This is a genomic window from Megasphaera coli (assembly GCF_900095855.1).
Classification (GTDB): Bacteria; Bacillota; Negativicutes; order Veillonellales; family Megasphaeraceae; genus Megasphaera; species Megasphaera massiliensis_A.
Genome location: NZ_FMIY01000002.1, coordinates 288,358 through 346,028 on the forward strand (window position 1 = coordinate 288,358; position 57,671 = coordinate 346,028).

Annotated in this window: 54 protein-coding genes, 1 pseudogene and 1 other annotated feature (1 of these 56 running past the window's edge); of the genes and pseudogenes, 48 read left to right on the top strand and 7 right to left on the bottom strand. The window is 51.9% G+C overall.

What is annotated here, in order from left to right; genetic code table 11:
* The 8 genes from BQ2674_RS01790 to BQ2674_RS01825 all read left to right on the top strand — a co-directional run.
* Positions 1-722 carry the 3' portion of an NAD-dependent epimerase/dehydratase family protein gene (locus BQ2674_RS01790; protein WP_075572159.1) on the top strand. The gene continues 211 nt to the left of window position 1, outside the view, so 722 of the gene's 933 nt are visible here — the last part of the coding sequence; the start codon falls outside the window, past its left edge; its stop codon occupies positions 720-722.
* Entirely contained in the window at positions 715-1,167 is a 453-nt protein-coding gene (locus BQ2674_RS01795) for an ACT domain-containing protein (RefSeq protein WP_187364797.1), read from the top strand. Before BQ2674_RS01790 ends, BQ2674_RS01795 begins: the two co-directional genes overlap by 8 nt.
* 13 nt (positions 1,168-1,180) lie before the next feature.
* On the top strand, positions 1,181-2,467 hold the full coding sequence (locus BQ2674_RS01800; RefSeq protein ID WP_075572161.1) for a homoserine dehydrogenase: 1,287 nt from the start codon (positions 1,181-1,183) through the stop codon (positions 2,465-2,467).
* Position 2,468: 1 nt separating this feature from the next.
* A complete protein-coding gene (thrB, locus tag BQ2674_RS01805; RefSeq protein ID WP_075572162.1) occupies positions 2,469-3,380 on the top strand; it encodes a homoserine kinase in 912 nt (303 codons plus the stop codon).
* 81 nt (positions 3,381-3,461) lie between these two features.
* Positions 3,462-3,676: a binding site (T-box leader), on the top strand.
* A gap of 48 nt (positions 3,677-3,724) precedes the next feature.
* Positions 3,725-6,388 carry a valine--tRNA ligase gene (locus tag BQ2674_RS01810; protein ID WP_075572163.1) on the top strand — a complete coding sequence of 888 codons (2,664 nt, stop codon included), beginning with the start codon at positions 3,725-3,727 and terminating at the stop codon, positions 6,386-6,388.
* Positions 6,389-6,400: 12 nt separating this feature from the next.
* Positions 6,401-7,711 (top strand): bifunctional folylpolyglutamate synthase/dihydrofolate synthase, encoded by a 1,311-nt coding sequence (locus BQ2674_RS01815; RefSeq protein ID WP_075572164.1) that lies wholly within the window; start codon positions 6,401-6,403, stop codon positions 7,709-7,711.
* 156 nt (positions 7,712-7,867) lie between these two features.
* Positions 7,868-9,034, top strand: a complete 1,167-nt coding sequence (locus tag BQ2674_RS01820) for an O-antigen ligase family protein (protein ID WP_235828848.1) — start codon at positions 7,868-7,870, stop codon at positions 9,032-9,034.
* Between the two features lie 89 nt (positions 9,035-9,123).
* Positions 9,124-9,777, top strand: a complete 654-nt coding sequence (locus BQ2674_RS01825) for a redox-sensing transcriptional repressor Rex (RefSeq protein WP_075572166.1) — start codon at positions 9,124-9,126, stop codon at positions 9,775-9,777.
* Between the two features lie 63 nt (positions 9,778-9,840).
* Here BQ2674_RS01825 and BQ2674_RS01830 read toward each other — a convergent pair whose 3' ends face one another.
* The 4 genes from BQ2674_RS01830 to BQ2674_RS01845 form a co-directional block, all read right to left on the bottom strand.
* Entirely contained in the window at positions 9,841-11,499 is a 1,659-nt protein-coding gene (locus BQ2674_RS01830; protein ID WP_075572167.1) for an acetolactate synthase large subunit, read from the bottom strand.
* Between the two features lie 73 nt (positions 11,500-11,572).
* On the bottom strand, positions 11,573-11,947 hold the full coding sequence (locus tag BQ2674_RS01835; RefSeq protein ID WP_075572168.1) for a hypothetical protein: 375 nt from the start codon (positions 11,945-11,947) through the stop codon (positions 11,573-11,575).
* A gap of 64 nt (positions 11,948-12,011) precedes the next feature.
* The gene (gene lepB, locus BQ2674_RS01840) at positions 12,012-12,578 is read right to left on the bottom strand and encodes a signal peptidase I (RefSeq protein WP_187364823.1); all 567 of its coding nucleotides are present in this window, start codon (positions 12,576-12,578) and stop codon (positions 12,012-12,014) included.
* A 65-nt stretch (positions 12,579-12,643) separates the two neighbouring features.
* Entirely contained in the window at positions 12,644-13,093 is a 450-nt protein-coding gene (locus BQ2674_RS01845; protein ID WP_075572170.1) for a DUF523 domain-containing protein, read from the bottom strand.
* A 131-nt stretch (positions 13,094-13,224) separates the two neighbouring features.
* On the opposite strand from BQ2674_RS01845, the gene BQ2674_RS01850 reads away from it, so the two are divergent.
* The 40 genes and pseudogenes from BQ2674_RS01850 (at position 13,225) to tnpA (ending at position 55,558) form a co-directional block, all read left to right on the top strand.
* Entirely contained in the window at positions 13,225-13,884 is a 660-nt protein-coding gene (locus BQ2674_RS01850) for an HAD hydrolase-like protein (RefSeq protein WP_075572171.1), read from the top strand.
* A complete protein-coding gene (locus BQ2674_RS01855; protein ID WP_075572172.1) occupies positions 13,884-16,817 on the top strand; it encodes an insulinase family protein in 2,934 nt (977 codons plus the stop codon). Before BQ2674_RS01850 ends, BQ2674_RS01855 begins: the two co-directional genes overlap by 1 nt.
* Before the next feature lie 8 nt (positions 16,818-16,825).
* The gene (gene gluQRS, locus BQ2674_RS01860) at positions 16,826-17,782 is read left to right on the top strand and encodes a tRNA glutamyl-Q(34) synthetase GluQRS (RefSeq protein WP_075572173.1); all 957 of its coding nucleotides are present in this window, start codon (positions 16,826-16,828) and stop codon (positions 17,780-17,782) included.
* Positions 17,783-18,067: 285 nt separating this feature from the next.
* The gene (gene mraZ / locus BQ2674_RS01865) at positions 18,068-18,508 is read left to right on the top strand and encodes a division/cell wall cluster transcriptional repressor MraZ (RefSeq protein WP_075572174.1); all 441 of its coding nucleotides are present in this window, start codon (positions 18,068-18,070) and stop codon (positions 18,506-18,508) included.
* An 8-nt stretch (positions 18,509-18,516) separates the two neighbouring features.
* Positions 18,517-19,449, top strand: coding sequence for a 16S rRNA (cytosine(1402)-N(4))-methyltransferase RsmH (gene rsmH, locus BQ2674_RS01870; protein ID WP_075572175.1), 933 nt, complete (start codon positions 18,517-18,519; stop codon positions 19,447-19,449).
* 48 nt (positions 19,450-19,497) lie between these two features.
* Positions 19,498-19,860, top strand: coding sequence for an FtsB/FtsL family cell division protein (locus tag BQ2674_RS01875; RefSeq protein WP_075572176.1), 363 nt, complete (start codon positions 19,498-19,500; stop codon positions 19,858-19,860).
* A gap of 77 nt (positions 19,861-19,937) precedes the next feature.
* Complete coding sequence (locus BQ2674_RS01880; protein ID WP_075572177.1) at positions 19,938-21,440, top strand: UDP-N-acetylmuramoyl-L-alanyl-D-glutamate--2,6-diaminopimelate ligase; 1,503 nt, start codon at positions 19,938-19,940, stop codon at positions 21,438-21,440.
* A 2-nt stretch (positions 21,441-21,442) separates the two neighbouring features.
* Complete coding sequence (locus tag BQ2674_RS01885) at positions 21,443-22,819, top strand: UDP-N-acetylmuramoyl-tripeptide--D-alanyl-D-alanine ligase (protein ID WP_075572178.1); 1,377 nt, start codon at positions 21,443-21,445, stop codon at positions 22,817-22,819.
* Between the two features lie 2 nt (positions 22,820-22,821).
* The gene (gene mraY, locus BQ2674_RS01890) at positions 22,822-23,787 is read left to right on the top strand and encodes a phospho-N-acetylmuramoyl-pentapeptide-transferase (RefSeq protein ID WP_075572179.1); all 966 of its coding nucleotides are present in this window, start codon (positions 22,822-22,824) and stop codon (positions 23,785-23,787) included.
* Between the two features lie 20 nt (positions 23,788-23,807).
* Positions 23,808-25,175 (top strand): UDP-N-acetylmuramoyl-L-alanine--D-glutamate ligase, encoded by a 1,368-nt coding sequence (murD, locus tag BQ2674_RS01895; RefSeq protein ID WP_075572180.1) that lies wholly within the window; start codon positions 23,808-23,810, stop codon positions 25,173-25,175.
* Positions 25,176-25,213: 38 nt separating this feature from the next.
* On the top strand, positions 25,214-26,344 hold the full coding sequence (gene murG / locus BQ2674_RS01900; protein WP_075572181.1) for an undecaprenyldiphospho-muramoylpentapeptide beta-N-acetylglucosaminyltransferase: 1,131 nt from the start codon (positions 25,214-25,216) through the stop codon (positions 26,342-26,344).
* 14 nt (positions 26,345-26,358) lie between these two features.
* The gene (murC, locus tag BQ2674_RS01905; RefSeq protein WP_075572182.1) at positions 26,359-27,762 is read left to right on the top strand and encodes a UDP-N-acetylmuramate--L-alanine ligase; all 1,404 of its coding nucleotides are present in this window, start codon (positions 26,359-26,361) and stop codon (positions 27,760-27,762) included.
* Positions 27,743-28,681, top strand: a complete 939-nt coding sequence (locus tag BQ2674_RS01910) for a D-alanine--D-alanine ligase (RefSeq protein ID WP_075572183.1) — start codon at positions 27,743-27,745, stop codon at positions 28,679-28,681. Before murC ends, BQ2674_RS01910 begins: the two co-directional genes overlap by 20 nt.
* A gap of 26 nt (positions 28,682-28,707) precedes the next feature.
* Positions 28,708-29,613 (top strand): cell division protein FtsQ/DivIB, encoded by a 906-nt coding sequence (locus tag BQ2674_RS01915; protein WP_075572184.1) that lies wholly within the window; start codon positions 28,708-28,710, stop codon positions 29,611-29,613.
* A 103-nt stretch (positions 29,614-29,716) separates the two neighbouring features.
* Positions 29,717-30,739, top strand: a complete 1,023-nt coding sequence (gene ftsZ / locus BQ2674_RS01920; RefSeq protein ID WP_075572185.1) for a cell division protein FtsZ — start codon at positions 29,717-29,719, stop codon at positions 30,737-30,739.
* Between the two features lie 73 nt (positions 30,740-30,812).
* On the top strand, positions 30,813-31,277 hold the full coding sequence (nrdR, locus tag BQ2674_RS01925; protein ID WP_075572186.1) for a transcriptional regulator NrdR: 465 nt from the start codon (positions 30,813-30,815) through the stop codon (positions 31,275-31,277).
* A 19-nt stretch (positions 31,278-31,296) separates the two neighbouring features.
* Positions 31,297-32,784 carry a D-glycero-beta-D-manno-heptose-7-phosphate kinase gene (rfaE1, locus tag BQ2674_RS01930; RefSeq protein WP_075572187.1) on the top strand — a complete coding sequence of 496 codons (1,488 nt, stop codon included), beginning with the start codon at positions 31,297-31,299 and terminating at the stop codon, positions 32,782-32,784.
* Entirely contained in the window at positions 32,781-33,746 is a 966-nt protein-coding gene (rfaD, locus tag BQ2674_RS01935) for an ADP-glyceromanno-heptose 6-epimerase (protein ID WP_075572188.1), read from the top strand. The genes rfaE1 and rfaD overlap by 4 nt, the downstream gene beginning before the upstream one ends.
* Positions 33,743-34,264, top strand: coding sequence for a D-glycero-alpha-D-manno-heptose-1,7-bisphosphate 7-phosphatase (locus tag BQ2674_RS01940; RefSeq protein WP_075572189.1), 522 nt, complete (start codon positions 33,743-33,745; stop codon positions 34,262-34,264). The genes rfaD and BQ2674_RS01940 overlap by 4 nt, the downstream gene beginning before the upstream one ends.
* Positions 34,251-35,285, top strand: a complete 1,035-nt coding sequence (locus BQ2674_RS01945; protein ID WP_075572190.1) for a glycosyltransferase family 9 protein — start codon at positions 34,251-34,253, stop codon at positions 35,283-35,285. The genes BQ2674_RS01940 and BQ2674_RS01945 overlap by 14 nt, the downstream gene beginning before the upstream one ends.
* Positions 35,281-36,318, top strand: a complete 1,038-nt coding sequence (locus tag BQ2674_RS01950) for a glycosyltransferase family 9 protein (protein WP_187364825.1) — start codon at positions 35,281-35,283, stop codon at positions 36,316-36,318. The genes BQ2674_RS01945 and BQ2674_RS01950 overlap by 5 nt, the downstream gene beginning before the upstream one ends.
* An 85-nt stretch (positions 36,319-36,403) precedes the next feature.
* The gene (locus BQ2674_RS01955) at positions 36,404-36,994 is read left to right on the top strand and encodes an outer membrane beta-barrel protein (RefSeq protein WP_075572192.1); all 591 of its coding nucleotides are present in this window, start codon (positions 36,404-36,406) and stop codon (positions 36,992-36,994) included.
* Positions 36,995-37,481: 487 nt separating this feature from the next.
* Positions 37,482-37,904 (top strand): PaaI family thioesterase, encoded by a 423-nt coding sequence (locus BQ2674_RS01960; RefSeq protein ID WP_075572193.1) that lies wholly within the window; start codon positions 37,482-37,484, stop codon positions 37,902-37,904.
* A complete protein-coding gene (locus BQ2674_RS01965; RefSeq protein WP_083222286.1) occupies positions 37,904-38,344 on the top strand; it encodes a PaaI family thioesterase in 441 nt (146 codons plus the stop codon). The genes BQ2674_RS01960 and BQ2674_RS01965 overlap by 1 nt, the downstream gene beginning before the upstream one ends.
* A gap of 32 nt (positions 38,345-38,376) precedes the next feature.
* A complete protein-coding gene (locus BQ2674_RS01970; RefSeq protein ID WP_075572195.1) occupies positions 38,377-39,516 on the top strand; it encodes an acyl-CoA dehydrogenase family protein in 1,140 nt (379 codons plus the stop codon).
* Between the two features lie 251 nt (positions 39,517-39,767).
* On the top strand, positions 39,768-40,793 hold the full coding sequence (pheS, locus tag BQ2674_RS01975; RefSeq protein WP_075572196.1) for a phenylalanine--tRNA ligase subunit alpha: 1,026 nt from the start codon (positions 39,768-39,770) through the stop codon (positions 40,791-40,793).
* Between the two features lie 12 nt (positions 40,794-40,805).
* Positions 40,806-43,232 (top strand): phenylalanine--tRNA ligase subunit beta, encoded by a 2,427-nt coding sequence (pheT, locus tag BQ2674_RS01980; RefSeq protein ID WP_075572197.1) that lies wholly within the window; start codon positions 40,806-40,808, stop codon positions 43,230-43,232.
* Positions 43,233-43,401: 169 nt separating this feature from the next.
* Positions 43,402-43,671, top strand: coding sequence for a hypothetical protein (locus BQ2674_RS01985; protein WP_075572198.1), 270 nt, complete (start codon positions 43,402-43,404; stop codon positions 43,669-43,671).
* A 297-nt stretch (positions 43,672-43,968) separates the two neighbouring features.
* Positions 43,969-44,337 (top strand): cupin domain-containing protein, encoded by a 369-nt coding sequence (locus BQ2674_RS01990; protein WP_075572199.1) that lies wholly within the window; start codon positions 43,969-43,971, stop codon positions 44,335-44,337.
* 313 nt (positions 44,338-44,650) lie between these two features.
* Positions 44,651-44,917: a 30S ribosomal protein S15 gene (gene rpsO, locus BQ2674_RS01995; protein WP_075572200.1), complete on the top strand. Its 267-nt coding sequence runs from the start codon at positions 44,651-44,653 to the stop codon at positions 44,915-44,917.
* 72 nt (positions 44,918-44,989) lie between these two features.
* Positions 44,990-47,125 carry a polyribonucleotide nucleotidyltransferase gene (locus BQ2674_RS02000; RefSeq protein ID WP_075572201.1) on the top strand — a complete coding sequence of 712 codons (2,136 nt, stop codon included), beginning with the start codon at positions 44,990-44,992 and terminating at the stop codon, positions 47,123-47,125.
* A gap of 3 nt (positions 47,126-47,128) precedes the next feature.
* On the top strand, positions 47,129-47,575 hold the full coding sequence (dut, locus tag BQ2674_RS02005) for a dUTP diphosphatase (protein ID WP_075572202.1): 447 nt from the start codon (positions 47,129-47,131) through the stop codon (positions 47,573-47,575).
* Between the two features lie 71 nt (positions 47,576-47,646).
* Positions 47,647-48,192, top strand: a complete 546-nt coding sequence (locus tag BQ2674_RS02010) for an NUDIX hydrolase (RefSeq protein ID WP_075572203.1) — start codon at positions 47,647-47,649, stop codon at positions 48,190-48,192.
* 20 nt (positions 48,193-48,212) lie between these two features.
* Positions 48,213-49,391, top strand: a complete 1,179-nt coding sequence (locus BQ2674_RS02015) for a phosphopentomutase (protein ID WP_075572204.1) — start codon at positions 48,213-48,215, stop codon at positions 49,389-49,391.
* Between the two features lie 4 nt (positions 49,392-49,395).
* Positions 49,396-50,703 carry a thymidine phosphorylase gene (locus tag BQ2674_RS02020; RefSeq protein WP_075572205.1) on the top strand — a complete coding sequence of 436 codons (1,308 nt, stop codon included), beginning with the start codon at positions 49,396-49,398 and terminating at the stop codon, positions 50,701-50,703.
* Between the two features lie 13 nt (positions 50,704-50,716).
* Complete coding sequence (gene rlmD / locus BQ2674_RS02025) at positions 50,717-52,126, top strand: 23S rRNA (uracil(1939)-C(5))-methyltransferase RlmD (protein WP_075572206.1); 1,410 nt, start codon at positions 50,717-50,719, stop codon at positions 52,124-52,126.
* Positions 52,127-52,532: 406 nt separating this feature from the next.
* Entirely contained in the window at positions 52,533-52,955 is a 423-nt protein-coding gene (locus BQ2674_RS08565; RefSeq protein WP_235828786.1) for a DUF4357 domain-containing protein, read from the top strand.
* Positions 52,922-53,158, top strand: coding sequence for a hypothetical protein (locus tag BQ2674_RS02035; protein ID WP_205407606.1), 237 nt, complete (start codon positions 52,922-52,924; stop codon positions 53,156-53,158). The genes BQ2674_RS08565 and BQ2674_RS02035 overlap by 34 nt, the downstream gene beginning before the upstream one ends.
* Before the next feature lie 22 nt (positions 53,159-53,180).
* Positions 53,181-54,623 carry an RNA-binding domain-containing protein gene (locus BQ2674_RS02040; protein WP_075572207.1) on the top strand — a complete coding sequence of 481 codons (1,443 nt, stop codon included), beginning with the start codon at positions 53,181-53,183 and terminating at the stop codon, positions 54,621-54,623.
* Positions 54,624-55,086: 463 nt separating this feature from the next.
* Positions 55,087-55,558, top strand: a pseudogene (tnpA, locus tag BQ2674_RS02045) (IS200/IS605 family transposase).
* Between the two features lie 127 nt (positions 55,559-55,685).
* Here tnpA and BQ2674_RS02050 read toward each other — a convergent pair.
* The 3 genes from BQ2674_RS02050 to BQ2674_RS02060 form a co-directional block, all read right to left on the bottom strand.
* On the bottom strand, positions 55,686-55,961 hold the full coding sequence (locus tag BQ2674_RS02050; RefSeq protein WP_075572208.1) for a helix-turn-helix domain-containing protein: 276 nt from the start codon (positions 55,959-55,961) through the stop codon (positions 55,686-55,688).
* A complete protein-coding gene (locus tag BQ2674_RS02055; protein WP_075572209.1) occupies positions 55,948-56,313 on the bottom strand; it encodes a type II toxin-antitoxin system RelE/ParE family toxin in 366 nt (121 codons plus the stop codon). Before BQ2674_RS02055 ends, BQ2674_RS02050 begins: the two co-directional genes overlap by 14 nt.
* Positions 56,314-56,551: 238 nt before the next feature.
* Complete coding sequence (locus BQ2674_RS02060) at positions 56,552-57,601, bottom strand: Fic family protein (RefSeq protein WP_075572210.1); 1,050 nt, start codon at positions 57,599-57,601, stop codon at positions 56,552-56,554.
* Positions 57,602-57,671: the final 70 nt, after the last annotated feature.

The following is a 57,671-nucleotide window of genomic DNA, read 5'->3' on the forward strand; positions in this document are numbered from 1 at the left end:
TCCATGAGGCCGCTCAGACGCAGGTTCCCTATTCACAGACGTATCCGCAAATCGATGCGGATGAAAATATAATGGGCCTTCTGTCCGTTTTGGAGAGCGCCCGCAAGACGGGCGTAAAGCGCGTCGTCTTTTCTTCGTCCGCCGCAGTCTACGGCGACAATCCGAACGTTCCTTTGCGGGAAGATGCGCCCGTTGCGCCTACTTCTTTTTACGGTTTGTCCAAGGTCGTGTCGGAGCAGTATTTACAAATGTACCATAAGGTCTTCGGTCTCGAATACATCATTCTGCGTTACGCCAATGTCTACGGCGAACGGCAGGGGATTCACGGCGAAGGCGGCGTAGTTTATGTGTTTTCCACGGCTCTCGCCGCAGGAAAAAAGCTTACCGTCTTCGGCGACGGCGAACAGTCGCGCGATTTCGTCTATGTAAAGGATGTGGCACAGGCAAATTTGGCGGCTCTTCAGGGAGATGTACGGCCGGGAATTTACAATATCGGCACGACCGTTGAGACGACGGTCAACGCATTGAAGGAAATCCTCTTTTATCTGTCCGGCGTAACGACGGCCGTTTACTATGATGACGTGCGGAACGGCGATATTATCCGTTCCGCTCTGGATAACTGCAAGGCGAAGGCGCAGCTGCACTGGCGGCCGCATACGAAACTCATACCGGGACTTACGTCGACATATGCTTATTTTGCAGAGGAGGCTTCTCGTGAGTAAAGACAAAAAGGATTTCAAATTTTATTTGGTTCGCGAAGATATTTTACCGGAAGCTATTAAAAAGACCATTAAAGTAAAGGAGATCCTGAAGCACGGCGAGGCGCGGACGATTAACGACGCCGTCTGCATGATGAATCTCAGTCGCAGCGCCTATTACAAGTATAAAGACTATGTCCTGCCTTTTTACGACGTCATGCAGGGCAAACTGGTGACGCTGTCCGTGACGCTCTCCGATCGGCCCGGCAAGCTGTCGCAGGTACTTAATACGGTTGCCGACAGCAACGGCAGCATTTTGACGATCAATCAGGGCATACCGCTCCAGGGGACGGCGAACGTGAGCATATCCGTTGAAACGAAGGAAATGGATATCTCCGTAGAAGATTTGGTCAGGCGGTTGAAAACCTTGTCCGGCGTACAGCATGTGCACATTATCGGACAAGTATAGGAGGGAAGAGTATATGAAAAACGTATCAATCGCGCTTCTCGGCTGCGGCACTGTCGGTAAAGGAGTCGTCGAACTGCTCAAGATGAACGGTGCCCTCATTGAAGAACAATTGGATACGCATTTGGCAATTAAATATATTCTCGTGCGGAATGTCGACAAATATAAGGATGCCCGTCTTCCGGAAACAATTCACGTGACCGACGACTTTGCCGACATCATCAATGACGATGATGTGGAAATCGTCATTGAAGTCATGGGCAGCGCCGACTTTGCCAAGATTTACATTGAAGAATGCTTCCGAAAGGGAAAGAGCGTTGTCAGTGCCAACAAGGACGTCATTGCCGATTACGGCATTCCGCTGCTTAAATTGGCTCACGAGCACGGCGCCGATTTTCAGTTTGAAGCGAGCGTTGCCGGCGGCATCCCCGTCGTACGGCCCATGTATTCGTCTTTGAACAGCAATAAAATCGAAGAGATTATCGGCATTATGAACGGCACGACGAATTTTATCCTCACGGGCATGACCGACCGGGAGTTGTCCTATGAAGAAGCGCTGGCGGAAGCACAGGCCAAAGGCTACGCCGAAGCGGACCCGACAAATGACATCAGCGGCTATGATGCGGCACGTAAAATCGCAATTTTGGCAACCCTCGGGTTTCATTCGTACGTCACTTTTACGGATGTTTCCGTCGAAGGGATTGAACGGATTACGAAAGACGACATTATGCATGCCAAAGCCATGGGTTACCGTATAAAACTCCTTGCCGTCGCCCGTCAGGAAGATGACGGTATTTCCTTGGCGGTCCACCCCGCTTTTATTCGCAAGGACCATCCCTTGGCCAATGTGGGCGATGCATATAATGCCGTGTACGTGCGCGGCAATTGTGTCGGCGACGTTATGTTCTACGGCCAGGGGGCGGGCGCCCTGCCGACGGCGAGTGCCGTCGTAAGCGACGTAATGAATGTCATTCAGCACGTGAACAACGACATGACCGGAAAGAGACCCTATTTGTGGCGTAATGCGGAAATTAAAGATGCCGGCGAGATTAAGACTCCTTACTATATACGCATGATCGCGGCCAACGCGCCCGGCGTACTCTCAAGCATTTCCGGCATTTTTGCCCGCCATGCCATCAGTATTCGCTCGCTTATCCAAAAAGACGAAACGAAGGAATTGGCGGAAATCGTTATTCTTGTCGACAGCTCGGCCAACGGTGTCGTGAAGACGGCCTTGGAAGAAATTAAGGAGCTTCCCTGCATTGATTGCCTCTGCGGTGTCGTCCGCCTGATTGAGGTATAAGATGGGAAAGGTAATTCGTGTGCGCGTTCCCGCCACCTCGGCCAACCTCGGTTCCGGTTTTGATGCCTTGGGGGTAGCCCTTACTTTATATAATGAGCTTTGTTTTTATGAAGACGACGGCGACGGGATTCGCGTGGAAGTGGAAGGACTCGGCAGAGGAGAAATACCGACTGCGCTTTCCGAAAATATGGCAAGCATTGCCATGGCGGAGGCGGCGGCCTTAAACGGGACGGCCTTGCCGAAAAGCGGTGTCCTGCGCCTCATCAACCGGATCCCGCCGGCCCGCGGCCTCGGCAGCAGTTCGGCAGCCCTTGCGGGAGGCATATTCCTCGGCAACGTTCTCACCGGCGGCGGGCTGGACAGACAGGCCATGCTCAATGCGGTGACAAAACTGGAAGGTCATCCCGATAATGTGGCGCCGGCCCTCTGCGGCGGTCTGTGTATATCCGTCATGGACGGCGGCCGCACGATTACGCAGGTCGTTTCCCTTGATGAAGAGCTGTCTTTTATTGCGGTCAGCCCGTCTGTTGAAGTGCCGACCGAGCGGGCCCGCGCCGTTTTGCCGCAGACGCTGGCCTATAAAGACGGTGTCTTTAATGTCGGCCGTGTCGCCCTTCTTGTGACGGCCTTTATAACCAAGCACTATGAGCACCTGCCTTACGGCCTGGAAGACAAGCTCCACATGCCTTACCGACTGCCTCTCATACCGGGCGGCGCAAAGGTATTGCAGGCTGCCGTCGATGCGGGCGCACTGGGGGTGACCGTGAGCGGCTCGGGCTCGACGATTATCGCTTTTGCGACAAAAAACGAGGCAGCCGTTCAAGCGGCGATGGAAGATGCCTTTATGCAAGCGGGACTTACAGCAAGCGGGCATATTCTCAAAGCTTGTAACGAAGGGGCGAAACTTATATAAAAGATGAAGCTCCCGCCTCAGTTTATGCCGGTTTTACCGTATCTTGACAATAGGCATTAAAGTTGTTACCATATAACTCAATAAAAAGCGATGAGCGGAAGAAGTCTTCCTATTCATGACAGAGAGGCGCTGTCAGGTGGAAAAGCGCTGATGGAGAAAGAGACAAGTCACCCGTGAGCCGACAGGAAGAAAGGCCTGTCCGGAAGGCAGCCGTTATTTGCAGACGAGAGGTTGCGCAAAGGGCGTAATAAATTAGGTGGTACCGCGGAAGGAATTGACGTTCTTTCGTCCTAAGTTCTTAGGATGAAAGGGCGTTTTTTTTTATATGAAGGAGGCGTTTATATATGCAGTGGAATAAGGAAAAACTGGAAAAATATAATCCCGGAGAAATTGAAGCGAAGTGGTATGAATTTTGGGAGAAGCAGGGCTATTTTCATGAAGAGCCCGACACGTCCCGCGAGCCTTACAGTATTGTCATGCCGCCTCCTAACGTAACGGGGCAGCTTCATATGGGGCATGCACTGGATAATACGCTGCAAGATATTCTCGTTCGCTTTAAGCGAATGGAAGGATATAACGTAGTCTGGATTCCCGGCACGGATCACGCAGGCATTGCCACACAGGTCAAGGTAGAGGAACAGTTGGCCGCGGAAGAAGGAAAAACGCGGTATGATATAGGCCGCGAAGAATTTCTCAAACACGTGTGGGCGTGGAAAGAAAAATACGGTAGCCGCATCGAGCAGCAGGTTCGCCGTCTCGGCTCATCCTGTGACTGGACGCGCAAGCGCTTCACCATGGATGACATCTGTGCTCGGGCCGTACGGGAAGTATTCGTCGCTCTGTACGAAAAAGGACTTATTTATCGGGGAAACCGCATTACAAACTGGTGCCCTCACTGTCATACGGCTTTGAGCGATATTGAAGTGGATCACGCCGATGAAGCAGGACACTTGTGGTATGTAAAATACCCCGTCGTCGGCGAGGACGATTACATCATGATTGCCACAACCCGGCCGGAAACGATTATGGGTGATACGGCCGTTGCCGTAAACCCCAATGACGAACGGTTGAAGAAATATATCGGCAAGAAGGTGCACGTGCCCTTGGTCGATAGAGAAGCGGCTGTTATCGGCGACGATTACGTGGACATGGAATTCGGTACGGGTGCCGTAAAGATCACGCCCGCTCACGACCCCAACGACTTTGAAATGGGAGAACGGCACAACTTGGAATCCGTCATGATCATGAACCTGGACGGCACCATGAATGCGGCGGCCGGCGCAAAATACGACGGCATGACCTTGAAGGAATGCCGCAGGGCCGTTGTACAAGACCTTAAGGAACTGAACCTTCTCGATCACATTGAAGATCTCAGCCATGCCGTCGGCCACTGTTCGCGCTGCAGGACAACGGTCGAACCGCTTTCGACAAAGCAGTGGTTCGTCAAGATGAAGCCGTTGACCGCAGATGCCCTCAAGGCCGTTGCCGACGGCAAAACGAAGTTTATTCCCGAACGGTTTGAAAAGATATATAATCATTGGCTCGAAAACATTCACGACTGGTGCATTTCCCGTCAGCTCTGGTGGGGTCATCAAATTCCCGCCTGGTACTGTGACGACTGCGGCGAAATCAGCGTCAGCCGCACGGATTTGACGGCATGCTCCCACTGCGGCGGCACACACATTCACCAGGATCCGGATGTCCTCGACACGTGGTTCAGTTCGGCCCTGTGGCCCTTTTCGACCATGGGCTGGCCCGATGAAACGCCGGATCTCAAGCGGTTCTTCCCGACGAGCGTTCTCGTTACGGGTTACGACATCATCTTTTTTTGGGTGGCGCGTATGATGTTTGCCACCTGCGAGTTCATGAAGGAGGTGCCCTTCCGGGACGTCTTCATTCACGGACTCGTCCGCGACAGCCGGGGCCGCAAAATGAGCAAATCCCTGGGCAACGGCATCGATCCGTTGGTCGTAAGCGATGAATACGGTGCCGACGCTCTGCGCTTTACCCTCGTAACGGGCAATACGCCGGGCAACGATATGCGCTTTTACATGGAGCGGGTTGAAGCGAACCGCAACTATGCCAACAAGATTTGGAACGCGTCGAAGTTCGTCATTATGAACCTGGGAGGCTATGACCCGGGCTTTACGCCGACGGCGGCAGACCTTACGCTGGCAGACAAGTGGATTCTCGCTTCGTACAATTACGTAGTTCGCGCCGTGACGAAGCACCTTAACTCGTATGAGCTGGGCGATGCGGCCGCAGCGGTCTACGATTTCAGCTGGAACTCTTTCTGCGACTGGTATATTGAATTGGCGAAACAGCGCCTCTACAATTCGGACGATGCGCGGAACAGGCAGACCGTACAGTACGTTCTCGTCTATGTCCTTACGCGGACACTTGCCCTGCTCCATCCCTTCATGCCCTTTGTGACGGAGCACTTGTGGCAGCATCTGCCTCATGAAGGTGAAAGCCTTATTGTCGCTCCCTGGCCTGAGGCTAAAGAGGAATGGGACTTTACGGAAGCGGCCGACACGATGAATATCATGATGGAAGCGGTCAAGGCCATTCGCAACATGCGTGCCGAAGCGAACGTGCCCATGGGCAGGAAGGCACCTGTTACACTTATTCCGGCAGACGATGACATGGCGAATACGCTGCATGACTATGAAAGCTATTTCCGCACACTCGCCTTTGTCGATGCCGTCCGCTTTCTCCCGCCGACGGACAAAAAGCCGGAAAACGCCGTCGTAGCCGTTGTACCGCGTATGGAGGTGTACCTGCTCTTAAAAGATCTGATTGACGTGGAAAAGGAAACGGAGCGGATTGCAAAAGAACGGGAAAAGGCGCAGGGTGAAATTGAACGGCTGGAAAAAAAATTGGCCAATGCGGGTTTTACGGACAAAGCGCCGACGGCCGTCGTCGAAAAGGAACGGGAAAAACTCTTCTCTTACAAAGAGAAACTGACGGCATTGACAAAACGCATGGAAGAATTGAAAAACTTATAAAGGAACGGTTTAATGACATACGCAGAAGCAATTCAGTATTTGGAAAGCGCCTGCCCGTTCGGAATCAAGCCGGGGCTCATGAGAATTCATGAGCTCTTGGAACGTACAGGCAATCCGCAGAAACAATATAAAACGGTCCATGTGACGGGGACGAACGGCAAGGGTTCCGTTACGGCTATGATTGCCGCCGGAATCACCGCGGCGGGGAAGAAGACGGGCCGCTACACGTCGCCTCATTTGGAGGCCTATACGGAGCGGATGGCCATTGACGGTGAAAATATAAGCGAAGCCGAATTCGCCGCCGTAACGGAGACGATTAAAGAAGCCGCCGAGGCCATGAAAGAGGACGGCTTCGAATCGCCGACAGAATTTGAACTGCTTACGGCTATGGCATTTCTCTATTTTGCGGAAAAACAGGTCGAGTACGCCGTCATTGAAGTCGGCCTCGGCGGCCTCCTTGACTCGACGAACGTCATTATTCCCGTCGTTTCCGTCATTACTAATGTCGCCATGGATCACATGGCCTATTGCGGCAATACGATCGAAGAAATTGCCCGCCACAAGGCCGGCATCATTAAAGCGGGCGTTCCCGTCGTGACGGCGGCGACCGGCACGGCCCTGGCAGAAATAAAGAAAGTGAGTGCCGAAAAACACGCGCCCCTTCATGTCTTCGGTGTGGACATAAACTGCCCGGAACGAAAAAATGTCGTGCGTGACGGCATGCGGCTGCAGTACGTGCGCGTCCGTACAGGTGAAAAGGCGAGTGACGTGTATTTCCCTCTTCTCGGTGAACATCAGGCGAAAAACTGCTGTCTTGCCGCGGCGGCCTTGCAATATATAAGCCGTTTTGATACGGCCGTTACGGCTGAGGTTGTCCGAAAGGGCATCGCTTCCGTGCGTTGGCCCGGCAGGTTTCAAGTTCTCACGACGGACGGCAAGACCGTTGTCATTGACGGTGCTCACAATGCGGCCGGGGCAGCCGCCTTTGCCGAGACGTATGATGAAGTGTTCGGAAACCGCAGGCGCATTTTCGTCTTTGCCGTCTTGGCTGACAAGGAATACGGGAACATGATCAATCTCCTCTTCCGAGACGGTGATAGTATCATTTGCGCACCTGCGCCGAGTCCGCGTACGGCCGACCCGAAAGAGATAGCCGCCCTTATCGGTACGCGTGCGGAAACGGCCCCGTCGCCCGAAGCGGCGCTGGAAAAGGCGCTGGACATGATGGCGCCGGACGACGTGTGCTGCGTTGTCGGCTCTCTTTATATGCAGGAGCCGGTGCGGCGCTTTTTACGGGAACGCGGCGGCTGCACGGGAATATAGACAAGAGCGGAAGAAGTCCGTATAATCTAAGTCGGAAGGAGATTTATGATGAACCTCTCGGCTTTATACGGCGGCAGTCCTCAAGAAAAAGCAAGAATACGTATCGTATATGCTCTCTTGGGGACCGCTTTTTTTATACCCCTACACCTTTATGTGATGGAAGTTTTTTTTGCCGCAGCATGCATTCTGGCCGTTCTCTATTGTCTTCGCTACGGTGTGCCGCAGCACAGGGACATGCCTCTTATGGTGCCGGCGGCGCTCTTTGCCGCTGCGGCTCTTGTTTCCCTGGCCGGTTCGCCGCGGGCACTCTTCGGCGCGGCTTTTTATATGTTTACGGTGTATCAATATATTCTCCTATATATAGGCATCATTCTCTTCGTACGCGGTGAAAGGGAACGCCGTCTTTTTGTGTGCGTTATCATGGCGGGTGCCGCCGTCGTTGCCTTCTACGGCCTGTATCAGTATGTACACATGCTGACTCTGCAGGAATCGGAATGGGTTGATTCGTCTGCCTTTCCCTTATTGCAGCGGCGCATGTATTCCACCTTGTACAATCCCAATCTTTTATCGGCTTACTTGCTGACAGTCATGGGCGTGACCGCCTCCGTTTCGTTGTGGGTGCGTAAAAAAGTGTACAAAGCGGCAGGCCTCGGTTTCTTTTGTCTCCTCGCCTTATGCCTTTTGCTTACATATTCCCGCGGCGCCTGGATCAGTGCGGCCGTCATGGCCTTCATCCTGGGACTTATTTGGGACCGGCGCATATGGGTTGTCTTTTTGGCAATTCCTGCAGTTCTTCTCTTCTATCATGGCGGTATTGCGGATCGGTTCATCTCCATTTTCGGCCACCGCGAGGCGGATACGTCCGTCGCCATGCGGCTCGATATGTGGAGCGATACCGTCGAAATGTGGCTGGATCACCCTTTTTTCGGCATCGGCTGGGGTGCCTTCAAGTTTGCTTACCCCGCTTATAATGAATTGATTCAAAAAGCGGGTATTACTATTTTTCATTGCCATAATTTATTTTTAAACATACTCACCGAGACGGGGTTAGCCGGATTTATTACGTTTTTCACCTTCTTTTTCGGACACTTTCATTACGGCCGGTTACAACTCCTGAAGGCTTGCAAGGAATCTTTTTCTTACATGCTCGCGGCGGCCGTCATATGTGTTGTCGCCGCTATTTCCGTGAGCGGACTCAGTGATGATGATTTATTCAGTACCCAAGTGTCTATGATTTTTTGGCTCATAAGTGCGCTCTTTTGTAACGATTATGCCGAAAATGCGCAGGGAAGGGAAAATGGTTTGCGAAATTATTCACATTAATATATAATAATCCTAGATTATTGCATAGGTCCCTTTAAGGACTTGGATTTATTATATAGGCGCGTCGTCCGTCCGGGAGGAAATTGGAAATGAGACAGAGAAAAGTAATATCCGATGCGGTCATTGAACGTTTGCCGCTGTATTATAGAGATCTCTTACTGTTGCAGGACGCAGGTATTGACATCATTTCTTCCGAAAAACTGGGAGAACGGCTGGGTATTACGCCGGAACAGATTCGCAAGGATTTGACCTGCTTCGGCGCATTCGGCAAAAAAGGTGTAGGCTATTACGTCAATGAACTGAGTCAGCAAATCGTTGAAATCATCGGTCTGCAGCAACACTGGAAGGTCGGGATTGCCGGCATCGGCCACTTAGGCTGGGCCCTCGCCAATTATAAGACTTTCGGCCGGCTCGGCTTCCGCACGACGGGACTTTTCGACGTAGATCACCGCATTATCGGTCAAAGCGTCGGCGGTATCATCGTTACGCCCATATCGGAAATGGAAGAAACCATTCGGCAGACGGAGATTCAAATCGGCATCATTACGACTCCCGCTTCCGTAGCGCAACAGGTTGCCGATCAGATGGTGGCCGGCGGCGTACGCGGCATCTTGTCCTTTGCGCCCATTCGTCTTAACCTGCCGTCGCATATATTCGTATTTCGCGAAGATCTGTCTATCGGTTTGAGTCGTATTTCTTACTACTTGACGAATAAGTCGGAAACGGCAGCCGTAACGGAATAATATTTCATCCTGTAAAAAAGAGACGCTCCCTTGCTTCTGCAAGAGAGCGTTTTTGCCGTACATTTATAGGGCTTCACTCAGCTCATTCAAGTGATGGTAAAGCTTCATGTTTTCACTGTAGTCGACGGGGCAGTCGATAACAACCGGTTTTTCCTGTTTAAATGCTTTTTCCAGCGTAGGCGAAAGGTCTTCGGCCTTTGTGATGCGATAGCCGACAGCGCCCATACTTTCTGCAAGTTTGACGAAGTCCGGGTTTGTAAAGTCCACATAAGCCGGATGGCCGTACTGCATTTGTTGTTTCCACTTAATGAGGCCGTAGCTTCGGTCGTTGAAGATGAGCGTAACGAATCGGGAGCCCAAGCGGTGGGCCGTTTCGAATTCCTGGCAGTTCATCATAAAGCCCGCATCGCCCGTAATGGCGAGAACCTTGCAGTCCGGGTGCACGAGATTGGCCGCAATGGCGCCGGGAACGGAAAGGCCCATCGTGGCAAAGCCGTTGGAAATAATACACGTATTGGGCTTATAGCAGTTATAGTGGCGCGCCGTCCAGACCTTGTTTGCGCCTACGTCCGTAATGACAATATCATCTTCACCCATGACTTCCCGCGCGTCGATAAGGACTTTCTGCGGTTTCATGGGGAAGGCCGTGTCGTTACGGTACTGTTCGTGTTCGGCTACCATTTTATTGCGAATATCGAGGGCGGAGGTCGGTTCCAAGAGGCGTGCGGCCTTATTCATGATGCGGTCGAGAGAGTCCGTAATGTCACCGACCACCTCGATTTCAGGTTGATAGGTCTTGTTGATGTCTGCCGGCATCGTGTCGATATGGATGATGTCGGCATTGCCGTGGTGCCAGTTATTGGGCGCATATTCAATAATATCATAGCCCACACAGATGACGAGACTGGCTTCTTCCAATACCTTTGTCTGGTAATCGTCCATGGGAATGCCCACGGTCCAGAGAGAATAGGGATTGTTAAAGGGAATGGCGCCCTTTGCCATCATCGTGTTGATGACGGGGAGTTTTAATTTTTCCGCAAAGGCTGTCAACTTTTCTGCGGACTTGCTGCGAATGACGCCGTTTCCGGCAAGAATAACCGGATTACGGGCATATGAAATAAGTTCGGCAGCCGCATCGACGGCAGGTTCCAAGGCTTTTTCCGGCTTAATGCACTTGTGCCGCAAGGGCCGATCTTTGTCACCTACAGGCATAAGGCCGATATTGACGGGCAGATCGATAAAAGTAGCGCCCGGCTTTTCCCGTTCGGCATATTTAAAGGCAAGTCGCGTAATTTCGGCAATCGTATCGGGACGAACGACCGTGTAAGCGCGGCGCGTAATGGGTTCGAACATGGCGCGCAGATCCAAGTATTGGTGTGCCGTAATATGCATCTTATCCGTGCTGACCTGGCCCGTAATGGCAACGAGAGGCGCCCCGTCGCTGTCCGCATCGGCGACGCCCGTAATCAGGTTGGTCGCACCCGGGCCGAGGGTTGCCATGCAGACGCCGGCCTGTCCCGTCAGCCTGCCGTAAATATCGGCCATAAAGGCGGCACCCTGTTCATGGCGCACGGTAATGAATTTAATTTTTGAGTGTTCCAGTGCATTCATGACGGCCAAATTTTCTTCGCCGGGAATGCCGAATATATAATGAACGCCTTCTTCTTCCAAACATTCAACCAATAAATCCGCCGTATTGCGCTGCTCTTTTCTCTCCGTCATTACAAAAACTCCTTTATGATGGTGTAACAATGTGAAAAAAGCCGACCTCTGAAGGCGGCCTTTTGTAACTGTATCAGTGCCGTACTCGTTGGAGTACGAGCTCAGCCATATGAGCCCGGCCCTTTATGACATCGTTGCCGTTGGCAATGGACTGGGGGTAGAAGTTCTGTTTGAATTTTTTCTTGCCTACTTTGGAGACCAGTTCTTTCAGCTGAATCGTCTGGTCGTCCACATTGTATACGTATGTGCACTGATCCGTCGATTCGCCGAAGGTTTCCGTCGTTTCGAAGGTGAGAACGGTCATGCCGTTTTCCGTGGTCACTTTTGCGGAACTCATGTTAATGGCAATATTTTGATTATACTGCCAAATGTTGTCCTTTGCAGCGCAGACGGAGACGGCCATAGCCAATGCCAAGCCTAAGGAAAGAAGAATTTTTTTTGTTTTCACGTGAGAACACCGCCTTCATTTTATATAGTATATGGATTAGTATAGCACGAACGGGGAAACGGGGCTACCAAATAACCTTGCCGAGGACGTGGTCAAGCGGGACGGGGCCGATAAAACGGCTGTCCGTGCTGTGGTTGCGATTATCACCCATACAGAAGACATAGCCTTCGGGCACGATGACCTCGCCTTGGCGGCTGTAATCCATTTCGCCCTTATTGATGTACGGTTCGTCAAGGGCTTCGCCGTTGCGCCAAACCTTGCCGTCATGAAAGGCCAGCCTGTCGCCGCTCTTGCCGATGACTCGCTTAACCCAGACATTTTTCGTCTGCAGCTTCGAATCGAAAAAGGCCAGGTAGTTGTGCAGCGGTTCGACGGCGTCATCCAGCCAGGTGCGGTCGTAGAGGACGCGGCTGTCGATGATGACGATATCGCCGTAGTTCGGCTCATTGCGGAAGATGTGGTCCCATTTTTCAACGACCAGGTACTCGCCGTTGTGCAGTGTCGGTACCATCGATTCGCCGGACACGCGCGTCGGCTGCAGAAAGAAAATATGGATGACCATAGCAATGGCCAGGGCGATGACAATAGAGTAAAGCCATTCGTAGATTTCCCGTATAATTGCGTTCAAAATATTACCTCCTTGCGTACGTTCCCATTGTATCAAAGGCCCTTTCCAATGTAAATACGGTGTCTTGATTATGTAGGCAAGGAGGCGAGAAAGTCTTTTATGTCCGATTCGCCCAGAACCGTAAGGCCCGCGCTTTGCAGCATTTCGGCAGTTACGCCGCGTCCTTTGACGAGGGTGCGCGTAAAAGTACCGTCGTAAATCTCTTTCATGCCGCAGGACGGCGATTTTTCTTTTAAAACAGCGCAGGCGCAGTTATAGGCCAGCGCAAGGCGCAGGGCTTCGGCGGCACCGCGACGGTACGCGGCCGTCACATCCATGCCGTCCCCGGTCACGACCTTGTCGTCCCGTCGCTCCGCCGGCGGGCGAGGCGTACAGAGGCCGCCGGCTTCTTCGGGACAGACGGGGATAAGGCGGATGTCCGACCTTTTTTGCAGAGCCGTAACGGCAGTATAGGTTTTCGATCTGCCGTCATAGCGACAGGCTTTGCCGAGGAGGCAGGCGCTGATCAGGATATTCATAAATGCGGCTCCTTCAAGAGTTTAAAAATAAACCCGTTCCGTTTTATCAAAAATTTGCGGGCTCCGACGTTGTATGCCCGTCGCCATAATGATATCATACTAGAGTATGGACGGGTTAGGGGGAAGTATATATGTTTAAACATATCCTGTTTGATTTGGACGGGACGCTGACGGAGTCACACGAAGGGATTGTAAAATCCATTGCCTACGCTTTGAAAAAGGAAGGCGAATCGACGGACGGGCGCCTGAACAAGGAAATCGTCATCGGGCCGCCGCTCATGGTCACCTTTACGAAAACCTACGGCTTTCCCGAGAAAAAAGCGCGCCGATTATATGACTATTTTCAGGAGCGGTACGGTACAATCGGTCTTTTTGAAAATAAACCGTATCCGGGTATCGGGGAACTCCTGCAATTCTTGCGGCAACGGGGCAGAAATTTATATATCGCCACGTCGAAGCCGCAGGTTCACGCCCTTTCTATTTGCGACAGATTCGGCTTTTTGCCGTATTTAACGGAAATATGCGGTGCCGAAACGGGCGGTTCCGAAGACAAGGCCCGCATTATCGGGAATGTTCTCAATAAAATCGGTGATTATAAAAAGGCTGAAGTCGTCATGACGGGCGACAGGAAGTTTGATGTCCTGGGGGCGCGCAAAAACGGCATTGCCGTCATTAACGTCGGCTTCGGTTACGGCAGTGAAGCGGAGCGCCGTGAGTACGTGCCCGATTATTACGCGCCCACAGTGGACGCATTGCAGCATATATTGCTGGGAGAAAAGGAGGAAAATTAATGACATATAAAGAAGGTTGGCAGGCGGGAACAGTGCATCACGGATTCCGTATACATTCCGTCGAGTTTATTGATGAAGTACAAAGCACGGCTTACGAAATGACGCACGAAAAGTCCGGTGCCGGCGTGTTTTATTTGGCAAATGACGACAATAACAAGGTTTTTTCCGTATCTTTTCGTACAACTCCGACGGACAACACGGGTGTGCCCCATATTTGTGAGCACTCCGTCTTATGCGGCTCGCGGAAATTTCCGCTGAAAGAACCCTTTGTGGAACTCGTAAAAGGATCACTTAATACGTTTCTTAACGCCATGACTTTTCCCGATAAGACCATGTATCCCGTTGCCAGCTGCAACGCCGTCGACTTCAGGAATCTCATGGATGTGTATTTGGATGCCGTTTTTTTTCCTAATTTCCTCAAAGATCCGCAAATACTGCAGCAGGAAGGCTGGCATTATGAGCTGGACTCTCCCGACGGCCCCCTTACGTACAGCGGTGTCGTCTACAACGAAATGAAAGGCGTCTTCTCGTCGCCCGACTCACAATTGGACAGACATGTCATGCGGCATCTCTTCCCGGATACGACGTACGGCGTCGAATCGGGCGGCTATCCCGACGACATTCCCAAGCTTACGCAGAAAGATTTCGTGGCCTTTCATAAGCGCTTTTACCATCCGTCGAACAGCTATATTTTCCTCTACGGCGATCTTGATATAGATGACACGCTCGCCTTTATGGACCGCGAATACTTGGGCACCTTTACGGCCATTGACGCACAGACGGCCGTCCCGCGTCAGGCTTATCCGGGCCGTACGGTCAGGACCTACCCGTACGGCGTGGCATCGGGCGAAAAGACGGCCCGAAAGACGATGCATTCCTTGACTTACGTCATGGATGATGCCTTGGATCCCGTGCTGGGTCTTGCCGTCAAGGTTTTGACGTACGTCTTTCTTCAGTCCTCTGCGGCACCGCTTAAAAAAGCTTTTATCGATGCCGGCTTGGGCAAGGAAATTTCCGGCGATTTTCAGGACGGTATTTTGCAGCCTCTGTGGGGTATCAGCGTAGGCGGTTCGGAACCGGAGGCACAGAAAAAAATTCTGCCGCTCGTACAGGAGTTTTTTGGCCGCGTCGTAAAGGAGGGCATCGACAAAACACTTCTTACGGGCGCTCTCAACCGCTTGGAATTTCTCCTTCGCGAAGCGGACTTTGCCGGCCGCCCGAAGGGGCTTATTTACGGTATTCGCTGTATGGATACATGGCTCTACGGCAGACGGCCGGCTGAAGCGCTTCGCTACGAGGATGCGCTCAAAACTCTTCGTGCCGGCATCGGAACGAATTATTATGAAACAGTTATTGAAAAATATATTCTCAACAATCCCTATTACGCTCTCATCTCCCTCGTGCCCGAGCCGGGCTTGACGGAAAAGCGCGAAGAAGATTTGGCGAAAAGCCTTGCCGCCTATAAGGAAACGTTGTCGCCCGAACAGTGCAGGCATATTATGGAAGCTGCGGCGGCCCTGAAAAAAAGACAGGAAACGCCCGACTCGGAAGAAGCATTGGCGACGATTCCCTCCTTGTCGCGCGACGACTTGGAAAAAGCGGTACAAGACGCCGTTGCCGTCGTTCATACGGGCGGTGACGTCCCCTTGTGTCATGTTGAAGCGGCGACGAACGGTATCATCTATGTGAACGCCTACTTCGACCTGCGCGGTTTTACGCAGGAAGAGCTTCCCTACGTGTACCTTTTGAGCGACGTTCTCGGCGACTTGGATACACAAAGCCGCACTTACGGCGAATTGGCAACTCTTGCGGACCTTCATACGGGCGGTATCTCCTACACCGTCGGCTCACAGGCCCTCATGAACGATCCGGCGGAGTATATACCGTACTTCCGCATCAGGGCGAAGGCTCTTACGCGTAATACACATAAGCTCATCGCCTTGCTGCAGGAGATTACGGGCCGGACGGTTTTCACCGGCGGTTCCCGCCTGGCCGAGCTCATAGAAGAAGATAAAACCGGCTGGGATGCCGATGCCTTTCGCAACGGACAGACACTCGTTACGAAGCGTCTTCTCTCGTATGTATCGCAAGGAGCGGCTTTTGCCGATGCAGGTGAGCTGTCGTATTATCGTTTTATTGCGGAACTCGCTGCCGTTATCCGCGAAACTTCGGTCCAAGCGGGCGATAAGCTGGCGAAGGTTATGAAAAAACTCTTCGTCCGCGCCCGCATGACTGTCGCCGTAACGGGCGGCGATGCGGAACAAGAAGCTCTCGCAGCGGCTTTGCCGCAGTGGCTCGAAGCCATGCCCGTCGGCGAAGCGGGCGGCGAGAACGTTCACTTTGAACTTACGCGTAAGAATGAGGGCATCATGACGAGCGGCAAGGTGCAGTACGTCGCCAAGGGCGGCAACTTCCGCAAACACGGCTACGACTATACGGGTTCCATGGCCGTATTGACGACGATTCTGCAATACGAGTACTTGTGGATTAAGGTGCGCGTTCAAGGCGGCGCATACGGCGCTCATACGCGTTTTTCCCACACGGGGGATATGGTCTTCTGCTCCTACCGCGATCCGAATTTGGCCGATACGATACGCATATACGACGATTTGCCGGAATACCTGGAAAATTTCAACGTTTCCGACAGGGAAATGACGAAGTACATTATCGGCACGCTAAGCCGGATTGATATCCCCTTTACGCCGCAGTCGCGCACGGCGACGGCCATGGCCAATTACTTCGGTAAAAGCACGACGGCGGACAAACAGAAGCGGCGCGATCAGCTGCTGGCGACGACGGCTGCGGATATTCGCGCCTTGGCACCTCTCGTGAAAGCCGTTATGGATGACAATAACCTTTGCGTTATGGGCAGCGAAACGAAGATAAAAGAAGCGGCCGGACTTTTTTCGGCAGTCGTTTCCCTGCCTGATTAGAGGGCATTATGCGTTGTCGTTTTGCGCCGAGTCCTACGGGATACATGCATTTGGGCAATGTCTGGACGGCCCTTCTCTGTTGGCTGCAGGCGAGGCGGGGCGGCGGTACGCTGGTTCTGCGTATTGAAGATATTGATGAGGGGCGGTCGAAAAAAGAATATACGCGTGCCATCATGGAAGATCTGACGTTTCTCGGCCTCGACCGGGATGAAGGACCCGATGCGGGCGGGCCGTACGGGCCGTATCGGCAGCAGGAACGGTATAATCTGTATGAGGCGGCCATTGAACGGTTAAAGCGGCTGAATCTCGTCTATCCCTGTTATTGCAGCCGTGCCAGAATTATGGCCGTCAGCGGCGCGCCTCATGAAGGAGAGCTGAGTGTATACGACGGCCGTTGTTACGGCCTGACCGAGACGGAGCGGCGGCGACAGCGAAAAAAGCCTTCTCTCAGGCTGCATGTGCCGGAGCGAAGCATCTCCTTTACGGACGGTTTATACGGTCTCCGGGAAGAGTACTTGCCCACGAAGTGCGGTGACTTTGTCATTCGCCGCGCCGACGGCATGTATGCCTATCAGCTGGCCGTCACCGTCGATGACGGCGCCATGGGAATTACTCATGTCCTGCGCGGCAGAGATCTCCTCGGTTCAACGGGACGGCAGATTCTTTTGTCGTCTTATCTCGGTTATCAAACGCCGGAATACACGCATGTACCTCTTCTCGTCGACTGTGCGGGGCACCGTCTCTCCAAGCGTCAACACGGTATTACGGTGCGTGAACTGCGGGCCGAAGGTATTACGGGGCGACAAATTCTTTCGTATCTTGCCTATAAGGGCGGCCTCGTTCATGAGGCATGCCTCTATGATCCGGACCGGTTGGTGCAACAGTTTGATATCCGCAATATCGGTGTGAAAGATATTGTCATAGACGCCGACCCCATAGAGGCCATTAAATATTTCGGACACTGAAAAAAAGAAGTATGGCAGAAAAAGCCATGCTTCTTTTTTTGTGTTTTCACAGGTAAAAAGAAAAAATTTTTCTTCCTGAATGAAAACCATATATAGTATGTAAAATTAAAAAACAGAAAAAAATATACTATATTTGTAAAAATAAATACGGAAGAGCTACCATGAATCGCATGGTTATCGGAAAAATCGGGAAAATTTTTTCTATTTTTGTTGTCATAAAGTGTTTGATTGTGGTAGAATGTGGTGAAAAGTGAAACTAAAATGTGAAAGGAGGCCGAGAGTCCGATGTTTATGGGAGAATACGCGCACACAGTCGACGCGAAAGGCCGGGTCATTATGCCGGCAAAATTTCGGGAAGAATTGGGCGCAACCTTTGTCGTTACACGCGGACTCGAAGGCTGCCTTTCCGTTTATACACAAGAAGCGTGGGCACAATTTGCGGAAAGCGTGAAAAAATTGCAGGCTTCCAAAGAAAATGTGCGCGCTTTTAAACGGTTTCTCTTCGGCAGCGCTGCCGAACTGGAATTTGATAAGCAGGGACGCATTCTGATTCCTGCGACACTGCGTGATTATGGAAAACTCATAAAAGATGTTGTCGTTCTCGGCACGGGAGACAAAATAGAAATTTGGAGTAAAGAAGCCTATGAAGTCTATGCCGCTAAAACGGTACCCGCTATGGAAGCGATAGCTGAAAGTCTGGACAGTATCGGCGATCTGGATTTTTAGGAGGGACCATGGCATTTCATCATCTTTCCGTACTCCGCAATGAAACTGTCCGTGCTCTCGTCGGTGATGTGGCCGGCATCTATGTGGACTGTACCTTAGGCGGCGGCGGCCACAGCTTTGCCTTGGCGGAGCTTCTTGCACCGGAAGCAATCATTATCGGCCTCGATCAGGACGGCGATGCCGTTGCGGCGGCAAGCGAGCGCATGAAAAATGTACCTTGTAGGTTTATTCCCGTGCGGCGCAATTTCCGTTACTTGGGAGAAACCTTGGATGAGCTGGGAATAGACCGTGCAGACGGCATCATGTTTGATTTGGGAGTATCCAGCTATCAGCTTGACACGCCGGAGCGGGGGTTTTCTTATCAGCACGACGGGCCCCTCGACATGAGGATGGACACAAACGGGCGCAAGAACGCCTGCGATGTGGTCAACACGTATAGTGAGGCCGACTTATACCGTATTATTAAGGACTACGGTGAAGAACGGTGGGCCGGGCGAATTGCGAATTTCATCGTGACGGCGCGGCAAGAGGCTCCTATTTCCCGGACGGAAGAACTGGTACGGATTATAAAAAAAGCCGTGCCTGCAGGGGCCAGGAAAGACGGCCCTCATCCGGCAAAGCGGACCTTTCAGGCCATTCGCATCGAAGTGAATGAAGAACTGGCCATTTTGAAAGAAGCCATTGGAACTGCGGCGGAGCGATTGAAGCCGGGCGGCCGCATAGCCGTCATTACCTTCCATTCCTTGGAAGACCGCATTGCCAAGCAGACCTTAAAGCGCTTGGCGGCGAATTGTATTTGTCCGCCCGATATGCCCGTTTGTACGTGCGGACACAGGGCGGTGCTGAAAGTAAGCGGGAAAGCCGTTTTCCCGTCGGCAGACGAACTGACGGCCAATCCGCGGGCGCGAAGCGCAAAATTACGTATAGGTACGCGTATATAAGGTAATGTAATTATCCCTAATTGTTGAAGAAATGGATGTGTTGGCATTATGTTGGCAAGAAAAGCGGGTTATATAGGATATGAAGGCAGCCGCAGTGTCGCCGTACCTGCCGGCAGGGAGCGACAAAAGTTTAATCAGCTCGTTTTCAAGACCCTGTTTGCCGTCTTCTTAATTGCTTTTTTCCTTATCGTCTACGTTGCTCTGTCGGCGGCGCGAACCGATTACGGCTATTCGCTCATGCAGGAAAAACGGCAGGTCCAGCAATTACAACGGGATAACGAAATATTACGTGTCGAAATAGCCAAGCTCGAATCGCCGGAGCGCATTTACAAGACGGCGACGGAAGAGTTGGGCATGGTAGTACCGACGAAGGTTTTATACAAACGACATGCCGGCTCAACACAATCATAAGGACGAAACGGGCAGCCTTTTTATAAGGCTGCTATTGTTGTTTGCCGAACGGTCGTCGAACGGGAGGGACAGAGAAAGTGAAAACAGTCAGAGAACTTTGTAAGGAAATTAAAGGCAGTTACAATATAGAAGGCAATGCCTCTTCAGTAATATGCGGCATCTCCGCCGATTCCCGAAAAATCGAAAAAGGGTACCTCTTCGTCTGCATTGCGGGCTTTCACGTAGACGGAGCTTCCTTTGCGGGGCAGGCTGTCGAAAAGGGTGCCGTTGCCGTCTTGACGACGAAACACCTGGATTTGCCGCAGCAGATTACGCAGATCACGGTAGCCGATATTCACGCGGCCTTGGAAGACATGGTTCCTTTTTTCTACGGCTATCCCGGCAAAGCCATGCGTATGATCGGTGTTACAGGTACGAACGGCAAGACGACGACGTCTCATATTATCGCCCACATCCTTCGTGCTGCAGGTTATCACGTCGGTGTCATCGGTACGATACACGCTCTTATTGATGATGAAGAATTGGAAATTCATAATACGACGCCGGACGTCGTGGAACTGCAGGAATTACTGGCCCTTATGCAGAAAAAGGGCATGGATTACGTCGTCATGGAGGTATCCAGCCATGCCCTGACCTTGAATCGCGTGGCCGGCATTGAGTACGATACGGCGGTCTTTACGAACTTGACGCAGGATCACCTGGATTTTCATAAGAGCTTTGAAAATTACGTAGCTGCAAAAGCACGGCTCTTCTCGGGTCTTACGGCGGAAGATCCGGTCAAAGAAAACAAGACGGCCGTTATCAACATTGATGATCCTCATGCGGCGGAAATTATGAAGGCTACGCGCTGCAAGGTGCTTACATACGGAGTGGAAAAGAAAGCGGAGCTGTACGGCACCGACTTGCATGTCGGCTTAAAGAGTTCTTCCTTCCGGATTGCGGGACCCTTCGGCAAACTGGCCCTGCATATGCGCATTACGGGACTTTTCAACGTTTACAATACTCTCGCCGCCGTCGGTGCCGCTTATGCCGAAGGCATTGCGACGGATGTCATCGACAAGGCCATTCAGACCTTTCACTCCGTGCCGGGCCGCTTTGAGCCCGTCGAAGGAGGTCAGGATTTTGCCGTCGTTGTCGATTACGCTCACACACCGGACAGTCTGGAAAAAGCCCTGACCACAGCGCGTGCCATGAAGCCGAACCGCCTCATTGCCGTCTTCGGCTGCGGCGGTGACAGAGATCGGACGAAGCGTCCCGTTATGGGCCGAATCGGCGCCGAATTTGCGGACATTCCTATTGTTACGTCCGACAATCCCCGCTCGGAGGATCCGGAGTTTATCGTGTCCGAAGTGGAAGCCGGCGTAAAAGCGGGTCTGAAAGAAGGACAACATTACGAAGTTATCGTCGATCGCCGTGCCGCCATTACGCGTGCCGTTGAAATGGCGTCCGACGGCGATCTCGTTCTTATTGCCGGAAAAGGACATGAAACGTATCAAATATTGAAAGACGGTACCGTACACTTTGATGATCGGGAAGTTGCCCTCGAAGCGGTGCGGCAGGTGCAGATAAAGGGGAGATAGACATGGCCGCGTTTACGGAAGCGGAAATTATCCAGGCTACAGGCGCAAAAGTACTGCGGCAGGGAAGAAACGATATGGTCTATACGGGTATTGAGACGGATACGCGTACTATCGGTGAAGACGCGGTCTTTGTCGCCTTGCGCGGTGAAAAATTTGACGGTCATGATTTCGTCGAACAGGCTGTCAGCAGCGGTGCCGCCGCAGTCATCGTCGAAGACGGCAAGCGCTTCTATGTCGACGGTGACTACGCGATTTTTGTTGTTGCCGACACGTTAAAAGCGTATCAGGACCTGGCCCGGTTTCACCGGCGCCGTTTTATGCTTCCCGTAGTCGCCGTGACGGGATCGGCCGGAAAGACATCGACCCGATCCCTCATTGCGACAGTGCTCGGACAGAAGTATAATGTGTTGCAGACGGAAAAAAATTTTAACAACGAAATAGGCTTGCCCCGGACCCTTCTTCAACTCACGAAAGAGCACGGCGTGTGCGTCGTCGAGATGGGCATGCGCGGCCGCGGCCAGATTAAGGAACTGGCGGACATTGCCGAACCGACCGTAGGTGTCGTTACCAATGTGGGCAAGAGTCATATTGAGCTCTTGGGCTCACAGGCGAATATTGCCAAGGCGAAGGCGGAGCTCGTCGAAGCCCTGGACAGCGAAGGTACGGCCGTCCTCAATCAGGACGACAAACGCGCCGCCGCCATGGCCGGGCAGTGCCGAGGCAAGGTCGTCGGCTACGGTATAGAAAATGATGCACCCGTCATGGCGGGCAATATTAAAAACGATGAAAAAGGATTGACCTTTACGTGCCGATGCTTTGATCAAATCATGGACGTGCACATGCCCGTCATCGGTGTACACAACGTATACAATGCCTTGGCGGCCGTCGCCGTAGGCAGACTCCTCGGCCTGAGCGAGCACCAAATGCAGCGGGGACTTGCCGAGTATCACGGCGTGCCCATGCGGCAGGAACTGGTGCATACGGACAGCGTGACCTTTATTAATGATGCGTACAACGCCAATCCGGCGTCCATGACGGAAGCCGTCAATATGCTCGTTACCCTGGCCGGCGGTCGGACCGTGGCGGTTCTCGGCGGTATGCTTGAGCTCGGCGACTGGATGCGGGAAGAGCATGAAAAAATAGGCGTGCTTCTGGCAAAAAAAGGTGTAAACGTGCTCATTACCTTGGGCGACGAAGCTCTTTATATCGCCAAAGCCGCAAAGGAAGCGGGTCTGATGAACATCTACAGCGTTACGACCCACGCCGAAGCGGCGGACATCCTGCACAACATCATGAAGCCGGGCGATACGGTTCTCTTAAAAGGTTCACGCAGTTTTGCCATGGAAAAAATTCTGCCCTATTTTGAAAGGAAGGAATAGGAATGTTTAATACGCTTATAATGGGTTTTGTTGTCAGCCTCGCCGCAGGCATTATCTTAGGCCCTGTCGTCATAAAAAAACTGAAAGCGTTTCATGCACGTCAGGAAGAACGGGAAGAAGGGCCGGAAAGCCATAAGTATAAGGCCGGCACGCCTACTATGGGCGGTATTCTAATTCTTTTTTCTCTTCTCGTATCGTGCGTCGCCTTTAACGGCGCGGATACGGCCAAGTGGGCGGCTCTTTTTCTTACGCTTGGCAATGGGGTCATCGGTTTTTTGGATGATTCCATTAAGACCGTAAAGAAACGTAACCTCGGCCTGAAAGCTAAGCAAAAACTCTTCGGACAGGCTCTTGTGTCCGTCGTCTTTTGCCTTATTTTAAAATATGTCGTTGAATTGTCGACGACCTTGTGGGTGCCTTTTACGGCGCTTAATATCGACCTGGGATTCTTTTATTATATTTTCGTCTTCTTTGTCTTCGTCGGCGCGACGAACGCCGTAAATTTGACGGACGGTCTGGACGGTCTGGCTGCTGGCTCCTGCGCCATTACGGCCGTTGCCTATGTTGTCATTGCCGTCGCCTTGGGATACGGCGGCATGGCCTTCTTCAGTGCCTCCTTGGCAGGCGCCTGCCTGGGATTTCTCTTTTATAATCAACACCCGGCCAAGATGTTTATGGGCGATACGGGATCTCTTGCTTTAGGCGGCGCCTTGGCGGCAATTGCAGTCCTGACAAAAACGGAGCTCCTCCTCGTCCTGGCAGGCGGTTTGTATGTCATTGAAGCGTTGTCGGTCATTCTGCAGGTCATTTCCTTTAAGACGCGGGGCGTGCGCATCTTTAAGATGAGTCCCATTCATCATCATTTTGAATTGTCCGGCTGGAGTGAAGTGAAGGTCGTTACGGTCTTCTGGGTATTCTCCGCTCTAACGGCCATTTTTTCTATTATTATCGTTTTGGCGGATAAATAATATCTAAAGCAGGTGTGCATATGAGTATAAGCGACTTTACGGGTAAGCGAATCGTCGTCCTGGGCGCCGGCATCAGCGGCAGGGCGGCGGCGGCAGTGCTGAAGCGGCACGGCGCGACAGTCGTGCTCAACGACAATAAAGACCGTGACATAAGCGCGGAACCGTGGATTTCCCTGCAAAATCAGGGAATAGATCTCGTTTTCGGTCACCAGGACAATAAAATTTTGGACGGCGCTCATATTGTCGTACCGTCTCCGGGTATTTCGTCAGAAATTCCGGTCATGCAGGAAGCCGCCCGCCGCGGTATATCTGTATGGAGTGAAGTGGAAGTGGCCTGCCGTGTGACGAATGCGGATATCATCGGTATTACGGGTACGAACGGCAAGACGACGACGACAACCCTTGTCGGCGAAATCATGAAAGAAACGGGGCGGCAGACCGTCGTCGGCGGCAATATCGGCCTCGGTCTCTCCGAAGAAGCGGCAGATCTGCCGCGTACGGCCGTCGTCGTGGCGGAGCTCTCCAGCTTTCAATTGGAATTTACCAGTTCTTTGAAAGCCAAGGCCGCCGTTATCCTTAATATTACGCCGGATCACCTGGACCGACATCATACGATGGAAGCGTACTGCGCGGCGAAAAAACGTATCTTTCTCAACCAGGAGGATACGGATTACGCCGTTCTGAACTTCGATGATCCCTTAGTGCGGCCTATGGGGCGGGAATTGACGGGTACGGTTCTCTATATTTCCGTTCACGAAGAAGTACCGGCCGGTGCCTTTGCCAAAGACGGGAACCTCTATATCCGCCTGCACGGTGAAGAGCTTTGCCTCTGCGCCGAAAAAGACCTGCACCTTTTCGGCAAACACAATATACAAAACTGCCTGGCTGCAGCTTTGTTGACGTACGCCGTAGGCGCGCCCGTCGAAACGATACGGAAAGTATTGAAAGAATTTCGCGGTGTTGAACACCGTTTGGAATGGGTACGGGACGTAAAGGGCGTAGCTTATTATAATGATTCGAAAGGGACAAATACGGACGCGTCCGAGAGGGCTCTGGAAGCATTTACGGACGGGCATTTGATTCTCATTGCCGGCGGTCATGACAAGATGACGTCTCTTGACGGCTTTATGAAGCTTGTCAAAGAAAAAGTCGATACACTCATCCTCTTGGGCGAGGCGGCGGAGCGCTTTGAAACGGAAGCGCGCAAGGCCGGCGTAGAAGATATTCGCCGCGTCGGCTTTTCCATGGAAGAGGCCGTAAAACTGGCTCATGAAATAGCGGCGCCGCCGCAGACGGTACTCCTGTCGCCGGCCTGCTCGAGTTACGACATGTACAATCACTTTGAAGAACGGGGCGACGATTTCAAGCATATTGTTGCATCCCTTTAAATGCTGTTAAACGAATACCCGGAGGAGGAAGAAGCCGCATGCGCCGCGTGATTATATCCGGAGGCGGAACGGGCGGACATATATACCCGGCCGTTACCATTGCCGAAGCCATTAAAGCGACGGAACCGACTGAAATCTTATATATAGGCTCCAAACAAGGTCTGGAAAATACGCTCATACCCAAGCTGGGCTATGAGTTTATGACCTTGGATGTGCGCGGCTTGGAGCGGAAACTGTCCGTTCACAATATAGTCACCTTGTGCAAGACTGCAGGCAGCCTTTTCGGGGCGGAACGGATTATTCGCAAATTCAAACCTCATGTGGTCATCGGCACGGGCGGTTTCGTCTGCGGACCTGTCCTGCTGGCGGCAAGCCTCAGCGGCATACCGACGCTTATTCAGGAGCAGAACGTCATTCCCGGCGTGACCAACATGGTTTTGGCGCGTTTTGTCAACCGAATCGCCTTGGGCTATGAAGAGGCGGAAAAACGGTTTAAACAAAAGAATAAACTCGTCGTTACGGGCAATCCCGTGCGCAAGGATATTTTAACGGTCAGCCGCAAGGACGGTCTCGCCTTCCTCGGTTTTGACCCGGATAAGTTTACTCTCGTCGCCGCCGGCGGCAGCCGCGGTGCGCGAAGTATCAATACGGCCATGATTCCCGTACATGAACACTTTAAGGATGCCGGGGATATCCAAATTCTTCACATTACGGGCGATCATGAATATGACAGAGTGACAAAGCTGCTTGACGGCGTGAGCGGGCAGGGATTCTACGGCAAGGGCAGCCGCATCATTCCCTATTCGCACCATATGCCGGAAGTATTGGCTGCGGCGGACCTCGTTGTCTACCGGGCCGGCGCCGTCGGGTTGGCGGAACTCGCCGCCCGGGGCTTGCCGTCCATTCTCATTCCGTATCCGTATGCGGCGGAAGACCATCAGCGGTATAATGCGCAGGCCTTTGTCATGAGCGGGGCGGCACGGATGATATTGGATAAACTCTTGACCGGGCAGGACTTATTGGAAGAGATCATTCATTTAAAAGAAGAGCGTCTTCTTTTACAAAAAATGGCGACTGCGGCCTTATCCATCGGACGAAGCGACGCGGCGCAGGTAATCGCGAATATGGCGCTCGAACTGGCGGCAAAAAGCAAATACGCAAAACGATGAAGCGAGGGATAAACATGGTTGACTTGGATAAGGTGAAACGCATTCATTTTATCGGCATTGCCGGTGTGGGCATGCGCGCCATTGCCAATATATTTATTGATAAAGGTTATGTCGTTTCCGGCTCGGATGTCAAGTCCTCGCCGGCGACGGAACGGCTCCGCGAAAAGGGGGCCCGCATTTGTATCGGCCACAGTCCGGAGAATTTGGAAAAAGCCGAAGTGGTTGTCATTTCATCGGCCATTCGTGAGACGAATGAAGAACTGGCGGCTGCACGGCGGCAAAATATTCCGGTTATCCATCGTTCCGACGCCCTCGTCCACATTATGAGTTGGGGTAAGGCTATTGCCGTTGCAGGTGCACACGGCAAAACGACGACGTCGTCCATGCTCGGTCAGGTTTTCCTGGAAAGCGGCACGGATCCGACCATCGTTATCGGCGGTGAAGTGGATTACCTGCACAGCAACTCCGTCCTCGGTCATGGCGAATACGTCATTGCCGAAGCGGATGAAAGTGACGGTTCCTTCCTCAAGGAAAAGCCGCATATTGCGGTGGTCACCAATATTGACGCCGACCACATGGATCACTTTGGCACGATTGAAAATGTCGTCAACGCTTTCAAAGAATTTATTTATCGTCTCGACGAAAAAGACGGTCTCGCCGTTCTGTGTGCGGATAACGATAAAATACGCAATCTTCTGCCGGAGCTGGAACGGTTCCACGTAACCTACGGCATCAAGTCGGAAGCGGATTATAAAGCAAAGAATATCGGCTACCACGAAGGTAAGCTGATATTCGACGTATATTATCACGGTGCTTTTCTCGGCGCCGTCGAGCTTTGCGTGCCGGGCAATCATAATGTGCTGAACGCTTTGGCGACGGTGGCGACGGCCCGTTACTGCGGCATCGACTTTGAGAACATTGCCAAATCGCTTTCACGCTTCCACGGCGCTAAGCGGCGCTTTCAGACGAAAGGACACGTGCGGGGCATTTGGGTGGTCGACGACTATGCGCATCACCCGACAGAAATAAACGCGACCTTGGCGGCTGCCCGCAGCATGGGTACACACCGCGTCGTCTGCCTCTTTCAGCCGCATCGCTATACGCGTACGCAGCTTTTGGCGGACGAATTCAGCAAGGCTTTTACGAGTGCGGATAAACTGATTTTAACGGATATATACAGTGCCGGTGAAGATCCTATCGACGGTGTGGGCGGCACCTTCCTGACGGATAAGGTGAAAGCCGCTACAGGTCAGGACGCGGAATACATCGCAACCAAGGCGGAGCTTTTGAACTATTTGAAGAAGTACGCACAGCCCCGAGATCTCATTATTACCATGGGCGCCGGCGATATTTATAAGGTGGGCGAAGAGTTTGTGGCCCAAGAGGAGTCCGAGCAAGATGACGCACATGAAAGATAAAAAAATTGCCGTAGTCGTCGGCGGTCCGTCGACAGAAGCGGATGTATCGCGCCGTACGGGAAAGGCCATCGCCGCGGCTCTTATGAGCAGGGGGTATAAGGCGGAACTGGTAGAGCTTGTGCCGGAACAATTGGCGCAGACCTTGCAGGCAGGATGTTTTGAAATCGTCTTTAATGCGCTGCACGGTAAGTACGGTGAAGACGGCGTGCTTCAGGGCATGTGCGAAATGATGAATATCCCTTATACGGGACCGGGCGTCATGGCCAGTGCCGTCGGCATGAATAAGGTCGTCAGTAAAGCAGCCTTTTGCGGTGCCGATATTTCGACGGCCCCCTTCGCCTATTATTTTGCGGAACAGGGGATCGACGGCATAGCCGCTCAGATTAAAGAGCACTTTTCCCTGCCTGTCGTCATCAAGTCGGCGGCGCAGGGGTCAAGCATCGGTACGGTTATCGTGCGGGCGGAGGAAGAGATAAAACCCGCTCTGGAAGAAGCTTTTCGCTACGGCAAGTCGATTATAGCGGAACAATTTCTCGCCGGCCGCGAGTTTACAGTCGCCCTTATGGACGACGTCGTCTTTCCGGTTATTGAAATCATCTCGAAGACAGGCAAATACGACTATTATTCCAAGTATACGCCGGGTGTGTCGGAACACATTTGCCCGGCTCACATTGAGCCGGAACTGACAAAAGAATTGCAAGACTTGTCGACGGCCGCATTTCGCCTCTTTCACTGCAAAGGCGTGGCGCGTGTCGATCTGATGACGGACAGTAAGGGAAAACCGTATGTGCTTGAAATCAACACGGTTCCCGGCATGACCGAAACAAGCCTCGTGCCCGACGCGTCCCGCGCTATGGGTATTTCTTTTGAAGAACTTTGCGAACGTATTTTGGCGGAAGCGTCAACAGGGAAGTTCTGAGGAAAAAATCACTGAAGGATTTACAGATGGAACATAGACATTACGACGGCGACAGGCCGGGGCCTCATGACGACGGCTTTTATGATCCCCCTTATGAACGGTTCGTGCCGCCTGCAGAGGAAAGCGCCCGTTACAGTCCGGATATGGATATTGATGAGGTGCGGACGGAGACGCAGGAACGCATTGCGCGGCGCCGTAAGAAACAATTGAAAAAAGAGCGGGCCCTCAGGCGGCGTAAGCGGCGGCTGCAAATTATCGGAGCCGTTGCGGGTATGGTCATCATATGGCTGCTTTTGCGGTTTTTGCCGGTCCCCTTCGGTTCCATCGTCATTGACGGCAACGGTACCATGCCCGATGAAGACGTTCTGCGCGTAGCCGGCGTACCGGATTATGTCAACGTCGTACAGCTCTCGACATCGGCCATGCGCGAACGGCTGACACGAGATTTGCGCGTCGGCGAAGTGACAATAGAACGACAGTTTCCGGCGACGATTCACATCTTTATCAAAGAACGGCAGGCCGTTGCCGTCGTCATGACACTGTACGGCTTTGCCTACATAGACGATACGGGTACGGTTATTTCCGTTGAACCGCAGATAAAGGGCGTCGTCGTGCCCATTATTACAGGGAAAAAAATGGACACTCTTTTGTTGGGCGATACGCTGAATGACGAGACCATGAAAAATGCCCTGGCTTATTTGCATGAATTGCCGCCGCAATCGGCAGCGCAAATTGCGGAAATAAACGTAGGCAGCAAGTCGGAAATCATCGCTTACACGACAAACGGCATTTCCATTCACCTCGGCGCCGGCGACAGAGCCGAAGAACGGGCCGCCGTGACGGAAGAACTCCTGAGTGAAGTGGAAGCGGATCAGCTGGCCGTTCAATATATAGACGCCGATCCGGATTCGCCGCTCATTAAAGGGAAGTAGCGAATAACGCTCCGTTATCGACAAACCTGTATTTTTAGTGTAGAATATAAAAGTATTAAAGTCAGAACACGTAAGCAGGAAGTTTTGAAGGAGGAACATATACATGGCCGAGTTTGCAAAGATTAAAGTAATTGGTGTTGGCGGCGGCGGGAATAATGCCGTTAATCGCATGATAGAAAGCGGTCTGCAGGGTGTTGAATTTATTTCCGTGAATACGGAAAACCAGGTATTGGAAGTATCGCAAGCCGACGAGAAGGTTCAAATCGGTGAAAAGCTGACACGCGGACTCGGTGCCGGTGCAAATCCTCAAAAGGGAGAGCAGGCGGCGCTGGAAAGCAAAGAAGATATTATGAAGGCTCTCCAAGGCGCGGACATGGTGTTCGTAACGGCCGGCATGGGCGGCGGCACCGGTACGGGAGCGGCTCCGGTCGTTGCCGAATGTGCCAAGGAAATGGGAGCGCTCACTGTTGCCGTCGTAACCAAGCCCTTCGCCTTTGAAGGCAAACGCCGTAAGGAACAGGCCGAAAAAGGCGCAGCATATTTGAAAGAAAAAGTAGATACGATTATTACGATTCAAAACGATAAATTATTGCAGATTATCGACAAAAAGACGCCCCTCAATGATGCCTTCAAAGTCGCCGACGACATTCTCCGGCAAGGCGTACAGGGGATTTCCGATCTTATTACGACGACCGGTCTGATTAATCTTGATTTCGCCGACGTACGCACGATTATGGAAGATCAGGGCGAAGCGATTATGGGGATCGGTGTGGCAAGCGGCGAAAACCGCGCTATAGAAGCTGTTGAAAGCGCGATCAAGAGCCCCTTGCTGGAGACGGGAATTGACGGCGCTCAAAGCATCCTACTGAATGTAACGGGCGGTCCGGATATCAGCCTGTACGAAATTAATGAGGCTGCAGAAAAGGTATCGGAAGCGGTAGCTCCCGATGCAAATATCATCTTCGGCTCCGTTATTGACCCGGACATGAAAGATTCCATTCGCATTACCGTTGTAGCGACAGGCTTCGGTAAAGACGCATCCGCCGTGCCTTCCTTCGGCAGGGGCGCAGGCGCATCCGAAAGCAGAGATACCGGTGCCGTTGAAATACCGGCGTGGATGAGATAATAAGAAAATCTGAAAAAGCGGATCCGCAGCGGACCCGCTTTTTTTAAAACGGATATGTAAGGAGGGGGAGAGTATGCGTTGCCCTTTTTGTAAACATGAAGATACAAAGGTAACCGATTCGCGTGCCACCGATGACGGCCGCGCCATTCGGCGCCGTCGTGAATGCCAGGCCTGTGCACGGCGGTTTACGACGTATGAAATGGTGGAGGAAGTGCCGCTCTATGTCATTAAAAAAGACGGCAGCCGGCAGCTTTTTGACAGGAACAAGATATTAAACGGTCTTCTGCGGGCCTGCAATAAGCGCCGCGTCACGCGGCAACAGCTCGACGACATCGTCCTCAAAGTGGAACGGAACATACGTAATACGCTGGCCCAGGAGGTGCCGAGCGTGAAAATCGGTGAAATGGTTTTGAGTGAGCTTAAAACCATTGATGCGGTCGCTTATATTCGCTTCGCTTCCGTCTATCGGCAGTTTGCCGACTTGGACAGCTTTATGTCGGAGCTGAAGCATTTAATGGGAAATGAAAAGAGTGAGTAGGTCTTAGCGCGGGAAGGAGGTGCCGGCGACGGAACGGTATATCGATAATTTTCTGAACGAACGGCTGCCGCAGCTGCGCATTGCCGTTATCGGCGATGTCATGGTCGATCGGTATATATACGGCAAGGTGGAACGCATTTCTCCGGAGGCGCCCGTACCGATTAATAAAGTGGACACCGTGAAGTCCGTACTGGGCGGTGCCGCCAATGTGGCGGCCAATTTGGCGCACCTCGATTGCCGTGTTTTTTTGGCGGGCCTTGTAGGGGAAGACGACAACGGAGAGCTCTTTAAAGACCTTCTCCGGGATGCGGCCATTACCGGTGACGGACTCATCAGCCGTCCCGGACATGCGACGACGACGAAACTGCGCGTCCTCGGCGCGCGCCAACAAATGGTACGTCTCGACTTTGAAGAGATTACGCCCTTTACGGAGGCGGAGCGGGCACGTTTGGCCGCCTGGCTGGACGGGAAAATTGTTGCCGGCCTGGACGGCATCGTCCTTTCCGATTACAACAAGGGCGTCTTTGCGGCCGAAGTGGCGGAACTCGTCATCAAGGCGGCCCGAAAGGCGTCCGTTCCCGTTCTCGTCGATCCGAAGGGAAACGATTGGTCCAAGTATAACGGTGCCGATTTTGTGACGCCTAATATGAAAGAATTGTCGCAGGGTGCGGGCTATGAAGTTCCCAACGAGGGTGAAGCCGTCGTCAAGGCGGCCATGGCTCTGCATGAGACATACGATTTTGCAAACCTCATGGTTACGCGCTCCGAAATGGGCATTACTTTGGTCAGCAGAGACGGCAAGGTGTGGAACAATCCGGCGGCGGCGCAGGAAGTCTTTGACGTGTCCGGCGCGGGCGATACGGTAGCGGCGGCTTTTATAGCGGCTGTCGGCGGCAAGCTTTCCATCCGGGCGGCCCTCAACATGGCCAACGCCGCGGCGAGTATTGTCGTCGCCAAGGTGGGCACGTACCCCGTCCATCGAAGCGAGCTGCAGCGGCTTTGGTCGACATGGCAGCCGGCTCATAAAGGTCCCTATCAGCCTTTGACTGCAGCAGCTATGACCGAAAAGGTGCGTGCCTGGCAGGAGAAGGGCGAGACTGTCGTTTTTACGAACGGCTGCTTTGATATTCTGCACCGTGGACATGTTCTCTATTTACAGCAGGCTGCCGCGTTGGGACGCCGCCTCATTATCGGCCTCAATTCCGATGCGTCCTGTCGGCGCCTGAAAGGGGAGACACGTCCCATTGTCGCGCAGGAAGACAGAGCTCTTCTGCTCAGCGCTTTGGCTTGCGTCGATGACGTGGTCATCTTTGACGAAGATACGCCTGAAGAGCTGCTCGAAAAACTCCGTCCGGATATTCTCGTCAAGGGCGGTGACTACAAGGCGGAAGACGTCATCGGCCGGGAGTTCGCGGAGCGTGTGGAAATCATTCGTTTTGAAGAAGGTTACTCGACGACGGGGCTTATAAATAAAATTGCCCATTTAACAAAGGCGGGAAAATTATGAAAATTGTAACAGGCGGTGCCGGCTTTATCGGCAGTAATATTGTTAAAAAATTAAATGAACGCGGCATTGACGATATTATCGTCATTGATGATTTGACGGACGGCCGCAAATGCCGCAACCTGCAGGGCCTCGATTTTTTCGATTACATCGACTACGAAGATTTTGCCGGCGAAATGGCGGACGGTTCCTTTGATTACGGGACCATTGACGTGATCTTCCACGAAGGCGCCTGCTCCGACACGATGAATTACGACGGCCGTTATATGATGAAAAACAATTATGAAGGAAGCAAGAATATCCTTCATTATTGTATGGAACGAAAGATTCCTTTCTTATACGCTTCGTCCGCTTCGACCTACGGCAGCGGCAAAAACGGGTTCCGTGAAGAACCTGCATGCGAAGAAGCGCTCAATCCTTATGCGTACTCAAAGCTCCAATTCGACCGCTATGTACGCCGCATGCTCCCTTTTTCGCAGGGACAGGTGGCGGGTTTTCGTTATTTCAATGTCTTCGGCCCGCAGGAAAATCACAAGGACCGCATGGCATCCCTCATTTTCCAAAAATACCGTGAACTGCGGGAAAAGGGAAAGATCACTCTCTTCGAGGGCACGGCGGGATATGAAAACGGCGGGCAGATCCGCGACTTCATTTACGTCAACGACGTGGTGAACGTGCTCTTCTACTTCTGGGAACATCCCGAATTGTCGGGGATTTACAACTGCGGTACCGGCAAGGGCCACACGTTTAATGAATTTGTAAGCGGCATTATCGGTTACTGCGGCAAGGGGAGCGTCGAGTACGTGCCCTTCCCGGAAATCCTTAAAGGCAAGTATCAGAGTTATACGACGGCGGACACGACGAAACTCATGGCTGCAGGCTACGATAAAGGGTTTACGCCTCTTGAAGAAGCCGTTAAGGAATACTGCGGAATTCTTGCAAAAAACGGCGGGTATTACGCCTGATGAAGGCCGTCTTTTTCGACCGTGACGGCGTGCTTAACGAAGACAGGGGCTATGTGTTCGAACGGGAAGAGTTTGTCTGGACGGACGGTGCCAAAGAGGCTCTTGCCGACCTGACGCAGGCGGGATACGCCCTTTTTGTCGTCACCAACCAGAGCGGTGTCGCCCGCGGCTATTATACGGAAGCGGACGTGCGCAGTCTGCACGCCTGGATGACGGCCGAAGCGCGACGCGCCGGCGGCGACATAAAGGCCGTCTATTACTGTCCCTACTTGGAAGGGGCGCCCGTAGCGGCCTATGACAGGAAGAGCTCGTGGCGCAAGCCCGGGCCGGGAATGATCTTGCAGGCCATGGCCGATTATGACATTGATAAACGGGAATCTTTTTTAATCGGCGACAGTCCGCGCGATATGGAAGCCGCCGAACGGGCCGGCATAGACGGTTATTTATTTACAGGCGGTTCGCTGCAGGTTTTTGTCAACCGTATTATAGAGGAGAGAAGGCGGCGTGGAGGCTTATAAAAGTATACTGATCATCAAGATGAGCTCTCTCGGCGACGTGCTCCATGCTTTGCCGACGCTCTGCGCGCTGCGGCAAAACCTGCCTTACGCCCGTATTGTCTGGGCGGTGCATGAAAAGTTTGCCGCCCTCTTGCCGGGCAAGCCTTATATTGATGAAGTCGTGTATATCGATAAAAAGCGTTTGAAAAGTCCGACGTATATTTGTGAACTGCGCCGACGCTTTAAGCCCTATCATTTCGACTTGTCCGTCGACTTGCAGGGACTGGCCAAGAGTGCGATCGTCGCCTTTGCAGGCGGCGCAAAGCGCAAGGTGGGCTATTGGGAAATGCGGGAAGGCAGCTTTCTCGTCAGCAAGGGCCTTGCGGGAGCGCATAAAAAAGACCATGTCATCGAACGTTATCTTGATGTCGTGCGCTGCTTGGGCGGCAAGGCGGAGGCGCTTGAATTTCCCCTGGCATCTGTTGAAGACGAACGGCTGCGTATGAGCAAGCGCTTGAAAGAAAAGACGGGCGGCAAACCGTATGTGGCCGTTGTACCCGGTACGCGCGGTGCCGTCAAGGAATGGCCTCTTGCATATTGGCGGGACTTGGTGTGCCGCATTACGAACACGGGCGTGTACGCGGTCATTCTGGGCAGCACCGATGATGTACCCAAGGGTGCGGCTATTGCGTCGCTTCCGTCGCCGGACAGGGTTGTCGATCTTACGGGGCAGACGACGCTGAAAGAGCTGACGGCGGTCATTGCCGATGCGAGTCTTTTCATCAGTGTCGATACGGGGCCGCTGCATTTGGCCAATGCCCTGAAAAAAGAGCTTATCGCCCTCTATGGCCCGTCCAGCCCGGACAGGACCGGTCCGTACGGCGGTAAAGACGCTTCTTATATTCATATTCTCATTTCGCCCGCATCGAAGGCGACCGTCGACACGCCTCTTCTCGACGATCCGGACTGTATGGCCCGATTGACGGTAGACTCGGTGTGGAACGTATATACGTCTCTTATGGAGAAGAAAGACCGTGATTAACTTACGAAATAAACGGATTATGGTCACTTTTTTGATGCACTTGGGCGACCTTATTTTGATTACTCCTTTTTTGCAGGTCCTGCGGCGCTATGCATACGGCTCGGAGATTACGCTGGCCGTCGATAAAAAGGTTGCCGATGCGGTACGCTATAATCCGAACATAGACAGACTCATAGAAATTGACAAAAAGGGGACCGACAATTCCGTCGGCGCTCTTTGGCGTATCGGCAGAAGCTTGCATAAAGAGGGCTGTGATGTCCTCATCAATCTCCATCCTAACGAACGGACGTCCTTTTTGGCAACCGTCGTCGGTGCCCGCGAATTTGTGGGTATGAGCCATTTCCTGTTTCGGCCCTTTATGGACAAGTACGTTCGTCTGGACCGGGCACACCTTCATGCGGCGGACATGTATATGGACGTGTTGAAGCGCCTCGGCCTCGAGGATTTGCGCAACGAGGGGCTGCAGTTTTTCACTTCGCCCGAATGGGACAAAAAGGCGGCATCCTTCTATACGGCTGCAGGCGTGTCGGAAGAGGATAAGCTCATCGGCTTCAATATCGGCAGTGCCGTGCCGCAAAAGCGGTGGCCGCCCAAGCGGTTTGCCGCTGTTGCCGATTATTTCGCCCTGCAGGGATATAAGTGCGTCTTCTTCGGCGGCCCTACGGATAAGGAGATGGTATATGATGCCGTTTCTCTCATGGAGTCACAGGCCGTGGTGGCAACGGGAAAGTTTTCCGTCGGCGAACTGGCTGCCGCCGTCAGACGTTGCAGGCTTTTTATTACGAACGACAGCGGCCCCATGCACGTCGCCGTCAGTCAGGACGTACCTCTTGTTGCCCTTTACGGGCCGAGCAATCCGAAATTTTACGGCCCTTATACGAAAAAAGCAATCGTCCTCGAATCGACGGATGAATATGTGACGGGCAAGAGCATGAAAAAAATCATTCGCGAAGGCAGGTACAGGGGCATATCCGTCATTACAACGCAACACGTTATTGAGGCCGCTGAAACAATGTTGTGTCAATATCGGTAATTGAAGTTTTTGGAAGAATACCGTATAATAAAGGCGCCACCACTGTATAGTATGGCAGAGGAATTTCTTTCGGAGGTGCAGAATTATGAAGAAGATAATTACGGCAGCACTGATGGCTGCGCTTGTTTCGGCCGGTGCTATGGTGTATGCGGCAGGAACACCTGTTCAGAATCGTCAGGAAGGCGACTTGAAGGTCGATCTCAACTACGGCTTCAATCAGAAGATGGGACATCATGACGCAAAGAGCCAATTTTCCGGCGGTGATATAACGTATGCGCTCAACGACAAAGTAGATATTCAATATGACAACAACAACACAAAAATCGACGGCGGCAGCGCTAAAGTAAATGAGCATGCCGTGAGAGCCATTTATCATATTAACCCGTATATCTCCGCTTTCGGCGGCGCAACTCGCGTCGATGTGAAGAACGGTTACCGGGATCATTACTATGGCGGCCAGGTCGGCTTGGAAGGACAGGTTCCCATTGCCAATAAAGTGACGGGCTTCGGCTCCGTCGGTATCGGCGATGACGTCAACACCTATGAAATCGGCGTGGGCTACAACTTCACCGATAACCTTGATGCGCATATCAAATACCGCCGCGACGATGTGGACGTCAACAATTATGACGATGATGTCAAAGGCTGGCAGGTCGGCGTAGGGTACAAATTCTAAGACGGAGCAAAAGAACGGCAGGACGGAAAAGAGAGCTGTGAGGCTCTCTTTTTGTATAGCGGGAAACATCGGGGCGTAAGTTTTGAATCGGTATTGTTTCGACAGAAAAGAGCCGTTATTTTTAATAAAACAATGTGATATAATAAATAAACACGTGCTGTGGTTGAAAGTCGATGCCAGTCGCAGGCGAAGCGATCCACGTAAGGAACCTGATACGGTTCCGATCATAGTGCGGCCTAGAGGTAAGACCTGCCGCGAAAAGCGAGAGAAGCAGTAGTGGGGGACAATTGTCTATGAGCGAACCTTCCGGCAGGCGGGTGTGGGGGTAAAAACCAGGTCAGACGTGTAATCAGAAAAGAACTGCTTCGGCAGTTCTTTTTTGCGCAACCGCGACAGTAAGCCGTTTTTTGTTTGACGAACAGTTGCCGGTATAGTAAAATAGTAACGTCTTTATAATAAATTGCCGGGAAGGCGCAAGAGGTTTCATATGGTCGAAGAAATATGCGGAGCGGAAGCGGATTTGCAGCAAAGTCCCTTGGACAGGTATATCGGATTTGCCGTTCACGAAGCTGACGAAAAAAAGGTGCGGCTGCGCTTTTTTAATGAAAGCCACGGTTGGGACAATCCGAACGGAACCACGTGCGGCGGTATTTTTTATACCATGGCCGCATCGGCTATGAAAAAAGCCTGCCTCATGAAGGGGAAACGGGTACACTTGTCGGATATGGCGGTTAACCACCTTCGCCCGGGCTTTGCCGACATGTGCATTACGGTGGAGGCCGAGGTAATTCACGACGGACGCACAACCATGCTCGCGCTCTGCGACTTTTACGACGATAAGGGAAAATATCTGGCTCACGGCAAGGGCACTTTTCTCGTAAAGCCGACAGGTGAAGGAGAGGCGGACTGATGGAACGGAAGCAGTTGACGCCGCCCGAAAAAGCCGCTCTTCTAAAGGCATGCAGGGAAATATACGAAATGACGCCCTATTTTCGGCACATCCCCTACGAAATCACAGATGCGGACGCCGGCCGGATAAGTGCGGCGTTTCGTATGGAACCGTACTTTTGTGACGGTGACGGCATCGTATCACCCGGTATTTTAACCGCCTTTTGTGATACCCTGATGGGATATTCCTGCCGCACCTTGGGTTACGGTGTTACGACATTGGAAATTAATATGAATTATGTGCGCCCCGCTCGGGCGGGAGAACGGCTGCGCGGCACGGGAAGCGCCGTTCGTGCAGGTAATGAGACCGTAGTGACGGAGGCCGTCATTACCGGTGAAGACGGAGAGGTTGTCGTCAAAGGACGGGCATCCTTCTATGTTTTACGAAAACCGAATGAATAAGAGTCTTTAGAAACGGAAGGTTGGGCAGCGACATGGATTTTGCGTATAACGAGGAACAACGAGAGATTATCAGAGTCGTACGGGATTTGGTGGAAAAGGAGATCAAGCCCTACGCCTTGGAAATGGATGAAACGGAGACGCTTCGCGAAGGTCTTTTGGACAAGTTGGCCGCTCAGGGGCTGCTCGGTGTTGCTATTCCCGAAGAATTCGGCGGTGCCGGCCTAGACGCCGTGACCATTGCCGCTTTATATGAAGAGCTGGGCAAGGGGTGTGCCGGCGTGGCGACGACGGTTGCGGCTAATGCGCTTGCGTCGTACCCTGTTATTATTGCCGGCAACGACGACCAGAAAAAACGCTACTTTGATATTATAAATAAAGATAACCTGGCCGCCTTCGCCCTGACCGAACCGGGCACGGGTTCCGACGCGGGCTCCGTTTCCACACAGGCTCGCAAGACCGATGACGGCAAGGGCTATATCTTAAACGGCACGAAGTGCTTTATTACGAACGGCGCGTTGGCGGAAGTGTTCGTCGTCTTTGCGAACACGCGCAAGGGCGGCGGCGTACGCGGCCTGACGGCTTTTATCGTGCGCAAGGGTACGCCGGGCTTTACGGTCGGCAAGGCGGAAAATAAGATGGGCATTCGCGCGTCCAATACGACGGAACTCATCTTTCAGGACTGCTACGTGCCTATGGAAAACCGCCTCGGCCGGGAAGGCCAGGGCTTCCGCATCGCCATGAACACGCTCGACGCGGCTCGTCCTTTCGTCGGCTCCGTATCCGTCGGCATTGCCGAAGCGGCCTTTCGCGCCTGCACGGAATATGCGAAGGTACGCGTCCAGTTCGACAAGCCCATCGCTTCCTTCCAAATGGTACAGGCCATGATTGCCGATATGGCCATGAAGATTGAAGGAGCGCGCCTTCTCGTACAGCGTGCGTGCTGGATGAAGGATCAGGGCATGGAATTCAGCCGTGAAGCGGCCATTGCCAAGTGCAACGCATCCGACGTGGCCATGCAGGTCACGACCGACGCCGTGCAGGTTATGGGCGGTTACGGCTACATTAAAGAGTACCCCGTAGAAAAATACATGCGTGATGCGAAAATCATGCAGATTTACGAAGGCACGAACCAAATTCAGCGCCTCGTTATTGCCAATAAGACGCTCTATTGATATAATAAACGATCATAAAGCAGCAATGAGAAAGACAGCATATGACGACATGTCGTGTACAGGAAAGGGCAGCGCCGATTGAGAATGTCCCGCGACAGGTCATGTGATTCCCTTTCGAGCTCCGCGCTGAACTTACAGTAGGTGCGGCGGGTCTTCCCGTTACAGGAGATACGAGAATGAATTAGGGTGGTACCGCGAGACCTTCGCCCCTTTTGGGGGTGGAGGTTTTCCGTTTTTAAGGAGGAAAATTCATGATTAACGATAAAATCGAGGCTATTAAAGCGGCCGTACAGGTACAACTGCAGCAAAGCGGCGTCGTCCGGGACGTACAGGATATACGCGTCAAGTACTTGGGAAAAAAAGGGGAACTTACGTCCGTTATGAAGGAACTGAAGGACCTGCCTCCCGAAGAACGGCCGCAAGTAGGACAACTGGTCAACGCCGCGCGCGGCGTCATTGAGGAGGCCGTGAAAGAAAAGCTGGAAGAGCTGAAGTCTCAGGCCATGGCCGCTAAAATCGAGGCGGAAAAAATCGACATCACGCTGCCGGGCAGACGGCCGAACGTAGGCCACGATCATCCGCTCCACCGGACGCGGCGCCTCATGGAACAAGCTTTCCTGCGCATGGGCTTTTCTCTTGTGGAAGGGCCGGAAATCGAAGAAGATTACTATAACTTCCAATGTCTCAACTTCCCGGACGATCATCCGGCACGGGATATGCAGGATTCCATGTATATTACGGAAAAAATCCTCCTCCGCACGCATACGTCGCCTATGCAGGCGCGCATTTTGCAGGCACACGAGCCGAATGAACCGGTCAAGATGATTGTTCCCGGCAAAGTATACCGCTGGGACTACGATGCCACGCATTCGCCGGTTTTTCACCAGATGGAAGGGCTCATTGTGGATGAGCACATTCGTTTTTCCGATTTGAAAGGACTTCTGGAAAATTTCCTGAAAGAAATCTTCGGACCCCGGACGAAGGTGCGCTTCCGGGCCAGCTTCTTCCCCTTCACGGAACCGAGCGCGGAAGTCGATATTTCCTGCGTCATGTGCGGCGGTGAAGGCTGCCGTGTCTGCTCGCATACGGGCTGGCTGGAAATTCTCGGCTGCGGCATGGTACATCCGAACGTGCTTCGTCTGAACGGCTACGATCCGGACAAGGTCAGCGGCTTCGCCTTCGGTATGGGCGTCGAACGAATTGCCATGCTGAAATACGGCATTGACGACCTGCGCCTCTTCTATGAAGACGACATGCGTTTCTTAAATCAGTTCTAGGAGGTACGGAAGATGAAGAGCTCATTACAATGGATGGAAGACTATGTGGAAATAGATAAAACCCGCACGGCTCAGGAATTTGCGGACGTACTCACCGTTGCGGGCATTCCCGTGGAACAGGTGAAATACTGGGGCGGCGACATTAAAAACGTCCTGACCGGCAAGATTACGAAAATCGTGCCTCATCCCAATGCGGACAAGCTCGTCATTTGCACGCTCAATATGGGCGATCGCGAGCTTACCGTCGTGACGGGCGCGACAAACGTGCGGGAAGGGCAAATCGTCCCCGTCGCCGTCCACAGCGCAAAACTGCCCGGCGGCGTGACGATCAAAAAGTCGAAGCTCCGCGGCGAGGTTTCGGAAGGCATGCTCTGCTCGGCACACGAGCTCGGCCTCGACGACAGCCTGCTCTTGCCGGAAGAACGGGACGGTATTTGGATATTGCCGGACGACATGCCCCTCGGCGTCGATGCGGTCGAAGCGACGGGACTGCGCGATACGGTTTATGAATTTGAACTGACACCGAACCGGGCGGACTGCTTCAGCATGGTCGGCCTCAGCCGTGAATTTGCCGTCCTCAGCCGAAAGGAAGCACACGTGCCGAAGGTGCGCGTAGAAGAAGACGGCGCGCCCATTGCGGGAAGATTGGAGGTTTCCGTTGAGGATGCGGAGCTGTGCGGCCGCTATGCGGCACGTCTCCTTTTCAACGTGAAGGTGGGAAAATCCCCCTTTTGGATGCAGCAGCGCCTGCGCAAAGCCGGTGTCCGTCCCATCAATAACGTAGTCGACGTGACGAATTATGTCATGATCGAATTCGGCATTCCCCTCCATGCGTACGATTATGACAAGCTCGCCGGGCACAAGCTCGTTGCCCGCCGTGCCGGGAAAGGCGAAGTGCTCAAGACCCTGGACGGCGTGGAACGGAAGCTGACGGAAAACATGCTCGTCATTGCCGATGCCGAAAAGGCGGCCTGCGTTGCCGGCGTTATGGGCGGTCTCGATTCGGAAGTGACGGAGCGGACGACGACGGTTGTTCTCGAATGCGCGTCCTTTAAAGGCTCGAGCATCCGCAAGACGGGACGCACTCTCGGTTTGCGTTCGGAAGCGTCGGCACGCTTTGAACGGGGCCTTGACGCGGAAGGCTGCGTCCACTCCCTCGACCGGGCGGCACAGATCCTGCAGAAAACGGGTGCCTGCCAAGTCGCTGCCGGCGTCATCGACGAATATGTGCGGCCTCAGGAAATACGGTACATTAACTTCACGGCCGAACAGGTAAACGATTTCCTCGGCACGGACATTGCGGAAAAGGAAATGCTCTCCATCTTGGCAACCCTCGGCTTTAAGACGGAAGTCAAAGGGGAAGTCGTCACGGCGACAGTTCCGTCATGGCGTATAGACTGCACGGAAATGCCGGACATTGCCGAAGAAGTGGCCCGTATTTACGGCTATGAACGCATTGAATCGACGTGCCCCCTGTGCGGCGTTTCGGAAGGGCAGGAAGGACTGCCTCATGCGGTGCGCGAATATATTTCGGCCATCCTCAACAAGGCGGGCCTCAACGAAACGGTGACCTTCAGCTTTATGAATGCCGGCTCCCTGCGCAAGCTGCGTTTTGCGGAGGGCGATTCTCTCTATCGGGCCGTGCCTATTTTGAACCCCATTACGGAAGAATTTCCCCTCATGCGGACGACGCTGTTGCCGTCTCTCATGGACGTGCTCGTACGCAATCAGGCCGTAAAGAACGAAGCCGTTGCGGCCTATGAAATTGCGACGACCTATCATCCGAAGTCCCTGCCCGTAACGGAACTTCCCGATGAAGAAACGGAAATTACGGGCCTTCTTTGGGGCGAACGGCACAGCGCAAGCTGGCCCTATACGGCGGAGAAATACGACTTCTATGACGTGAAGGGCATCGTCGAAACGGTTTTGGAAGCTATCGGCATAACGGCGGAACTGCGTCCGTCGGCGTACGCGCCCCTCCATCCCGGCAAGGCGGCGGAATACGTAAAAGACGGCAAAATCCTCTGCCGCTTCGGCGAACTCCATCCGGAAGCAGTGGAAAACTATGACGTAACGGGGCCCGTATACGTTTTTGAAATGTATTTGAAGAACCTCATGCCCCTCATCAACCTCATTCCCAACTACCGAAAGGTAGGAAAATTCCCGGCCCTCACTCGCGACTTGGCCATCATCGTGCCCATCGAAGCGAGAAACAAGGACATTCTCGACATTATAAGGGAAAAGGGCGGTTCGAACCTTGAAGGCGTACACCTTTTCGATCTCTACGCAGGTAAGCAGGTCCCGAGAGGCCGCAAGAGCCTTGCCTACGCCCTCGTCTTCCGCTCCGCAACGGGTACACTCACGGACGACGATATCCAAAAGCCCATCGCCGACATCTTGGCCGAGCTGGAAACAAGACTGGGCGCCAAACTGCGGTAAGAAACAAGAAAATACATAAACACGTAAGAGAAAAAGAGCAAGTTCCGAACAAAAGGAAACTTGCTCTTTTTGTATGCGGTTGACAAAAAGACGTTAATTATAAGTATGATTTTAATGTGCTAATAAATATGAATAAATATATTAAATACCTACAAAAGGAGGTGATTATATGGATAATGATGAAAAAGTATCGCCGCAAGAATTTGAACGCCAAGTTTTCTTGCTTGAGCAAATTAAAATTGTCGTATGCAGTATTGATAATGTGCCAAAGTATGGGTTTCGGCGAGGATTGCCGGACACTAAGACAGTTACCGTATTGCGGAAAAGAATAGAGACGGCATTAGGTCCTGGTATTAAATTTACAATTGTACTAGGAGGAGGCATTGTTGATCCGCATGGCGGTATGAAACTCGGGACAATTCGAGAGAGTTATGTATGAGATCTATAAAAATTATAATATAATACATAATTAAATTTATCTTGACCTAGTTTTTAGCTATATCATATTCATATGTTTAAGCACTAAAAATTTGCCCGACGCTAGTTTATGTCGGGCTCTTTTTTATGGATGATAAAAGGTGAATTTAAAGAACGACGTCAATCCCAAGGTTGTGATTTTTAATTTAAGGAGAAATGATTATTGAATTTATAAAAAATATGGGTACCATTGACTTCATCCCTCCACTGTTGCTATCTTATACATAGCCTATCATGGCGAGCAGAGGAGGAATGAATTATGTCGAAGGTTACGGGCAGTGAGTTTTCGGGGCGGCGGTTTCGGATTGATGATTTTGCAAAGGCCGGTGATGTAGCGACGCGGACGACCGTGTACGGTACGGATTCTACTTCCGGTGTTGTTTGGCGACTGAAGCCGGGACAGGAAATCGTTCCGCATTTACATAACATGTCGGATGACGTTTGGATTTGTATTCAGGGAAACGGTGTGTTCTACCCGGAAAAAGGGGAGGAGCGGCCCATTGAAAAAGGAGACATTGTCGTGTCTCCCAAAGGTATCTGTCACGGCATGCGCAATACGGGGACGGAGGATTTTATATTTGTCGGCATATTGGCTCCCGTGCCGTCGGACTACGTTGCCTTGAAATAAGCGGCCCGTCGGATGCAAACTCGGATTTTGCAAAACTTGTAAAATCGTATATAATACAAACAGAGATAGCAAGCGTTTCCTGACGTCAGGATCGTCTCTAACATAATATGTTTGTGAAGGCGGCCTGGCGCTACGGCGTTAGGCTGTTTTGCATGGTGGTCCTACTTGGACGCCATGAAAGCGGATTTACCTTTACATGGCCTTATGGGTAGTGTATAATGAGCAGTGTCACACGAGTACCGGGTGCGTCGAATACTCCGACGGGCACGCAGTACTTAGTGAATTTTTCGGTTTTCACAGGAGGAAATGAATAATGTTAAGTGTAGAAGAAAAGAAGGCTCTCGTTGCCAAATTTGGTGCCAACGAACAGGATACGGGCTCTCCGGAAGTGCAGATCGCGCTCCTTACGAGCCGTATTATTTATTTGACGGAACATCTTCGCAGCCACAAAAAGGACCATGCGTCCCGTCGCGGCTTGTTGAAATTGGTCGGTCAGCGCCGTAACTTACTCGCATATTTGCAAAAACATGATTTGGGACGTTACCGTGCTATTCTCGAAAAACTCAATTTGCGTAAATAATTCACGAAATGAGGCTGATGTATAGACACATCAGCCTTTTTTTAGGTATACCTGCATTAAGGAGGAGACGGAATGGAAGAAAAGAAATTCCAAATGGATTTTGCCGGCCGGCCGCTGACGATTGAAGTGGGCAAGTTGGCCAAGCAGTCAAGCGGCGCCGCTCTGGTGCGCTACGGCGATACGGCCGTGTTCGTATCGGCTACGGGTTCGAAGGAAGCAAGGGAAGACGCGGACTTTTTCCCGCTCACCGTGGATTATGAGGAAAAATTATATTCTGTCGGGAAAATTCCCGGCGGGTTCATCAAGCGCGAAGGCAAGCCGCCCGAATCGGCAACCCTCTTTGCGCGCCTTATTGACCGTCCCATTCGGCCGCTCTTCCCGAAGACCTATCGCCATGACGTTCATGTTGTAGCCTATGATTTCTGCGTGGATCACGACAATGCGCCGGAAATCGCCGCCATGATCGGCGCGTCCGTTTCTCTTTGCATGTCTCATATTCCCTTTGCCGGCCCGATTGCCGGCGTCCGCGTCGGCCGCGTAGACGGCAAGCTCGTTATCAACCCGACGGTGGCGCAGAGCGAAGCGAGCGACATGGATATTGTCGTAGCCGGCACGAAGGAGGCCGTCCTCATGGTAGAAGGCGGTGCCAAGGAAATTCCGGAAGCGGATATTCTCGACGCCATCATGGTTGCACACGAAGAAATTCGCAAGGTCGTTGAATTCCAGTTGTCCTTCCTCGACGAAATCAGCGTGCCCAAGCAGGAATTTGTTGAAAAGGAACCGCCTGCGGACATTGTGGCAGCCGTTCATGCATACGGTGAAGCGCGCATGAAGGAAGCCGTCTTTGAAGCGGATAAGCTCGTGCGCGAAGAAAAAATGGACGCCGTCGATGCGGACATTTACGAACACTTCGCCGATATTTATCCGGACAATCAGGCCGACGTAGCCGCCATTACACAGAAGATGATCAAAGAAATCGTCCGCCGGATGATTGCAGTTGACAAGATTCGTCCCGACGGCCGTAAGGTCAATGAAGTACGTCCCGTCGCCTGCGAAGTGGGTCTCTTCAAGCGTACGCACGGTACAGGGCTCTTCACGCGCGGCCAGACGCAGGTATTGAGCTTTGCAACCCTTGCACCCTTGTCGGAAGCGCAGCATATCGACGGCGTCAGCCTGGAAACGGAACGGCGCTACATGCACCACTACAATTTCCCCTCCTTCAGCGTCGGCGAAACGCGCTCTTCCCGCGGTCCGGGCCGCCGTGAAATCGGTCACGGCAAATTGGCCGAACGGGCACTCACTCAAGTTTTGCCCGAAGAAGAAGCTTTCCCCTACGCAATTCGCGTCGTCTCGGAAGTGCTCGAATCGAACGGCTCCAGCTCCATGGCCAGTGTCTGTGGCAGCACTCTTGCCCTGATGGACGCGGGCGTTCCCATTAAGGCTCCCGTTGCGGGCGTTGCCATGGGCCTTGTTACGAAGGACGACGATTTTACGATTTTGACGGATATACAGGGCATGGAAGACGCTCTCGGCGACATGGACTTCAAGGTTGCCGGCACGGCAAAGGGCGTCACGGCTATTCAGATGGATATCAAGATCAAGGGCCTGAGCCGGGAAATTCTCGATACGGCCCTCAAGCAGGCACACGAAGGCCGCCTCCACATCATGGACAAGATGATGGCTGCCATCAGTGAGCCGCGTCCGGAGCTTTCGCCATATGCACCGCGTATTATTACGCTGCATATCGATCCCGACAAGATTCGCGATGTCATCGGGCCGGGCGGCAAGATGATCAAGCAGATTACGGAAGAAACGGGTACGAAGATCGATATTGACGACAGCGGTCTCGTATACATCGCCTCCGTCGACGGCGAAGGCGGCGTAAAAGCAAAAGAATGGATAGAACATCTGACAAAAGATGTGGAAGTGGGTGAAACGTACCTCGGCAAGGTTACACGCCTCATGAGCTTCGGCGCTTTCGTTGAAGTGCTGCCCGGGAAGGAAGGGCTCGTCCACATTTCCCAGCTCGCCTTGGAACGGGTGGAAAAGGTGGAAGATGTCGTAAACGTAGGCGACGAAATCATGGTCAAGTGCGTTGAAATCGACAATCAGGGACGCGTCAATCTGTCGCGCAAGGCACTTCTCGGCGGCGGTGACGACGGCGGCAGGGGCCGCGGCCGCGGCGGCCGTAACGACAGACGGAGATAGGCCATGAAGCAGCGCGGATTTGAAATTGTTACGGCTTATGCGAATAAGGGAATTACCCTGCCGCAGCGGAAGACGAAGGCCAGCGCCGGCTACGATTTGGAAGCGGCGGCAGCCGTTGATTTGGTGCCTCATGCCGTTACCGTCGTGCCGACGGGTCTCAAGGCGTATATGGGAGAAGATGAATACCTGTCGATCTTTATCCGTTCCGGCCTGGCTTTTAAGAAAGGTCTTATGCTGGCTAACAGTACGGGTATCATCGACAGCGATTACTACAATAATCCCGATAACGAAGGCCATATCATGATTGCCTACTACAATACGGCCGATACGGCCTATCATGTGGAAAAAGGTGAACGCATCGGCCAGGGGATTTTTCAGAAATACTTGACCGTCGACGCCGACGAGGCGGACGGAATCCGTACGGGCGGCATCGGCAGTACGGGGAAATAGGATGGCGAAAAAAGGTACTCTACAGTATAATACTGGTATGAGTGCCTTTTTTTATTGAGGGGAGAGACAAGATGAGCATCAGCACGGAAAAAATGATTGACCGCCGCGAAATTATGAACGGCCATATACTCCATGTCACTGTCGATACGGTACGCATTAACGATACGGAACGGACGTCGACGCGCGAGGTGGTGTGGCACAAGGGTGCCTGTGCGATTTTGCCGCTGACCGCTGAGGGCAAGCTTATTCTCGTGCGGCAGTACCGTTACGCGCCGGATGAAGTCATGCTGGAAATACCGGCAGGGAAAATTGATGCGGACGGGGAAAGTCCCGACGTCTGCGCGGCACGGGAGCTCGAAGAGGAAGCGGGCGTGACGGGAGAGCTCATACCTCTCGGTTACAACTATACATCGCCGGGATTTTGCAATGAGCGGATCTACCTGTATTTGGCAAAGAATTTAAAAAAGGGAACGCAGCATCTCGACGAAGATGAATTTATGAATGTCGAAACGTATACGCCGCAGGAAGTGGAAGCGATGATAGACGACAATGTCATCGTCGATGCCAAGACGATCGCCTGCTTTCAAAAGGCGCGTAAATATTTGCCCGGCTTATAGGAAAGAGAGGAGGCGGCACAATGAGATTCAAACGGATTATCGTCATCGTCATGGACAGTGTCGGCGCCGGCAGCGCGCCTGACGCGGCAGCTTTCGGAGACGCGGGGGCGGATACGCTCGGCCATATAGACGGAGCCGTATCGGGCGGTCTGCGCCTGCCCAATTTGCGCCGCCTCGGCTTGGGCGAGGCCGCTCATATTCATGCCGTTCCGACGGATGTCGTCGGCTCATACGGCAGGATGCGGGAAATTTCGGCCGGCAAGGACACGACGAGCGGCCATTGGGAGTTCATGGGCAATCCCGTGGAGAATCCCTTCCCCGTATTTCCGGAAGCTTTCCCGCAGGAGCTTATGCAGGCTTTTACGGCGAAAACGGGATACGGTTATTTAGGAAATGAAGTGGCCTCGGGGACGGAGATCATCGAGCGGCTGGGACCGGAACACATACGCACGAAGCTGCCCGTCGTCTACACGTCGGCAGACAGCGTCTTTCAGATCGCCGCCCATACGGACGTCCTTCCCTTGGAGGAACTCTACCGTATCTGCGAGATTACGCGCAGGGAAGTCTGCGTCGGTACGTACGAGGTGGGACGGATTATTGCACGGCCCTTCATCGGCACACCGGGGCATTTTGTACGTACGGGTGACCGCAAGGATTACAGCCGCATGCCGAAGCGGAAGATGGTCTTTTCGTACTTGAAGGAAAGGGGCCTTGACGTCGTCGGCATCGGTAAGATCGGCGACATATATGCCCGCATCGGCCTGACCGAAAGCTGTCATACGGCCGATAATGCCGAAGATATGGCGATGCTGATGAAGCAGCTTGCCGTTCATCGTGACGGGGATGGTCTGATCATGGCGAATTTCGTCGACTTCGACAGTATGTACGGCCACCGCCGCGACCCGCAGGGATATGCGCGGTGCCTGGAGGATTTCGACAGGATGCTGGGCGGGCTGTTGGAAGAATTGCAGGCCGATGAGCTCCTCATGATCACGGCCGACCACGGCAACGACCCGACGGCAAAGGGGTCGGACCATACGCGTGAAGAGGTGCCTCTTCTGGTATACAGCCCGGGCCTCCACGAAAGCATTGATCTGGGCACGCGGTCAACCTATGCCGATCTGGGACAGACGATAATGGATAATTTTGATGCAGGGCGGCTTGCTTTCGGCAGGTCCTTTTTACCGGAACTCAGGTGATATGATGTGGCCCGTTGATTGTATAGAAGCAAAGAGAGACGGTAAGGTTTTACCGGCTGAAGCGATTTTTCGTTTTATCAATGATTATACGTGCGGCCGTATTGCCGACTACCAGGCGGCAGCATGGCTCATGGCCGTTTATCTGCGGGGGATGAACGATGCGGAAACGGCGGCCCTTACGCGGGCTATGGCCGAGTCGGGAGACACGGTAGATTTGTCGCCTGTCGGCGGGATCAAGGTGGACAAACACAGTACCGGCGGCATTGCCGATACGACGACACTCGTCGTGGCTCCTCTTGTTGCGGCGGCAGGCGTGAAGGTCGCCAAGATGAGCGGCCGCGGCCTCGGTTTTACGGGCGGCACGATAGACAAGCTCGAATCGATTCCGGGCTTCCGCACGGTTCTCGGCAAGGATGAATTTTTTCGACAGGTAAACGACCTCGGCATAGCCGTTATCGGCCAGTCGGCGGATCTGGCGCCGGCGGACAAGCTGCTGTACGCTCTGCGCGATGCGACGGGAACGATCGAAAGCATCCCCCTCATCGCCGCATCCATCATGAGCAAGAAGCTCGCTGCCGGGGCGGATGCCATCATCCTCGACGTGAAATACGGTGACGGCGCCTTCATGAAGACGGTTGAGAAGGCAAAGGAACTGGCGCAGACGATGGTCCGGATAGGCAAGGCGGCGGGGCGGCCGACGATAGCCGTCATTACGTCGATGAACGCGCCTCTCGGCATGGCAATCGGCAACAGCCTCGAGGTGGATGAAGCCGTGGCGGCGCTGTCCGGCAGGGGCGGCAGACGGCTCATGGAAGTCGTGCCGGAGATTGGGGCACAGATGCTTATGGCGGCGGGAAAAGCGGCCTCCGTCACTGCCGGGAAGACCGTTTTGGACCGCCTTGTCAAAAACGGCGCCGGACTTGAGAAATTCCGCCGATTCGTGGCGGCTCAAGGCGGCGATACGGCATGGATCGGCGTGCATCCGTTGACACGGGCCGAAAAAATACATACCGTGCGGGCCGAAGCGAGCGGGTATATTACGGCCGTTCAGGGCGGAGAAATGGGCCGTATCGCCATGGAGAGCGGTGCCGGCAGGGCAAGGAAGGAAGACACCGTCGACCGTCATGTCGGTATAGCGCTGCATAAAGAATTGTATGATTCCGTAGCGGCAGGCGAGCCGCTTTGTACGCTATATCTTAAAGAGAACGCCGACGGGGATGTCTTGGGCAGACGCTGCCTTGCCTGCTTTGAAACGGCGGACGAGCTGCCGCCGGAGCGGGAGCCGGTCGTAGCGGCAGTCATTACGGAATGATTCGGGGGAAAGCATGAAGAAGGAAACGACCGTCCCCGTTGTAAAGGGACGAACATATACGATAGATATACTGCGTCTCGGTACGAACGGGGAAGGCGTGGGCCGCGTGGAAAACTTCACGGTCTTCGTGCCCGGCGCCCTGCCGGGAGAGACTGTGGAAGGCCGTGCGGAAATCGTTAAAAAGCAGTATGCCGCGGCGCAGCTTGTGAGAATTGTACAGCCCTCGCCGGACAGAACGAAGCCGGCCTGTCCCGTTTATGGTGAGTGCGGCGGCTGCCGGCTTCAGCACCTTTCCTATGAAGGGCAGCTGCGGGAAAAACGGCGGCAAGTGAAGGATGCGCTCGAACGGATCGGCCATTTGCCGGAAGTTCCCGTCTTGCCGACGATCGGTGCGGACGATCCCATGTCGTACCGCAACAAGATGCAGCTTCCCGTAGCGGCGGGAAAGAAAAAGCATGAGCCGCATATCGGCTGCTTTGCCGAAAAGTCGCACCGCGTTATCGACATCGAGCGATGTCCCATTCAAAAAGACGGAAATAACCTGATTATTCCCGTCGTGCGCGATTGGATGCGGGAGTATAAGATTCCGGCTTATGACGAGGACAGAGGGACGGGCATCATGCGGCACATTATGGGACGCGTCGGCGTGCATTCCGGCGAAGTCATGGTCTGTCTCGTCACGGCCGTCGACATGGTGCCGCATATGAAAGACCTGGTCCGGCTCCTCAGAGAAAAGGTGCCCGGCCTTGCAAGCGTCGTTCAGAACGTCAACAAACGGCATACGAACGTCATCTTGGGAGAAAAGACAAAAGTCATTTTCGGCAGTCCGACCATTCACGACGCCATCGGCCCTCTGCAGTTTCATATATCGGCACAGTCCTTTTTCCAAATAAACAGCGAGCAGGCGCAGAAGCTTTACGAAACGGCGCTGTCCTTTGCCGATTTAAAGGGAGAGGAAACGGTCATTGATGTCTATTGCGGTACGGGTACGATTACCCTCTTTTTGGCGCAGCAGGCAAAAGAAGCGTACGGTATCGAAATTGTCGCTCCGGCCATAAAGGACGCCATACAAAACGCAAAAGACAACGGCATTCGCAATACTCAGTTCATTTTGGGCGATGCGGCATACAAACTGCCCGAACTCCTGAGAAGCGGCGTAAAGCCAGACGTCATTGTAGTCGATCCGCCGCGGGCGGGCTGTGAAGAAAAAGTACTGTATGCCGTTGCAAGAGTTAAACCGAAACGAGTCGTCTACGTCTCGTGCAACCCGGCAACACTGGCAAGAGACCTGGCATATATGGATAAACAAGGATACAAAACAATAAAAGTCCAACCCGTAGATATGTTCAGCCAGACCCATCACGTGGAGAGCGTGGCGGTATTGGTGCGGGGACAGAAGATAAGAAAATGTGATGAAGCTTGATTCAGTATGGTTGTAGAAAGAGCGGCGCCTTACAGAAACAGTAGGGAGGAAAATAAATGATGCGAGGCAAAAGTATAAATCTGTTCTTGATGGACGGCGATGCTTCGGGACGAATTAAGTGTACTCTGGTGAACTGGACCGGTATCGCTTATAAGATACCACGCACGGCTTTAGACAGGTGCAAAGAACGAGATGATTTAAAGCAGAGCGGTGTTTATTTCCTCATGGGAACTTCTGATCAAACGGATGAATCTGTTGTATACATTCCGATAACTCGTTCGGCCCTACAGAGATACGCTATCTTGAAAATCGTTTCTGTAATCTTGCTCTTGTTGCAAAGCGATATAAGGTCAAAAACGGCAATGACCCTACCTCGGGCAATATTACAGAGGAAAAAGAAAGTGAGTTGGAGGAACTCGCTGATTACGCAAAGCTCATCATGGGCACACTTGGTCACAAGGTATTTGTGCCGCTGACTAAAGCGACGACTACAAACGAGCAGACAACGGCAGATGTCAGGGAACAGCCTGAAATTGAACTATATCTGAAACGAGCCGTAAAAGATTATGGCGTAACTGTAAGTGCTGCAGGCAGGCAGACGAGCGAAGGATTTGTTGTCCTGAAAGGCAGTATAATTTCTCCTACAGATGACCGTACAGTTTCAATGGGAATAAAAAAGCGTCGTCAAAGTGCTAAGGTGGATACGAATCATGTACTACTTGAAGATGTTCTCTTTAGCAGTCCTTCCGGGGCGGCAGCTTTCGTTATCGGCAAAAGTTTTAATGGTTGGGATGCGTGGCGGACAGCAGACGGAAAAACTCATTATTAGTTGATTTTGAAGTGCTTGAAGATAATGAAATACAGAAAAGAAGAGGTATTCTTTGCAAGAAAGTGTCAGAAGTCAATAATAATTACCCCGCAACGGATGCTAAAAGCTACAAGGCTGCTCAGAAGGCATTAAAAGAGGAGGAAGAGCAGACTTTTAAAGATAACGAGGTTGATTCTATTTTGCCTAATGGAATTGATAAGTGAATAATTGAAAGGGGTGAGTTCTATGATGCTTCCTGAAAAATTGATAAGCTTGATTCGTCAGGGCGAAGGACTAACAGTCGAGTTCAAAAAATCAACTACGGACATTACGAAAGATGTCTATGATACCGTTTGCTCTTTTTTCAATCGGGATGGCGGTCATATTTTTCTTGGCGTGAAGGACAACGGATCTATTCTTGGTATAGACAAGGACAGAGTTGAGCAGATAAAGAAAAACTTTGTAACCACGATCAATAACGAGAGCAAAATCTATCCGCCGTTATATCTGACACCAGAGGAATATGAGGTGGATGGGCATATTATTCTTTACATCAATGTTCCTGTTGGAAAAACCGTCTACCGCAATGCTGGCAGAATTTATGATCGCAGTAATGAGTCAGATATTGATATAACAGACAATGCGGACATGATTTTTAATCTTTATGCCCGCAAACAAAGCACTTATTTCGTGAATAAGGTTTACCCGGCCATCCCGGTTTCCAGCCTTCGCCACGATCTGATGGATCGGGCAAGGAGAATGACGAGAGTGAATATAGAGCACCATCCGTGGGTTGATATGACGGATGAGGAGATGCTCAGAAGCTGCGGACTCATTCTTGAAGATCCGGAAACGAACAAAGAGGGCATCACACTTGCGGCAATTCTACTCTTTGGTACGGATAACCGAATTATGTCTGTGTTGCCACAGCATAAGACAGACGCTATTTTCAGAGTGTTCAATGTTGACCGTTATGATGACAGGGATGTGATCATTACAAACCTGATTGAAAGCTATGATCGCCTGATGGAATTTGGGAAGAAGCATCTGAATGACGTGTTCACGCTGGATGGTGTACAGCGGGTAAGCGCCAGAGATAAAATCCTGCGTGAAATCATCTCAAACCTGCTCATGCATCGTGATTTTTCCAGCGGATATGTACCGAAGCTTGTCATTGAGCGGGATAGGATCATAACGGAGAATGCTAATCTGGCGCATGGGCATGGAAACCTGAATCTAAAAACATTCAGGCCATTCGCAAAGAATCCGCCGATAGCAAAGGTATTCAGAGAGATCGGACTTGCTGACGAGCTTGGCAGCGGTATGCGAAACAGCTATAAATACACGAAGATGTATTCTGGTGGTGAGCCTGTTTTTACGGAGGCTGATGTTTTTACAATAGTAATTCCTCTTTCCGAGGCTGCAACAGCAACGGTCGGGCCGACTACCCAAGTTGCTACCCAAGCTACTACCCAAGGCGCTGCACAAGCTGAGCTAAGTGAAAAAGATAAGGCATTAGTTAATCTCTTATTGAAGCATCCAGACTATACACAAACAAAGCTTGCGGGTGAATTAGGCTGGGATATTAATACCGTGAAATATTACATGAACAAACTTAAGAAGAATTCTGTAATTCTGCGTCATGGGACAAGCCAGAGCGGTTATTGGGAAGTATTGTATAAAGGTTGAGGCGATGGGATTTCAGACTTGTTCCCACGGAGCGAAGTCTTGAGGCGATCGGCGATATGCCCGGATTGCATATAATAAGTAGGAGCAAGGGTGTTGACTTGTTTCCGCTAACGAGCGCGGTCGTGAAAATGGCGATTTTCGGGTCAAAATGCCCTTTGAGTAATTCCCGTTTACATACGGGGTATATTTCAATCTGGAGCAATTGTGCCACGTGGAGAGCGTGGCGGTATTGGTGTGCGTGAAGGAGTGAAACCGTGTAAATAGCTTAAAGCCTAAAGCCTAAAGTCAAGGAATTCCATGTGAATGAGCAATTCGCCGGAATTCCTTGTAATATCCGAAAACCACGCGATAGTCATGTGGTTCAAAAGAGCTTAAGTGATGAGGAAAACAAAAAAACTCATGTGATAGGATAAAGACGTGACCTGCCGGTTACGCAAAACTATGACATGAGGAGGACATTAAGATGACAAAGCAATCTAATGTTGGAACTAGTCTAGCACATACAAAATGGAATTGTAAATACCATATCGTATTTGCGCCAAAGTATAGGAGGAAAGTATTCTATGCAGAAAAAAGAGGAGCTATCCGGGATATACTTAGACAATTATGCCAATGGAAAGGCGTAGACATTGTAGAAGGAGAAGTGTGCCCGGACCACATCCACCTACTGGTTAGTATTCCACCGAAATTGAGTATATCAAGTTTCATGGGATCTCTAAAAGGAAAAAGCAGTTTGATGATCTTCCAACGGTTCGGGAAGCTGAAATTTGCGTATCGGAATAAGGCGATTCCGGTGCAAAGGATATTATGTGGATACGGTAGGGAAAAATACGAAAGCGATAAAAGAATATATAGAAAATCAGTTGAAAGCAGATAAAGAGAGCGACCAATTAAGTTTATTTGACCCGCAAGACCCGTTTACGGGTAGCAAGTAACCTCGTGCGTGGCCGGCAGACCAATAAAAAGCGCACTTGTGCGCTGCCTTTACTATTAGGGCTATGCCCGAAACAGAAAAACCACCCGTTATGCGGGTGGATAGTTATTGAGAGACTCTTTTGACTATCATCTAAAGCTGATAGTCAGATTTTTATTCAGAGCAAGTGCAATTTTGCTCATTGTTTCAATACTTGTATTGTGTCCACGCTCAATACGAGCAATGGTAGATTGTGGGACATGAGATAGAGAAGCCAATTCTCTTTGGGTGAGTCCTGCTGACTGGCGTGCATCATAGACTGCAATGGCACTTTCCAGAATAGCTTTCTCAGTCAAATAGCCTTCTTTAAAATTATCGTCTGTGAGTTCAGTTTTTAAGAAATCATCAAATTTAATCGTTGTCATGATTGTTGTCCTCAAATTCTTTCTTTAATTCCTTGGCGTGGTCTATTTCTCGTTGAGGTGTTTTTTGTGTTTTCTTTGTAAAGCCATGAGTGATGATGTAGCGATCATTAACAACATGAAAATAAAGTGCCCTTTGGATATTGGAAGCAACTTTTGAGCGGATTTCAAAGATGTCATTATCTAGTTTTTTCACCCATTCCATACGTTGAGCGACTAAAAGCCCATGCTTTTGTATAGCGGCAATGGTTGCAAGTAATTTTTGCTTGTCTTTAATTGGTATGGTTTGTAAAAATTCTATGAACTCGGTGTGCCCATTTAACCGAGTGTAAAACTCAAATTTAGGTATCTTCATTGTATTTACATGATAGCATATATTGTTCTTTTCTTCAAGACGGGACAAACCAAAACGGGTATTGGGAAGTCTTGTATAAGGGTTGAGATGATCGGATTTAGGACTTATTTCCTTAGGCGAAGTCCTGAGACAGTCGGTGATTCTGTGCGGATGCCTATATAATAGGTAGAAAGAATGTCGTTGATCTGTTTCATCGTTTTTATACGTTGATGATGGGAGTCTGAAGGAGTTTTTTGTGTCAGTTTTTGCGGACATAGGCAGTTGCCGGGCCGGCACCTGTTTTGATAATGTATCCTTCTTTGACCAGTCGTGTCAACGTTCGTTCGATTGTAACCTTGCTGATATCCGGGCAAAGTTCCATAATTTCTTTTTTCGTAATTTGGCCTACTCGCCCCGAAATAAGGTCTTTAATGCGCTCGGGTTTGGATGTTTTTTTTGTCCTGACGTGGCGGATGCGGTCTTCAAATTCAGCATAAGCTTTGTTGATAATGCCCAGGTAATATTTTACAAAGGGCTCATACGTATTGTCTGTATCATGCCAACGGACAGAGCTTACTTGCAGTGCTTCATGATAGGTTTCCTTTGTTTTTTCAATGAGCATTTCTATACTGATGTATTTACCTACCTGATAGCCTGCTTTGTATAGCAATAACAGCGTCAGCAGACGACTCATACGGCCGTTTCCGTCATTGAACGGATGAATACATAGGAAATCCAAAATGAACATGGGAATGAGGAGTAATTTGTCTATTTTCCCGTTATTCCAAGTACAGTTAAAGTTATTACACAGGATATCTACGGCTTCTGCCGTTTGAAAGGCGGGAACGGGAATAAATCGTGCTTTGCGGTGCCCTTTTTCATCCGTTTCGGTAATGACGTTGTCGGCGTTTTTATAATTACCGCCGACAGCGCCGGTGGAATAGGAATATAAATCCCGATGAAGCTGTAAGAGTAAATTGGCGCTCGGGAAGATGTATTCGTAGTTTTCGTGAATCGTAGCCAGGACTGCACGATACCCGGCGATTTCCTGTTCGGAACGATTATGGGGCTCAATTTTTCGGCTGACCAATTCTTTAAGGCGCTTATCGCTCGTAAATATACCTTCAATGCGGTTAGAAGCTCCCGTGCTTTGAATTATAGCGACTTCCGTAAGTGTATTCAGCTCGTTCGGGCCTGTTTCCAAAAATAAATCCTGGCGTCCTTTATGCTCGTGAATTGCCGTAATAAGGCCGATGATTTCAGGCGTCAACAGGGACGGTGCCGTTTTAGTATAATCAAATGTCCGCATAAGAAAATCTCCTTCATTTTACATCTATCTCCGTCATTTTACTATTAAATGATGGAGATAACAATGTTGT

Coding starts and splice junctions, on each gene's coding strand:
- BQ2674_RS02050 (WP_075572208.1), bottom strand. CDS start 55,961: ATGACAACGATTAAATTTGATGATTTCTTAAAAACTGAACTCACAGAC.
- BQ2674_RS01960 (WP_075572193.1), top strand. CDS start 37,482: ATGGTCGAAGAAATATGCGGAGCGGAAGCGGATTTGCAGCAAAGTCCC.
- dut (WP_075572202.1), top strand. CDS start 47,129: ATGAAGCAGCGCGGATTTGAAATTGTTACGGCTTATGCGAATAAGGGA.
- BQ2674_RS01810 (WP_075572163.1), top strand. CDS start 3,725: ATGCAGTGGAATAAGGAAAAACTGGAAAAATATAATCCCGGAGAAATT.
- BQ2674_RS01990 (WP_075572199.1), top strand. CDS start 43,969: ATGTCGAAGGTTACGGGCAGTGAGTTTTCGGGGCGGCGGTTTCGGATT.
- BQ2674_RS01885 (WP_075572178.1), top strand. CDS start 21,443: ATGGCCGCGTTTACGGAAGCGGAAATTATCCAGGCTACAGGCGCAAAA.
- BQ2674_RS01915 (WP_075572184.1), top strand. CDS start 28,708: ATGGAACATAGACATTACGACGGCGACAGGCCGGGGCCTCATGACGAC.
- BQ2674_RS02015 (WP_075572204.1), top strand. CDS start 48,213: ATGAGATTCAAACGGATTATCGTCATCGTCATGGACAGTGTCGGCGCC.
- rsmH (WP_075572175.1), top strand. CDS start 18,517: ATGGCATTTCATCATCTTTCCGTACTCCGCAATGAAACTGTCCGTGCT.
- BQ2674_RS02000 (WP_075572201.1), top strand. CDS start 44,990: ATGGAAGAAAAGAAATTCCAAATGGATTTTGCCGGCCGGCCGCTGACG.
- pheT (WP_075572197.1), top strand. CDS start 40,806: ATGAAGAGCTCATTACAATGGATGGAAGACTATGTGGAAATAGATAAA.
- rfaD (WP_075572188.1), top strand. CDS start 32,781: ATGAAAATTGTAACAGGCGGTGCCGGCTTTATCGGCAGTAATATTGTT.
- nrdR (WP_075572186.1), top strand. CDS start 30,813: ATGCGTTGCCCTTTTTGTAAACATGAAGATACAAAGGTAACCGATTCG.
- mraY (WP_075572179.1), top strand. CDS start 22,822: ATGTTTAATACGCTTATAATGGGTTTTGTTGTCAGCCTCGCCGCAGGC.
- murG (WP_075572181.1), top strand. CDS start 25,214: ATGCGCCGCGTGATTATATCCGGAGGCGGAACGGGCGGACATATATAC.
- ftsZ (WP_075572185.1), top strand. CDS start 29,717: ATGGCCGAGTTTGCAAAGATTAAAGTAATTGGTGTTGGCGGCGGCGGG.
- BQ2674_RS01970 (WP_075572195.1), top strand. CDS start 38,377: ATGGATTTTGCGTATAACGAGGAACAACGAGAGATTATCAGAGTCGTA.
- BQ2674_RS01845 (WP_075572170.1), bottom strand. CDS start 13,093: ATGAATATCCTGATCAGCGCCTGCCTCCTCGGCAAAGCCTGTCGCTAT.
- BQ2674_RS01855 (WP_075572172.1), top strand. CDS start 13,884: ATGACATATAAAGAAGGTTGGCAGGCGGGAACAGTGCATCACGGATTC.
- BQ2674_RS01800 (WP_075572161.1), top strand. CDS start 1,181: ATGAAAAACGTATCAATCGCGCTTCTCGGCTGCGGCACTGTCGGTAAA.
- murC (WP_075572182.1), top strand. CDS start 26,359: ATGGTTGACTTGGATAAGGTGAAACGCATTCATTTTATCGGCATTGCC.
- BQ2674_RS01875 (WP_075572176.1), top strand. CDS start 19,498: ATGTTGGCAAGAAAAGCGGGTTATATAGGATATGAAGGCAGCCGCAGT.
- gluQRS (WP_075572173.1), top strand. CDS start 16,826: ATGCGTTGTCGTTTTGCGCCGAGTCCTACGGGATACATGCATTTGGGC.
- BQ2674_RS01815 (WP_075572164.1), top strand. CDS start 6,401: ATGACATACGCAGAAGCAATTCAGTATTTGGAAAGCGCCTGCCCGTTC.
- BQ2674_RS01820 (WP_235828848.1), top strand. CDS start 7,868: ATGGAAGTTTTTTTTGCCGCAGCATGCATTCTGGCCGTTCTCTATTGT.
- BQ2674_RS01850 (WP_075572171.1), top strand. CDS start 13,225: ATGTTTAAACATATCCTGTTTGATTTGGACGGGACGCTGACGGAGTCA.
- BQ2674_RS01985 (WP_075572198.1), top strand. CDS start 43,402: ATGGATAATGATGAAAAAGTATCGCCGCAAGAATTTGAACGCCAAGTT.
- BQ2674_RS02060 (WP_075572210.1), bottom strand. CDS start 57,601: ATGCGGACATTTGATTATACTAAAACGGCACCGTCCCTGTTGACGCCT.
- BQ2674_RS02055 (WP_075572209.1), bottom strand. CDS start 56,313: ATGAAGATACCTAAATTTGAGTTTTACACTCGGTTAAATGGGCACACC.
- thrB (WP_075572162.1), top strand. CDS start 2,469: ATGGGAAAGGTAATTCGTGTGCGCGTTCCCGCCACCTCGGCCAACCTC.
- BQ2674_RS02020 (WP_075572205.1), top strand. CDS start 49,396: ATGTGGCCCGTTGATTGTATAGAAGCAAAGAGAGACGGTAAGGTTTTA.
- BQ2674_RS01965 (WP_083222286.1), top strand. CDS start 37,904: ATGGAACGGAAGCAGTTGACGCCGCCCGAAAAAGCCGCTCTTCTAAAG.
- BQ2674_RS01830 (WP_075572167.1), bottom strand. CDS start 11,499: ATGACGGAGAGAAAAGAGCAGCGCAATACGGCGGATTTATTGGTTGAA.
- murD (WP_075572180.1), top strand. CDS start 23,808: ATGAGTATAAGCGACTTTACGGGTAAGCGAATCGTCGTCCTGGGCGCC.
- rlmD (WP_075572206.1), top strand. CDS start 50,717: ATGAAGAAGGAAACGACCGTCCCCGTTGTAAAGGGACGAACATATACG.
- pheS (WP_075572196.1), top strand. CDS start 39,768: ATGATTAACGATAAAATCGAGGCTATTAAAGCGGCCGTACAGGTACAA.
- BQ2674_RS01825 (WP_075572166.1), top strand. CDS start 9,124: ATGAGACAGAGAAAAGTAATATCCGATGCGGTCATTGAACGTTTGCCG.
- BQ2674_RS01955 (WP_075572192.1), top strand. CDS start 36,404: ATGAAGAAGATAATTACGGCAGCACTGATGGCTGCGCTTGTTTCGGCC.
- BQ2674_RS02040 (WP_075572207.1), top strand. CDS start 53,181: ATGATGCTTCCTGAAAAATTGATAAGCTTGATTCGTCAGGGCGAAGGA.
- rpsO (WP_075572200.1), top strand. CDS start 44,651: ATGTTAAGTGTAGAAGAAAAGAAGGCTCTCGTTGCCAAATTTGGTGCC.
- BQ2674_RS01910 (WP_075572183.1), top strand. CDS start 27,743: ATGACGCACATGAAAGATAAAAAAATTGCCGTAGTCGTCGGCGGTCCG.
- BQ2674_RS02010 (WP_075572203.1), top strand. CDS start 47,647: ATGAGCATCAGCACGGAAAAAATGATTGACCGCCGCGAAATTATGAAC.
- mraZ (WP_075572174.1), top strand. CDS start 18,068: ATGTTTATGGGAGAATACGCGCACACAGTCGACGCGAAAGGCCGGGTC.